This is a genomic window from Desulfobacula sp. (assembly GCF_030145145.1).
In the GTDB taxonomy this organism is placed as follows: domain Bacteria; phylum Desulfobacterota; class Desulfobacteria; order Desulfobacterales; family Desulfobacteraceae; genus Desulfobacula.
The window spans coordinates 57,672-115,342 of the sequence record NZ_JAQYWD010000008.1; the positions used below are offsets into that span (position 1 = coordinate 57,672).

At 44.9% G+C, this 57,671-nt stretch carries 51 protein-coding genes, 3 tRNA genes, 1 other RNA gene and 1 pseudogene (2 of these 56 cut by a window edge); 22 read left to right on the plus strand and 34 right to left on the minus strand.

From position 1 onward, the window contains the following. The 6 genes from Q1Q15_RS05975 to Q1Q15_RS06000 all read right to left on the minus strand — a co-directional run. A protein-coding gene (locus Q1Q15_RS05975) for a hydantoinase B/oxoprolinase family protein (RefSeq protein ID WP_300457647.1) crosses the window boundary here: on the minus strand, positions 1-1,461 show its 5' portion. The gene continues 282 nt to the left of window position 1, outside the view; only the first 1,461 of its 1,743 coding nucleotides appear in the window; it begins with the start codon at positions 1,459-1,461; its stop codon lies beyond the left edge, outside the window. Next, positions 1,451-3,574, minus strand: coding sequence for a hydantoinase/oxoprolinase family protein (locus Q1Q15_RS05980; RefSeq protein ID WP_300457649.1), 2,124 nt, complete (start codon positions 3,572-3,574; stop codon positions 1,451-1,453). The genes Q1Q15_RS05975 and Q1Q15_RS05980 overlap by 11 nt, the downstream gene beginning before the upstream one ends. A 40-nt stretch (positions 3,575-3,614) precedes the next feature. After that, entirely contained in the window at positions 3,615-4,925 is a 1,311-nt protein-coding gene (locus tag Q1Q15_RS05985; protein ID WP_300457651.1) for a TRAP transporter large permease subunit, read from the minus strand. A 15-nt stretch (positions 4,926-4,940) separates the two neighbouring features. Further along, positions 4,941-5,486: a TRAP transporter small permease gene (locus tag Q1Q15_RS05990; protein WP_300457653.1), complete on the minus strand. Its 546-nt coding sequence runs from the start codon at positions 5,484-5,486 to the stop codon at positions 4,941-4,943. Between the two features lie 28 nt (positions 5,487-5,514). Next, the gene (gene dctP, locus Q1Q15_RS05995; protein ID WP_300457655.1) at positions 5,515-6,480 is read right to left on the minus strand and encodes a TRAP transporter substrate-binding protein DctP; all 966 of its coding nucleotides are present in this window, start codon (positions 6,478-6,480) and stop codon (positions 5,515-5,517) included. Positions 6,481-6,635: 155 nt separating this feature from the next. Beyond that, positions 6,636-7,364, minus strand: coding sequence for a FadR/GntR family transcriptional regulator (locus Q1Q15_RS06000; protein ID WP_300457657.1), 729 nt, complete (start codon positions 7,362-7,364; stop codon positions 6,636-6,638). A 246-nt stretch (positions 7,365-7,610) separates the two neighbouring features. On the opposite strand from Q1Q15_RS06000, the gene Q1Q15_RS06005 reads away from it, so the two are divergent. From Q1Q15_RS06005 to Q1Q15_RS06035, 7 genes are all read left to right on the plus strand, one after another. Next, positions 7,611-8,081, plus strand: coding sequence for a glycine zipper 2TM domain-containing protein (locus Q1Q15_RS06005; protein WP_300457659.1), 471 nt, complete (start codon positions 7,611-7,613; stop codon positions 8,079-8,081). Between the two features lie 72 nt (positions 8,082-8,153). Further along, positions 8,154-10,001, plus strand: coding sequence for a translational GTPase TypA (gene typA / locus Q1Q15_RS06010; protein WP_300457661.1), 1,848 nt, complete (start codon positions 8,154-8,156; stop codon positions 9,999-10,001). Positions 10,002-10,017: 16 nt separating this feature from the next. After that, a complete protein-coding gene (locus Q1Q15_RS06015) occupies positions 10,018-10,929 on the plus strand; it encodes a proline dehydrogenase family protein (RefSeq protein ID WP_300457663.1) in 912 nt (303 codons plus the stop codon). Between the two features lie 122 nt (positions 10,930-11,051). After that, complete coding sequence (locus Q1Q15_RS06020) at positions 11,052-11,615, plus strand: GAF domain-containing protein (protein WP_300457665.1); 564 nt, start codon at positions 11,052-11,054, stop codon at positions 11,613-11,615. Between the two features lie 14 nt (positions 11,616-11,629). Next, positions 11,630-12,535, plus strand: a complete 906-nt coding sequence (locus Q1Q15_RS06025) for a protein kinase (RefSeq protein ID WP_300457667.1) — start codon at positions 11,630-11,632, stop codon at positions 12,533-12,535. Positions 12,536-12,550: 15 nt separating this feature from the next. Further along, positions 12,551-12,997 carry a universal stress protein gene (locus tag Q1Q15_RS06030; protein ID WP_300457669.1) on the plus strand — a complete coding sequence of 149 codons (447 nt, stop codon included), beginning with the start codon at positions 12,551-12,553 and terminating at the stop codon, positions 12,995-12,997. A gap of 137 nt (positions 12,998-13,134) precedes the next feature. Then, the gene (locus Q1Q15_RS06035; RefSeq protein ID WP_300457671.1) at positions 13,135-13,554 is read left to right on the plus strand and encodes a hypothetical protein; all 420 of its coding nucleotides are present in this window, start codon (positions 13,135-13,137) and stop codon (positions 13,552-13,554) included. A gap of 56 nt (positions 13,555-13,610) precedes the next feature. Here Q1Q15_RS06035 and Q1Q15_RS06040 read toward each other — a convergent pair whose 3' ends face one another. From Q1Q15_RS06040 to Q1Q15_RS06075, 8 genes are all read right to left on the minus strand, one after another. Further along, positions 13,611-15,272 (minus strand): AMP-binding protein, encoded by a 1,662-nt coding sequence (locus Q1Q15_RS06040; protein WP_300457673.1) that lies wholly within the window; start codon positions 15,270-15,272, stop codon positions 13,611-13,613. Positions 15,273-15,290: 18 nt separating this feature from the next. Continuing rightward, complete coding sequence (locus tag Q1Q15_RS06045; protein WP_300457675.1) at positions 15,291-16,040, minus strand: ATP-binding cassette domain-containing protein; 750 nt, start codon at positions 16,038-16,040, stop codon at positions 15,291-15,293. Then, on the minus strand, positions 16,033-16,818 hold the full coding sequence (locus Q1Q15_RS06050; protein ID WP_300457678.1) for an ABC transporter ATP-binding protein: 786 nt from the start codon (positions 16,816-16,818) through the stop codon (positions 16,033-16,035). Before Q1Q15_RS06050 ends, Q1Q15_RS06045 begins: the two co-directional genes overlap by 8 nt. Next, positions 16,815-17,828: a branched-chain amino acid ABC transporter permease gene (locus Q1Q15_RS06055; RefSeq protein WP_300457680.1), complete on the minus strand. Its 1,014-nt coding sequence runs from the start codon at positions 17,826-17,828 to the stop codon at positions 16,815-16,817. Before Q1Q15_RS06055 ends, Q1Q15_RS06050 begins: the two co-directional genes overlap by 4 nt. 3 nt (positions 17,829-17,831) lie before the next feature. Beyond that, positions 17,832-18,698, minus strand: a complete 867-nt coding sequence (locus Q1Q15_RS06060) for a branched-chain amino acid ABC transporter permease (RefSeq protein ID WP_300457682.1) — start codon at positions 18,696-18,698, stop codon at positions 17,832-17,834. A gap of 46 nt (positions 18,699-18,744) precedes the next feature. Next, entirely contained in the window at positions 18,745-20,022 is a 1,278-nt protein-coding gene (locus Q1Q15_RS06065) for an ABC transporter substrate-binding protein (RefSeq protein WP_300457684.1), read from the minus strand. 119 nt (positions 20,023-20,141) lie between these two features. Then, complete coding sequence (locus Q1Q15_RS06070; protein ID WP_300457686.1) at positions 20,142-21,242, minus strand: HD domain-containing phosphohydrolase; 1,101 nt, start codon at positions 21,240-21,242, stop codon at positions 20,142-20,144. A 152-nt stretch (positions 21,243-21,394) separates the two neighbouring features. Further along, complete coding sequence (locus tag Q1Q15_RS06075) at positions 21,395-23,056, minus strand: response regulator (protein ID WP_300457787.1); 1,662 nt, start codon at positions 23,054-23,056, stop codon at positions 21,395-21,397. A 286-nt stretch (positions 23,057-23,342) separates the two neighbouring features. Here Q1Q15_RS06075 and Q1Q15_RS06080 point away from each other — a divergent pair, with 286 nt between their 5' ends. Next, positions 23,343-24,410 (plus strand): endonuclease/exonuclease/phosphatase family protein, encoded by a 1,068-nt coding sequence (locus Q1Q15_RS06080; RefSeq protein ID WP_300457688.1) that lies wholly within the window; start codon positions 23,343-23,345, stop codon positions 24,408-24,410. 2 nt (positions 24,411-24,412) lie between these two features. Here Q1Q15_RS06080 and Q1Q15_RS06085 read toward each other — a convergent pair whose 3' ends face one another. Next, positions 24,413-26,107, minus strand: a complete 1,695-nt coding sequence (locus Q1Q15_RS06085) for a YgiQ family radical SAM protein (RefSeq protein ID WP_300457690.1) — start codon at positions 26,105-26,107, stop codon at positions 24,413-24,415. A 270-nt stretch (positions 26,108-26,377) separates the two neighbouring features. On the opposite strand from Q1Q15_RS06085, the gene radA reads away from it, so the two are divergent. From radA to Q1Q15_RS06100, 3 genes are read left to right on the plus strand one after another with little or no spacing between them, the layout of a single operon-like run. Then, positions 26,378-27,745, plus strand: coding sequence for a DNA repair protein RadA (radA, locus tag Q1Q15_RS06090; RefSeq protein WP_300457692.1), 1,368 nt, complete (start codon positions 26,378-26,380; stop codon positions 27,743-27,745). Further along, the gene (locus Q1Q15_RS06095; protein WP_300457694.1) at positions 27,736-28,347 is read left to right on the plus strand and encodes an RlmE family RNA methyltransferase; all 612 of its coding nucleotides are present in this window, start codon (positions 27,736-27,738) and stop codon (positions 28,345-28,347) included. Before radA ends, Q1Q15_RS06095 begins: the two co-directional genes overlap by 10 nt. Positions 28,348-28,361: 14 nt before the next feature. Beyond that, positions 28,362-29,105, plus strand: a complete 744-nt coding sequence (locus Q1Q15_RS06100; RefSeq protein ID WP_300457696.1) for a YebC/PmpR family DNA-binding transcriptional regulator — start codon at positions 28,362-28,364, stop codon at positions 29,103-29,105. A gap of 47 nt (positions 29,106-29,152) precedes the next feature. Here Q1Q15_RS06100 and nadA read toward each other — a convergent pair. The 6 genes and pseudogenes from nadA to ffs all read right to left on the minus strand — a co-directional run bounded on the left by nadA (position 29,153) and on the right by ffs (position 34,967). Further along, a pseudogene (gene nadA / locus Q1Q15_RS06105) lies at positions 29,153-29,782 on the minus strand (quinolinate synthase NadA). Positions 29,783-29,802: 20 nt separating this feature from the next. Further along, positions 29,803-30,471 (minus strand): outer membrane lipoprotein carrier protein LolA, encoded by a 669-nt coding sequence (locus tag Q1Q15_RS06110; RefSeq protein ID WP_300457698.1) that lies wholly within the window; start codon positions 30,469-30,471, stop codon positions 29,803-29,805. A gap of 19 nt (positions 30,472-30,490) precedes the next feature. Further along, a complete protein-coding gene (locus Q1Q15_RS06115; RefSeq protein WP_300457700.1) occupies positions 30,491-32,080 on the minus strand; it encodes a class I adenylate-forming enzyme family protein in 1,590 nt (529 codons plus the stop codon). 90 nt (positions 32,081-32,170) lie between these two features. Beyond that, positions 32,171-34,081 (minus strand): molecular chaperone DnaK, encoded by a 1,911-nt coding sequence (gene dnaK, locus Q1Q15_RS06120; protein WP_300457702.1) that lies wholly within the window; start codon positions 34,079-34,081, stop codon positions 32,171-32,173. 21 nt (positions 34,082-34,102) lie between these two features. Beyond that, positions 34,103-34,708 (minus strand): nucleotide exchange factor GrpE, encoded by a 606-nt coding sequence (grpE, locus tag Q1Q15_RS06125; RefSeq protein WP_300457704.1) that lies wholly within the window; start codon positions 34,706-34,708, stop codon positions 34,103-34,105. A 162-nt stretch (positions 34,709-34,870) separates the two neighbouring features. Further along, an RNA gene (gene ffs / locus Q1Q15_RS06130) (signal recognition particle sRNA small type) lies at positions 34,871-34,967 on the minus strand. Between the two features lie 203 nt (positions 34,968-35,170). Here ffs and Q1Q15_RS06135 point away from each other — a divergent pair. After that, complete coding sequence (locus Q1Q15_RS06135) at positions 35,171-35,479, plus strand: STAS domain-containing protein (protein WP_300457706.1); 309 nt, start codon at positions 35,171-35,173, stop codon at positions 35,477-35,479. Positions 35,480-35,493: 14 nt separating this feature from the next. Beyond that, complete coding sequence (locus Q1Q15_RS06140; protein WP_300457708.1) at positions 35,494-35,862, plus strand: hypothetical protein; 369 nt, start codon at positions 35,494-35,496, stop codon at positions 35,860-35,862. A 43-nt stretch (positions 35,863-35,905) separates the two neighbouring features. Here the strand turns inward: Q1Q15_RS06140 and Q1Q15_RS06145 are convergent. Both Q1Q15_RS06145 and Q1Q15_RS06150 read right to left on the minus strand, forming a co-directional pair. Next, positions 35,906-35,982: transfer RNA gene (locus Q1Q15_RS06145), tRNA-Pro, on the minus strand. 68 nt (positions 35,983-36,050) lie between these two features. Further along, on the minus strand, positions 36,051-36,734 hold the full coding sequence (locus tag Q1Q15_RS06150; RefSeq protein ID WP_300457709.1) for an N-acetylmuramoyl-L-alanine amidase: 684 nt from the start codon (positions 36,732-36,734) through the stop codon (positions 36,051-36,053). 156 nt (positions 36,735-36,890) lie between these two features. On the opposite strand from Q1Q15_RS06150, the gene tig reads away from it, so the two are divergent. The 4 genes from tig (at position 36,891) to lon (ending at position 42,569) form a co-directional block, all read left to right on the plus strand. After that, positions 36,891-38,237, plus strand: a complete 1,347-nt coding sequence (gene tig, locus Q1Q15_RS06155) for a trigger factor (protein WP_300457711.1) — start codon at positions 36,891-36,893, stop codon at positions 38,235-38,237. A 71-nt stretch (positions 38,238-38,308) separates the two neighbouring features. Continuing rightward, positions 38,309-38,929, plus strand: coding sequence for an ATP-dependent Clp endopeptidase proteolytic subunit ClpP (gene clpP, locus Q1Q15_RS06160; RefSeq protein WP_300457713.1), 621 nt, complete (start codon positions 38,309-38,311; stop codon positions 38,927-38,929). Between the two features lie 7 nt (positions 38,930-38,936). Then, positions 38,937-40,196 (plus strand): ATP-dependent Clp protease ATP-binding subunit ClpX, encoded by a 1,260-nt coding sequence (gene clpX, locus Q1Q15_RS06165; protein ID WP_300457714.1) that lies wholly within the window; start codon positions 38,937-38,939, stop codon positions 40,194-40,196. Positions 40,197-40,220: 24 nt separating this feature from the next. Then, positions 40,221-42,569, plus strand: coding sequence for an endopeptidase La (lon, locus tag Q1Q15_RS06170; RefSeq protein ID WP_300457715.1), 2,349 nt, complete (start codon positions 40,221-40,223; stop codon positions 42,567-42,569). Between the two features lie 7 nt (positions 42,570-42,576). Here lon and rho read toward each other — a convergent pair whose 3' ends face one another. Continuing rightward, entirely contained in the window at positions 42,577-43,644 is a 1,068-nt protein-coding gene (rho, locus tag Q1Q15_RS06175; RefSeq protein ID WP_300457716.1) for a transcription termination factor Rho, read from the minus strand. Between the two features lie 293 nt (positions 43,645-43,937). Here rho and Q1Q15_RS06180 point away from each other — a divergent pair. After that, positions 43,938-44,013, plus strand: a tRNA-Val gene (locus Q1Q15_RS06180). Positions 44,014-44,028: 15 nt separating this feature from the next. Continuing rightward, positions 44,029-44,105 (plus strand) — tRNA-Asp (locus Q1Q15_RS06185). Between the two features lie 69 nt (positions 44,106-44,174). Here Q1Q15_RS06185 and leuB read toward each other — a convergent pair. Further along, entirely contained in the window at positions 44,175-45,263 is a 1,089-nt protein-coding gene (gene leuB, locus Q1Q15_RS06190) for a 3-isopropylmalate dehydrogenase (RefSeq protein WP_300457717.1), read from the minus strand. Positions 45,264-45,385: 122 nt separating this feature from the next. Here leuB and Q1Q15_RS06195 point away from each other — a divergent pair, with 122 nt between their 5' ends. Then, positions 45,386-45,907, plus strand: coding sequence for a cob(I)yrinic acid a,c-diamide adenosyltransferase (locus tag Q1Q15_RS06195; protein WP_300457718.1), 522 nt, complete (start codon positions 45,386-45,388; stop codon positions 45,905-45,907). 45 nt (positions 45,908-45,952) lie between these two features. Here Q1Q15_RS06195 and Q1Q15_RS06200 read toward each other — a convergent pair whose 3' ends face one another. The 6 genes from Q1Q15_RS06200 to aprB form a co-directional block, all read right to left on the minus strand. Further along, positions 45,953-46,153: a cold-shock protein gene (locus tag Q1Q15_RS06200; protein ID WP_300457719.1), complete on the minus strand. Its 201-nt coding sequence runs from the start codon at positions 46,151-46,153 to the stop codon at positions 45,953-45,955. Positions 46,154-46,364: 211 nt separating this feature from the next. Then, positions 46,365-47,552 carry a quinone-interacting membrane-bound oxidoreductase complex subunit QmoC gene (gene qmoC / locus Q1Q15_RS06205; protein ID WP_300457720.1) on the minus strand — a complete coding sequence of 396 codons (1,188 nt, stop codon included), beginning with the start codon at positions 47,550-47,552 and terminating at the stop codon, positions 46,365-46,367. A 42-nt stretch (positions 47,553-47,594) separates the two neighbouring features. Further along, positions 47,595-49,931 carry an FAD-dependent oxidoreductase gene (locus Q1Q15_RS06210; RefSeq protein ID WP_300457721.1) on the minus strand — a complete coding sequence of 779 codons (2,337 nt, stop codon included), beginning with the start codon at positions 49,929-49,931 and terminating at the stop codon, positions 47,595-47,597. A gap of 9 nt (positions 49,932-49,940) precedes the next feature. Then, on the minus strand, positions 49,941-51,215 hold the full coding sequence (locus Q1Q15_RS06215) for a CoB--CoM heterodisulfide reductase iron-sulfur subunit A family protein (protein ID WP_300457722.1): 1,275 nt from the start codon (positions 51,213-51,215) through the stop codon (positions 49,941-49,943). Between the two features lie 268 nt (positions 51,216-51,483). Further along, a complete protein-coding gene (gene aprA / locus Q1Q15_RS06220; RefSeq protein ID WP_300457724.1) occupies positions 51,484-53,442 on the minus strand; it encodes an adenylyl-sulfate reductase subunit alpha in 1,959 nt (652 codons plus the stop codon). Positions 53,443-53,500: 58 nt separating this feature from the next. Beyond that, positions 53,501-53,938, minus strand: a complete 438-nt coding sequence (gene aprB, locus Q1Q15_RS06225; RefSeq protein ID WP_300457726.1) for an adenylyl-sulfate reductase subunit beta — start codon at positions 53,936-53,938, stop codon at positions 53,501-53,503. Positions 53,939-54,342: 404 nt separating this feature from the next. Between aprB and Q1Q15_RS06230 the strand changes: the two genes are divergently transcribed. Continuing rightward, entirely contained in the window at positions 54,343-55,077 is a 735-nt protein-coding gene (locus Q1Q15_RS06230) for a YkgJ family cysteine cluster protein (RefSeq protein WP_300457728.1), read from the plus strand. Between the two features lie 15 nt (positions 55,078-55,092). After that, positions 55,093-55,911, plus strand: a complete 819-nt coding sequence (locus Q1Q15_RS06235) for an SDR family oxidoreductase (protein WP_300457729.1) — start codon at positions 55,093-55,095, stop codon at positions 55,909-55,911. A 94-nt stretch (positions 55,912-56,005) separates the two neighbouring features. On the opposite strand, the gene yvcK is transcribed toward Q1Q15_RS06235, so the two are convergent. From yvcK to Q1Q15_RS06250, 3 genes are all read right to left on the minus strand, one after another. Beyond that, positions 56,006-56,986 (minus strand): uridine diphosphate-N-acetylglucosamine-binding protein YvcK, encoded by a 981-nt coding sequence (yvcK, locus tag Q1Q15_RS06240; RefSeq protein ID WP_300457731.1) that lies wholly within the window; start codon positions 56,984-56,986, stop codon positions 56,006-56,008. Positions 56,987-57,090: 104 nt separating this feature from the next. Further along, positions 57,091-57,645, minus strand: coding sequence for a hypothetical protein (locus Q1Q15_RS06245; protein ID WP_300457733.1), 555 nt, complete (start codon positions 57,643-57,645; stop codon positions 57,091-57,093). 10 nt (positions 57,646-57,655) lie between these two features. Then, a protein-coding gene (locus Q1Q15_RS06250) for a deoxyguanosinetriphosphate triphosphohydrolase (protein WP_300457735.1) crosses the window boundary here: on the minus strand, positions 57,656-57,671 show its 3' end. 1,091 nt of this gene lie beyond the right edge of the window; only the last 16 of its 1,107 coding nucleotides appear in the window; its start codon lies beyond the right edge, outside the window — the gene reads right to left on this strand; it ends in the stop codon at positions 57,656-57,658.

The window sequence follows — 57,671 nt, forward strand, 5'->3', positions numbered from 1 at the left end:
CGCGCCCTCTTTGCCGCCAAACAGGCCGAAAGCCATTGCCTCTTCTTCCACACCATCTCCAAAGGCGATGCCGGTAACATTTTCACCGTAAATTTCAAATTCGGTCTCAATGCCCAGACCTCCCCGCCACTGTCCGGCACCGGCTGAATCCTGTAAATATTCATGTTTGATAAGAAAATGAGGGTCCTGTATTTCAAACATCTCGTAGTCCTGGGCCAGGATACCACCGGCACAATTGATCAAGCCGATATGATCGTAGCCGTCGGCCATATGGGTTCCCCCTGATCCGCCCTTTAACGCAAGAAAGAGGATATCCACATAGGATCGATCATGTCGTGGGTCTTTGCCGGTGAGGTTGAATCCGAGAAATCGATTCCATCCGGCGGTCACCCGTTCGGGGAGAATATTGGAAAAGGCTTTCATGATGGCATCTGCATTGGGGCCGGTAATACTATTGCCAAAGGTTGTTGCGGCGGGGTATTCTGCATTCAGAAAACTTCCCTTTGGACTGATGATCGTTATCGGCCTTATAATGCCGTCATTGTGGGGGATATCCGGATTGATCAGCATGAGGAAGGTCAATAGAACGGCAGAGGAGGTTGCAGCAAGGGGGGCATTGACAAATCCCTGGGTCTGGGGATCTGAGCCTGAGTAGTCAAAGATAATTGTTTCTCCTTTGACGATAACGTTTAAATTGATTTTCATCTTTGAGCCGTCATGAATTCCGTCATAATACACATAACTCTCCCCTGGATAGGTACCATCCGGGATCTGGTCAATCTCTTTTCTGACCATTTTTTCCGTGACGTCAAACAAATAGTTGACATGTGTTTGAAATTTTAAGAGGCCATATCTTTTCAGCAGGGCTTTTACCCCTCTTTCCCCTACAACGCAGCCGCCCATTTCGGCTTTTATGTCTTCTTCCACTATTTTGTAGCGGATATTGGCAAAGATCATGTCCCAGACGTCTTTTCGAAATTTTCCCGCCTCATATATCTTGACCGGCGTAATTCGAAGGGCTTCCTGCCAGACTTCTCTTGCTTCCGGGTTATATCCGCCGGCAACCGCTCCGCCGATGTCTGCCTGATGCCCCTTGCAGGCGGCCCAGGCAACGAGTTTGCCGTCATGAAAGATCGGCTTGAATACGGCAACATCTGCGTTCTGGTTTCCGCCTGAAAAAACATCATTATGGATAATAACGTCCCCCTCAAAAATGTTGTCTCCAAAATAGCGGACAATATATTCACATGCCGGTTGAATCGCAAAAGCGAGCACCGGTATATACTCGGTCTGCTCCAACATTCTGCCCTGATGATCATACAGTCCTGTGACAAAGTCTCTTGCCTCATTCAAAATAGGTGACCGTGTGGTCCTCAGCAGGGTAAGCCCCATTTCCTCGGTAATGGATTTGAACCGCCGCTGGAAAACAGCAGCTAAAATCCGATCAATTTTATTTTCCATTACGTCCTCTCTTTTCATCCGGTGACGGTGTTTTCTCGTGCATTATCGTCATCATAAAACTGCCGTATTCATCGCATTCAATTTCAAACATGGACGGAACAAAGATGGTGGTATTTTTTTGTTCGATAATCACAGGCCCGGATACATGATTTCCAAACCCCATCTTATTTCCGTCATATATATCAATGGACGCGAAATTCATTTTTGATGGGATGAAGACATTTCTTTTCCCCTTTAACGCCGGGGACGCATCCCTCCCAGCAAAGCTTTCTTTTCGAAAGGCTGGCTTATCGGTGGTCCCGATGGCTGTCATCCGAATATTAACCAGTTCCACTGCTGTTTCTTCATCCTTTAAGTCATACCCGTAAAGCCGGTTATGTTCGGCGTGAAAGCGGTCTGCCATTTTTTTAAATTTCAATGCTTTAATATCCTCTATTTCAATGGGCACGCTGACTTCGTGGTATTGTCCGATATACCGAAGATCAAGACAGAATTGAAACCTGCGTTTTTTTTCCGGAATGTTCTCATTTGACAGAATTTTTTTTCCTTCGGCTTCAAGGTTTTTTACCAGGGAAAGCCAGTGGTGTTTTTCAATATGTTCAGCCGAGAAAGATGTATGAAAGCTTCTGACAAAATCATGCTTTAAATCGGAAAGAAGCATTCCTGCTGCACAAAAAATTGAAGACTCTTTGGGGATTAGAATTTTTGAAATTTCAAGTTCAAGTGCGATCATGGCCGCATGTATGGGACCGGCACCTCCCCCGCACACCAAAAGAAAATCCCTGGGATCAAATCCCCTTTGAACTGAAATTTCCCGGATGGCAGATGCCATATTCACATTCATGATATGATACATGCCGTATGCCGCCTCAACCAGATCCATTTTCATTGGGGTTGCCACTGTTTGTTGAATCGCAGCTTCTGCAGCCGGTTTATCCAGCTTCATCGTTCCGCCGGCAAAAAAATCAGCACTCAGGTATCCCAAAATCAGATTGGCATCGCTGCAACTGGGCGCTTTCCCCCCAAGTCCGTAACATACCGGTCCAGGATAGGCACCGGCACTTTGGGGGCCCATGCGAAGGAGCCCGCCCTCATCAATCCAGGCAATGCTGCCGCCGCCCGCCCCGATGGTGTTGATTTCCATCATGGGCAGGGCAAGCGCCATGCGGTTAACCTTTCCATCCATTGTAACAATGGGTTGCGCGTCTTTGATCAGTGCGGCATCAAAACTGGTTCCTCCCATATCCACTGTAATAAAACTTTTTTGTCCATGCAGCTCTGCATAGGCGATGCCTGCCATGGGTGCTGCAGCCGGTCCTGAGAGAAGCGTGCTTGCCGCAAGTTCAGTGACCGCTTCAGGCGTTGTCACACCGCCATTGGATTGCATGATTAAAAAAATTCCAGAAAATCGGTTTTCCAAAAGACGGGCGGCGAGGCGTGACAGATATCCCTTTAAGATGGGTCCCACCGCAGCGTTAAGAACCGTCGTACTCACCCTGTCATAAAACCGGATCTGGGGGAGAACAGATGAAGAAACGGATAGATATGCGTCCGGCATGTGTTTGCGGATCATTTCTTTGGCTTTGTCTTCATGGGTGCTGTTGGCATATGAATGCATAAAACAGACGGCAACGGCTTCGATGTCCTGATCTTTAAACAGGTCTATTCCTTTTATCACATCTGTTTCATCAATTTGTGTAACCAGATTTCCAGCATAATCCATTCGTTCAAGCACCGGGAATCGCAGGTGCCTGGGTACAATCGGGACGGGGGGAAGATATTTGTTATTGTAAAGTTCTTCCCGTATGCCCCTTCTCATCTGGAGTGCGTCTCTGAATCCCTTTGTGGTCATCAGTCCCGTCCGCGAGACATTTCCTGTCAGTACGGCATTTGTTGTTACCGTAGTTCCATGAACAATGATTTCAATTTTTCCCAGAAAGGATGTAAGGCTGATGCCTTTTTTCCGGGCCATCTGATTCAGTCCCTTCATCACTGCGATGGATGGATCTTCAGGAGAAGACAACACTTTGAAAATATCAGAATTGCCTTTATTGTCCATGAGAAGAAAATCTGTAAATGTCCCCCCCACATCAATGCCTATTTTAAATATCATTAAACCTCCAGTATCCTGCGACTTCTATTTTTTATTGGTTTTACATCAATCCCGGTAAATACAGTGCAATCTGAGGGAACACCATCACCAGGATCATGACAGTGGCATCACACATCAGGAAAGGAATTCCCGCTTTGTATACATCCATCATGGTTGTGTTTTTTGGGGCCACCGCCTTCATAACGAACAGCAGCAACCCAAAGGGAGGGGTGGTATTCGCCATTTCCATGTTGATCAGCATTATCAGTGCAAACCAAAGTGTATTAAAGTGTAATGCCTCCACAACCGGCAAAAAGATGGGAATGGCGATCATCACCATGGACAGGTTGTCCATAAAGCACCCCAGAAACAAAAGAACGATTTGCATGGAAATAAGGACCATGAAGGGGGGAAGGTCAAACCCGATGACCATCTCGATAATCCCTGCGCTGGCCCCGGAAAATGCCAGAATTTGACTGAAAATCATTGATCCGGTAATAATCATGAACATCATGGAGGTTATTTTTAGTGTTCCCATGATGCAGGCTTTCATGACGGTTATATTCATTTGGCCGTAAACCATGGCCAGCAGAATCGTTCCCATTGATCCCAGGGCGGCTGCTTCCGATGGTGTTGCCACCCCCAGAAAAATCAAGCCGATGACCAGAAAGATGATGAACCCTATGGGAAAAACGTGGATAATACTGGCTTTGATCCTGGCCGGTATTGGGACCGGATTTTGTTGGTACGGCGGGGCAAGGTGGGGTTGAAGGCGGCAACGGATCACCACATAACTCCCATAAAAAAATGCCATGAGTAATCCCGGCAAAATGCCCGCAATTAAAAGCCCTCCCACGGATATCTGGTTTAAAGCAGCCAGGAGAATGGCAAGTGCACTGGGCGGTATGAGCATGGAAAGGCCGCCGCTTCCCATAATCGGCCCCAATGACATGCTTTTGTGGTACCCTCTTTTTTCCATATCCGGAACCAGCAATGATCCGAGAATTGAGGTGGTAGCAAGTGTTGAGCCACTCATGGTGGAAAAAAGTGCACCGCCAATGATGGCCAGAAGAGACAGACGTCCCGGAATTTTTCCAATCCACTGATCCGTGGCATCAATGGCCTTGAATCCTAATTTAGAGTGGAACATCACTTCTCCCATGAGCACAAAAAGCGGCACAGGCAGAAGGCTGAAAGTTGTAAGGCTCTCCCTTATGTTTAAAATAAGTTGAACAATCCCCATTTCTCCGCCAAGAAAAAGAACGGCGCCTATAACATCCACAATGAGAAAGGCGACTGCCACAGGTGTGCCGATGATCATCAATAGGGCCATGAGACCGAGTAAAAGTGCTAAGGTTAAATACCAATCCATTCGGGTTCCTTCTCTTTAATGAGGTGGTGTCATTCTCTTGTGATGCGGATGGTTGTTTGTCTTTTCCGCCTTATATTTTTGATAAAATATGTTTGCTCTTCGAATGAACTGAAGCGCAAACAAAAAACACCCCACAGGGATGACCATGATGACCAAAAATTCAGGTATCTTCAGGTATTTTAAGGTGGGAACGTTCCTGACATAAAAGTCATACGTAACGATCGTCCCATAATAGGTCAGGATTAAAAGAACACCGGCACCAAGGATGGAGGTAACGGTATTCAGAATGGCCTCGGTTCTCTCGGTTACAATGTTTAAAATGATGTCGACCTTTATGTGCCCCTCTTCTTTAAGAACAAAAGCCGCCGTTAAAAAAGGAATATAAAGCAGGATATATTCACTGATTTGAAGAATCCATCCACTGGGGCTATTAAAAAAATACCGCATCACCACATCAATACAGACAGAAATAAGAGAAAAAATCATTAACATACCGCTAAACCATGTAAACCCGATTAAAATGACATCAAAAATGCGGCCTGCTCGTTGAAGAATCATCATCCTTTCGTCCTTTTTGTCCGCTTTTGTGTTATGGCGTGAGCATCTTTTGAAGCGTTGGTCCCAACTCCGGATTTTGCTTGATCACTTCGTCCCATCCGGCTTTATAGGCCAGGTCAACATAGCTTTTGGTCTCCTGGGGTGAAAACGCAATAACCGTCATTCCTTTCGCCTGCAATTGTGCATATTCTTTTTCAGAAATGTCGGCCATGATGCTGCTGTACTGCTTTTCATTTTCGATCATAGCGTCCGTTAGCAGCTGCTGGAGGTGTGCCGGGAGCTTTTCCCATGTTTTTAGATTGACCAGCGCTTCAATATTCATCTGATAAATTCTGGGTTTGAGAATATATTTGCAAACATCTACCCACCCCATCTGGACATTGCCGAGAATCGCCCAGGCATACCCGTCGATGGTTCCTCTTTCAAGGGCGGTGTAAATATCTGAACCCGGCATGGTCACTGGCACTGCACCCAGCTGTTTTACAAAGGGTTCGTAGGTCGCAGAGACGCGAATTTTTTGTCCCTTCAAATCCGCCAGCGTTTTGGCCGATTTGTTGGTGAAAATTTGAAACCATACACCAAATTCGGCCCGCCCCAGGTAATGGACATTATGTTGTTTGAAAAGGGTGTTTCTAAAGTCATGATATCCGTTCTCCCGCTCTTTGATCGGATCAAGGCGGGTAAGGTGGGTATATGCAGCCCCTGTAATCTGTCTGCCGTAATAGGATTCACAACCGAAAATCATATCCACAACCCCGTTTCTAAGTGCCTCGAACTGCTTAAACCCGGGCATGGTTTCAGGCCCGCCAATATATTTGATTTCCAATTCCCCTTTTGCCTTTTCGTTGACAGATGATACAAATGCCATCCAGGCCGTCATATTGGCATCGCCTTTGGGCAGAAAAGTGACCATTTTAAGGGTTGTTTTGGCATATACAGGTGTTAAAAACATTGCGACAATGAGCAGAGCGGTCAAACAGATTAATGATTTTTTCATTTTACATCTCCTTTTAATTAAAAAAAATTATAAAACAATGATAAAAATTACCTGTTGAACCATACGGCAGTAATTTATATCATGCGCATTGCCATCATGGACACTCTATCGATCAAACGTCTATTCTTCTGACCTTTCCTTATATCTGTATGGGTTTATTTCAGGACATCTTCCAGGGCATAGCGTTCCAGCATTTGACGCATGTCCACAAGATGTTCCACCATTACTTTACGGGCACCGCTGGCATCCTGGGCCTCAATTTTTTTTGCAATTTTTTTATGATATGAAGACATGCTTTTTTTTTCGTCTTCATGCCACTTGATAGAGGAGATGAACTCAAACAGCAGGTCAATAAGCGCCGCCTGGAACACGCTTAAAAGCGGGTTATGGGCCGCATCGGCCAGGGCTTTATGAAAGTGTTCATCCTGGCGTTGAAATGTTTTTTTCTGATGAAATGACAGGTCCAGATCGGCTATGGATGCCCATATTTTTTGGATATCTTCATTGGTTCTGTTCTTTGCTGCAAAATGGGCAATGCTCGGTTCGATAATCCCCCGGACGTCAATGACATGTTCGATGCTGATGTTTTTCCAACGGATGATATCATGCAGTAATTCAGAGATTTTAGTGCCGCTGATATCCTCGGTGACAAAAGTGCCGCCACCAGTGCCCTTTTTGACGAAGAGAAATCCACTGTTTTTCAGGGTCAGAATTGCTGAACGGAGCGTTACACGGCTGGTATTAAAAATTTTCGCCAGTTCTCTTTCGCTTTGAAGCCGTTGTCCAGGGGGGATTTTGTTTTCGAAAATGGCTTCTTTGATTTGGGTCACAATTTTTTCATGGGCCTGTTTGCCATCAACAATTGATGTAAAACCATGGTTCAAGTGTATTTCCTTTTTAAAAGTTATGGAATAAAACCTGGTGGACTAACCATAGACCATGAGATTTTTCGTGTCAACTTTTTTTTGACTACAATATATCAATTGAATGCTTGAAGCATGGACAAAGGTGCGGTAGAATAAAAAATCAGGCAAGCAACAAAAAAAGGACCTTGCTTTGGGCGCATCCGTTGAAATGGCGTGTGTTGCCTATAAGCTCAGAGGTTAATTTTTCTTAAAAAGGATATGGGTATGAAAACGTTAAAATATGCAGCAGCATTAATTTTTATTGTGGCAATGACCGCGGTTTATCTCACCGGATGTGCCTCCAGCAGATCCGGTGAGGTGTATTCCCGGGACCAGGCAAGACAGGTCCAGACCGTTGAAATGGGCACGGTTGAGTCGGTTAAAACCGTGATGATTGAAGGCACGAAAACCCCCATTGGAACTGCTGCCGGTGGCGTGGCAGGGGGCGTTCTGGGCAGTACGGTGGGAAGCGGATCCGGTAAAACAGTTGCCACGGTTCTCGGTGCCCTTGTGGGCGCAGCGGCAGGAACAGCAGCAGAAGAAGGCATCACCCGAAAACAGGGCCTTGAAATAGTCGTGAACAAAGACAATGGTCAAACCATCGTTGTGGTGCAGGAAGCCGATGTGATGATCTCCGCCGGAGACAGGGTCAGGATTATTACGGCTGCGGATGGTACCACAAGGGTGTCAAAGTAATATTTGACCTTTGACGTTTCATGGTTATTTTCCTGAGCTTACGGATAATTACGGGAAACGAACAGGAGAATCATGAAAAAGAATATACAATATAATAATAATTTAAGGAATATTGCCATCATTGCCCATGTTGATCATGGCAAAACCACCCTTGTTGATGCCATGTTCAGGCAGAGCGGTCTTTTCAGGGAAGGCCAGAAGGTAGAGGAACGCCTCATGGACAGCATGGACCTTGAAAAAGAACGCGGTATCACCATTTCAGCTAAAAATTGTTCTGTGACCTGGAAGGATGTTAAAATCAATATTATTGATACACCCGGTCATGCCGATTTCGGTGGCGAAGTGGAAAGAGCGCTTTCCATGGCCGACAGTGCGATTCTCCTTGTGGATGCATCGGAAGGTCCCCTGCCCCAGACCCGGTTTGTCCTTAAAAAAACATTTGAAGCCAATCTTCCCGTTGTGGTGGTCATCAATAAGATTGACCGTAAAGATGCCAGGACCGACAAAGTGCTGGATATGGTGTATGACCTGTTTATTGATCTTGACGCCACGGAAGAACAGCTTGATTTTACCTATTTATATGCCATTGGCCGGGATGGGATCGTTAAAAAAGAACTGGATGATGACGTTGATAATTTAAGCGCTTTATTTGATCTCATTGTGGAAGAAATGCCTCCCCCGACCTACGACCCGGACGCCCCTTTTCAGATGCTGGTGTCGGATCTCGGGTATTCCGATTATCTGGGGCGGCTTGCCATTGGAAAAATTTTTAATGGTACTGCCAAGTCCAATGAAAACCTTGTGTGCATCAATATAAACAATACGGCTTTGCCGTTAAAGGTTTCCAAAATTCAGTCTTATGACGGGATGACACTTGTCCCTGTAGACCAGGCCCAGGTGGGGGATATCATCGTCTTGGCCGGTATCGAGGATGTCAAGATCGGTGATACCATCTGTACAAAACAGGCACCGGTTCCCCTTAAACGGATCACCGTGGATGAACCCACCGTATCCATGCAGTTCTCCATTTGCAACTCTCCCTTTGCCGGTCGGGAAGGAAAGTTTGTCCAGTCAAGGAAAATCAGGGATCGGCTGCTGAAGGAAACCTTGATGAATGTGGCCATTGAAGTGGAAGAAAGTGATACAGATGAAAGCTATAACGTCAAGGGAAGGGGTGAACTTCAACTGGCGATTCTCATCGAAACCATGCGAAGGGAAGGATTTGAACTCTGTGTCGGACGACCCAAGGTCATTTATAAATATAAGGATGGAAAAACCCTGGAACCCATTGAGCACTTGTTTGTGGATTGCGGTGAAGATTTTATGGGGGTTGTAACGGAAAAACTTTCCATTCGAAAAGGCAAGATGCTCAACCTTGTGAACAACGGCAAAGGCAGGGTGAGGATTGAATTTTCAATCCCCTCAAGGTCTTTGATTGGCTACAGGGACGAGTTTATGACAGATACACGGGGGACGGGAATCATGAACTCCTATCTGTCCGGATACGAAGAACACAGAGGAGAGTTTCCTGTCCGATATACCGGGTCCATTGTGTCTGACCGGCAGGGAAAAGCCGTACCCTATGCATTGTTTAACCTTGAACCCCGGGGGCAGATGCTTGTTGAGCCGGGCACCCCTGTGTATGCGGGGATGATCATCGGGGAACACAATCGGCATCAGGATATTGAAGTGAATGCCTGCAAGGAGAAGAAACTGAGCAATATGCGGGCATCTGGAAAAGATGAAAATGTTACCTGTTCACCGATAAAGGCCATGACCCTTGAAAAGGCCATCCATTTTATCCGGGATGATGAAATGGTGGAAGTTACGCCGAAATCTATACGCCTTAGAAAAACCGTGCTGAATTCTTCCCAGCGCCAGATGATGAAGGCAAAACAAAAAAAGGCGGCGCAGGAATAACTAAAAAGGGAGCGCCATGATCTGGTTAAATACCTTGATTGCACAACTGCTGCCGATGATTCCCAAATCGTTGGTTGGGATTTTTGCAAAACAGTATATTGCCGGTGAAACACTGGGGCAAGCCCTGGACAACATCAAGGCACTGAACGATCTGAAGATCAGTGCCACACTGGATTTTCTAGGGGAAGATCCCAAAAACAGAGCAGACTGTCAGGCGGCAGTTGCTGTTTATAAACATGCCATTCAAGAAATCCATCGTCAACAGCTGAACAGTGGGGTGTCCTTAAAACCATCCCACATGGGGCTGAAAATTGATAAACTATTTTGTTTTGATAACCTTTATGATCTGCTCAGTCATGCCCGAAAATATACGGTTTTTATCCGGATCGATATGGAAGATGTCACGCTGAAAGAGGATACCATTGATCTTTATCTAAAGCTCAAACAAGAGTTTGAAAATGTCGGTATGGTGATGCAGGCATATCTGAGAAGCGCAATCGACGATATGAATCGCATGATCGAACAACGAGCCAACGTAAGGATTTGCAAAGGCGCCTATTATTGGGAAGACAGAAAAATCGCATACAAGGATATGCGTATCATCAATTCAAGTTTTACCTACCTGCTGGAAAAACTATTTTTAAATCATTGTTTTACCGGTATTGCCACCCATGATGAACGGCTGGTGTTTGAAGCCATAAAGTGCATTGATAAGCTGGGGGTTTCAAAAGGAAACTATGAATTTCAGATGCTCTACGGTGTGCAGGAAAATTTACGAAATATCATCCGTGATCACGGTCACCCCATACGCGTGTATGTGCCCTTTGGAAAAGAATGGTTTGCATACGCTATTCGGCGATTAAAAGAAAATCCCAAAATGGTCAGTTATATTTTCACCAATGGCATTAGACGTATGCTCGGCCATTAAGAACGGTTGTGGGGCAAAAATGATCGTTGTCATGACGGACCTGCCTATGGTATGATGACCTTACGTGGGTTCTCTTTTTTGATGGTTTTTGTCAAATCGGGTATCAAACAAAAGGAGATGTCATGAAGTCTCAACCCTCTAACCGATTTACCCTGAAAAAGTTTCAAACAATCGTACGGGCAGTGTCCACCTATACCCAGCTGGACCTTCTGGTAACCCATCTTGTTGAAGATATCTGCCAGGAATTTGATATGAGGGCCTGTTCTATTCTGCTGTTTGATGACAGAGAAAATCAACTTTTCAGGATGGGAAGTTTTGGATTAAGTGATGAATATTTGACCAAAGGGCCGGTATTTGTCGATGATAAATGCAATTCCTTTATCAAGGGGGAGCCCGTTTTGATCAGTGATCTTCAAAACGACCCCCGGGTCCAGTATCCCGATGCCGCGAAAAAAGAAACCCTGGTTTCCCTGCTGGCCATTCCGGTCAAGTACAGAAATTATACCATCGGGGAAATGCGGATTTACAACAACCGATTGATCGAATTTCATGAAGAGGATATTGCACTTTTTCTAATCCTGGGGCAGTTTTTAGGCCTGGCCATCGATAACCAGGGGCTGAGAAATTTTATTGCCTCTGTAAGGTCATCCATGCAGGATCTGCCGCTTAGAATATTAAATGGTTAAATGGATCCGGATTTATGGCAAAAAAGATTTTCACAGATACATCGGATTTTTACTCCATTGACTCTGGTGATGAAATTCATTTTGAGCAGAAAAGATTCAGGGTTACCGGTCATGCCCGGGAGATGCGATTTGGCATCGAAGATCCCAAATTCTGGGTGAAACGGGCCATTGATCTGGATACAGGGGAATTAAAATATATCAAGTTGTCTTTTTTTGAAACATTTAAAATTACCCTGGGGGGTATTGATATCCAGTGTTTCCGAAGTCCTGAAAAGGAAGGGGAAATTTTGGATTTGGTCAAAGGTCATCCCTATTTTATGCAGGGAAAGGTGTACAGAGACAAACAACAAAACAATATCCGGGTCCTGGATGCGGTCCGGGGAAAGAATTTTTTAACGTATATTGGTATGTTTGACATGCCGTATGATGCTTATTTTAAAACACACCTTCCCGGCATTTTAAAAGAACTGGTCCGACTGTTTGAAGCCATCCGGATACTCCATGAAAACGGCTATACCCATGGGGACATCAGAAACGACCATGTGATCCGGGAATCCAGTTCCAATAATCTGGTATGGATTGATTTTGATTATGATTATAAAACAGATGAAAATCCGTTCAGTCTGGATCTGTTTGGATTAGGAAATATATTATGCTATGCCATCGGCAAAGGATTTCATGTGTATTACGACATAAAAACACGTTCCCGTGAATATCAGGGTCTAGTGGATCGAATTGAATCCGACGATTTTTCATTGCTGGGCCATAGACGGTTGTTTAACCTGCGAAAATTATACCCTCAGATCCCTCAGACGCTCAACAACATCCTCATGCATTTTTCCAGCGGCGCTGAAATCATGTACGAAACCGTAGACGAAATCATTGAGGATTTGAACAGATGTTTGCCGGCTTTTTCGTAAAAAAAAGGGGGTGCTTTGAAAACAAATGTTTTTATAGGAATCAGTGATTCTGTTATTTTCAGGGAGGTATTGAATCGGTTTCTGACCCTCCCTTTTGAGAAGCAACGTCTGACCATCACATTGGTACATGTCTTCAGGAAGGCCACGAACAGTGAACAACTGATGGGAGAAGACTATATCACCCATCAGATTGAGCAGTTTACCCATATTTTGAAACTGACAAAGCAACAGCTGATCAACAATGGATACACAAAAGAACAAATCGCTGTAAACCTTATTGAAAACCCGTATCCCACCATTGCCGACGGGCTCATCGATCAGTTCAAAAAAGGTGAGTATCATATGGTGGTGCTGGGCAGAAAAAGAATGTCCAAGGCTGAAGAATTTGTCCTGGGGGATCCGTGTACCAAATTGATCCGATATCTTGAAAAAACCTGTGTGTTGATCATCAAGGGAAGTTAGAACCCAAGATAGGCATCAATAGGGTGTAAAAATGAACTCGCTTGAAAAAAAATAGAATAAGATATTGAATAAGTTTGATTCTTGCTTATTTTTTGGACTATAGCCCTTTAATCCTTTTTCTATAGGGAGACACAGACATGAAAGATACAGAAAATTTACATTTAAAAGTACAGGAACTGTGCGACTGTTTTTCAACAACAGACCCTCTTAAAGAAATGTCAGAGGTAAAAAATGATGAAAATACCGGGGATGCAGCCTTGAAATGGTTGGCACTGTCTGTACTTCACGGTGTAAACAACAATGCCAAAAAGATATCCATCAAACAGGCCCTTGATGGCACCGTCTCTGTGACGGCAGAATACCGTGATACCCAGATTCCTTCGCCCGGTGCCGGTGTGGCTGAAAAAATTTTTGAAGCGGTCCGGGAAATTACCCATATTGAAGAGAAAAAAGGAAAAATCAGGCTGGCTTTGGGCATAAGGGATTCAAGCCTTGATCTTGAAATTAAAGTAAAAGACAAAGACGACTATAAAAAAGTGTCCATTAAATTTCCATAACCATCCTCCTCCCAGGGGATTTAACCTGTCTTTTGCATCCATCGCCTGGGAGGAATCTATACTTCGGTTTTTTTCATGGTTTTACGTCTTTCTCCGTCCCTGACTTCACGTCGTAAGAGCTTGCCAACCTTTGACTTGGGAAGCATGTCCCTGAACTCCACATACGCCGGAACCTTGTAGGACGCAAGCTTTTCACTGCACCACCGGATCAGTTCAACGCCGCCGACCCCCCTTGCGTCTTCTTTCATAACGACGATGGCCTTGATGCGTTCCCCCACCTTTTCATCGGGAATGCCGATGACACAGGCATTGATAACCGTGGGATGATCCTGCAACACGGCCTCAATCTCTGAGGCCGATACCCGGTAGCCCTTGTGTTTGATCACATCAGCCGATCGTTCCATGTAAACCAGTTCGCCATCGGGTTTACAGGAGACATAATCGCCCATCCGGCAGTAGACTTTGTCATTGACCCTGACATAGGTTTTTTGGGTTTCATCTGGTTTTTCATAATATTCTTGCAGGGCATAGGGCGAAGTGACAAAGAGTTCACCATTTTCTCCATCTTCAACGCATTCCAGGGTAAGCGGGTCAACCACAATGCATTCCCGGCTTTCCAGAGGATATCCGATGGAACCGGAACTTGGGTCCGTGCCTATTTTACTGTACGTCACGTGGCCGACCTCGGTGGATCCGTATACCTGGTATATGGGGAGGTCATAGTACTCTTTGAACCGGTTCATGACCTTGCCCGGCAGCACATCCCCGCCACAGAAACAATATTGCAATGAGGAGATATCATACTTATCCCGCCGGTCATTTTCCAGGATCATCCGGTAAAGCGCGGGCACGCCCAAAAACCATCTGACCTTGTATCTTTCGATGGATTCCAAAATAGCATCCACCTGGGGCTGGGGCATGAGAATCACCCTATTGCCCTTATTTAAACCGATGGCCATGAAAAATCCCAGCGCCATGATATGGAACAGCGGGTTGATGGCAATATAGACATCCGTGCCCTCCTTTAAATGGTCGCCTGCCACATCATAGGTCACATTGTTTATATAGGACGTGGAGCCGATATGGTTGCCCGGCACCCCCTTGGGGAATCCTGTGGTTCCCCCTGTGTAGAGGATATAGGACAGGTCATTCATCGGATCAATTTCCACTGCTTTGGTCAACGGTGCTGCTTTAAGAAAGGATTTAAAGGATATAATTTTGTCATCATAGGTCACGCTGCCATTGGGGACCTTGTCAAACAAAAGACCCAGGGCCCGCTTCCACAGCGGCAAAAGGTCCGCAAGATTGGTCACAATGGCCTGTTTCAGTCCGGTGGTGGCAAAGGTTTCTTTGACATATCCGAAATTGGTATCCATGCAGACGATGGTTTTGGCCCCGGAATTATCAATCATATACCCGATTTCATGGGAGGTATAAATAGGTGAAACCGGAACAAGGACGGCTCCTGCCTTCTGGATGCCCAGGTAAGCCACCACCCACTGGATGCAGTTGGGGATATACAAGAGCACCTTGTCGCCCTTTTGTACCCCTATGTTTCGCAATCCCCCGGCAAATCGTTCACTCAAGTTCCTCAGCTGTTTATACGTAAACGACTCTCCCAGGTATGATACGGCGATGTTTCCCGGATATAGTTCACTCATTCTATCAAATCTTGAAAAAGACACTTCTTTTTCAAGGGGTATGGCATGTTTCCCCATTTGAGACGACTCCTTTTGTTATGAAACACCAAAATAGGCGGATTTTACATCTGGATTATCCATGAGTTCTTCCCGGGTCCCTTCCATCACAGCCGCACCGTTTTCAAGAATATAGGCATAATCCACAATGGGAAATACCGGTCGGGCATACTGCTCTGCTATGATAACGGAGATCCCTGTTTCCTCCTGGATGACCTTGGTCGCCTTAATCAAGGTGGCCTGCATCAAAGGGCTGAGCCCAAGCAGGGGCTCATCCAGCAGCAGGATCTTGGGCTGGGCCATCAACGCCCTGCCGATGGCCACCATCTGCTGCTCACCACCGCTTAAAAATCCGCCCAGACGGTTCTTTAGTTTCTGCAGGGCAGGGAACATGTTCATGACATATTCCAGGGTATATTTTGCCTGGGCCTTGGTGGCCAGATATCCCCCGATACGAAGGTTTTCAAGCACGGAACTTTCCTTGAATAGGCGCCGTCTTTCAGGGCAGAGGACAATCCCGGCCTTTGCCCGAAGGCTGGGTTTAAGGTCCATGATGTCCTGATCCTGGAACAAGACTTCCCCTGTCAGGGTGATCCGTTCTCCCCCTGCCATATGTTCCTTTTTCTGGATATCCAGCATAATGCCGGACAAGGCATACATGAGGGTGGATTTGCCGGCACTGTTTGCGCCGAATATGCCAACAATCTGATTTTTGTCACATCGGATACTGATATTGTTCAAGGCCAGCATATTCTCGTAAAATACCATTAAGTTGCGGGCTTCAAGCATAGGTCATGACCTCCTCCACTTTTTCCGATCCAAAATACGCCGTCTTGACCCGTTCATCTGCCATGACTTCAGAAGGGCTCCCTTCAATGAGTTTTTCACCGAAATTCAGAACCATGACCCGATTGGCCACCTGGAAAAGTTCCCTTAAGCGGTGCTCAATCATGACAATGGTAATGCCCTCATCCTGGAGTCGTTCGATCAGGGGGACCATGGAAGCAATCTCACTCATGGAAAGCCCTGAAAACACTTCATCACAGATAATGATCTCCGGTTTGAGTGCCAGACATCTGGCCAGTTCCAGCCGCTTTAAGTAGCCGGTGGGCAAAGTGGATGTTTTTTTAAACGGGATATAAGAGTCCCTTTCAAATCCGATTTCTTCCAGGATATCAATGGCAATGGTCTGCCGGTTGCCCAGGTGTCCCCCTCCCCGCCAGCCACCGGTTCGCTTGGCGCGGGGAGAAAACAGCGGGATCACAAGGTTCTTATAGGCCGGCAGACTGTGATAGGGCCGCATGATCTGGAAGGTTCTTGTCACCCCCATGTCGGCAATTTTATGCGGTGGTTTGCCGGTAATATTTTTTCCATTAAAATAAATCCTGCCCGAGGTGGGTTTGATAAAACCTGTAATGGAATTGACAATGGTGGTTTTCCCTGATCCGTTGGGCCCAATAATACCTAAAACATCACCGGGGAAAACATCAAAGCTGACATCCTTCAGGGCCTGCACCCCCCCGAATCTTTTGGAGAGGTCGTCTATTCTTAGAATCGGTTCTGTCATATGTTGGTCCACCTTTCAAATTGTTCATATTTTCTTTGACCAAATTCCATGATGCCATCACTTCTGAAAAGGATGAATCCCACAAGAATGGACGCATAAAAGACAATCCTTAATGTTCCAAAATCCCTTAACAGCTCTGATACTGGCACCAGGATCAGGCACCCGATAAGCGGTCCCACAAGGGTTCCGGATCCGCCGATAACCGTGGCGGCAATGGGCAGGATGGAAAAATCAAGGGCAAACTGGGAAATGCCTGACCACATGTAGATATGGGTGAGACAGCCTCCGGCCATGCATCCCATGGCCGAGGCAATGAAAACAGCCAGGGCCTTGTACCGGGTAATGTTGATACCGGAAGCCTTTACGGCCTGGTCATTGTCCATAATGGCCGTAAAAATCAACCCCCTGTCGGTGGTCACAAACCGCCGGATGCCGAATAGAAAAATCAATACCATGCAGATGACAAAATATTGTTCTAAAAAAGCGGAAGAGAAACTGTCAATCCCGACCAGTCCGTCCGTTCCCCCGAAAATGTCAAAGGCTTCAATAATGCGTGCCATGAACAGCGGATACATCAAGGTGACAATGGCAAAGTACACCCCTTTTAACGGCAGGCAGGGCAAGAGTAGCAGTGTGCAGAAGGCACCGCCGATGATGGCTGCCAGGGGAACCGTGAGAAAGGGGGGAATTGAAAAATAGGAATTCAGTATTCCGGCAATATATCCCCCGGTTCCAATGAAAAAGGCGCCCCCTAGAGAGACCAGTCCCACGTAGTGGGCCAGAAAATCAAAACTCAAGGCCAGGATGGCATAAATACAGACAATGGAGATGACCCGCTGCCAGTACATGCCGGGTACCAGAAAAGGAAGGGCCAGCATGCCGGCAATCAAAATAAACCGGGGCAAGGTCAGATAGGTGAGCTCCCGCCAGGACATCAATGCATAAAGTCCGTCGGATCTGACCTTTATCCCGCGATCAATTCTTTCTTTCCGTGATTGTTGAGTGGTCATTTTCTATACCCTCTCTTCCAGTTCTTTCTGATGGCCGAACAAGCCGGACGGTTTCAGGATCAGGGTCAGAATAATGGCCAGCAGCGCCACCACCATTTGGAAATGTGACCCGATGAACACAACGGTAAGAATCTGGGCATACCCGATGATAAAGGCGGCAAAAAATGCCCCCATCCAGGATCCCAATCCCCCAACAATACACACGGCAATGGACATGATCAGGACATTATATCCGGATTCCACCACAATATTGCCCAGGGGCAGAATTAAAGTGGCGGCAATGCCGGCTAGTACGGCACCGAATCCCATGGCCAGCATGGCCATTAAATCCGAATCAATGCCCAGCATCAGTGCTGCCCGTTCATCCTGGGCCATGCCCTGGAGAGCAAGTCCCAGCCGTGTATAATGGGTAAACAGCCATAGTCCTGCCACCAGCAGAACACCGATGACCATCATGATGAGTCGATGGAAATCCACGGGCACGCCGCCAAGCATGAGGCTGCCTTCCATGAACACGGGCAGGGTATAGTTCATGCCCCGAAAACCGCCATACCGCAAGGCTTCAAGGATGGCAAGCCCGATGGCATAGGACGCAATAATCTCGGAAATGTTCATCCCTCTCACCCGTATCAGGATAAAGCGGTACATGATCATCCCCAAAATTCCGTTCACACAAAGGGAAAGAATGATCGAGATAAAATACGGCAGCCCGAATTGATAAAACAGGGTCCAGGTGACAAATCCGCAGATAATATACAAAGCACCATGGGCAAAGTTGGGTACCCGGCTGATGCCATAGATCATTGCAAAACCTAACCCCATCAAAGCAAGGGACACAGAGTTGATGGTTCCATAAACTAGAATTTCCATAAAAAAATCCCACTATTTGAGTGTTGGTAAACGCGATCTTTAAAATTTAGTTTGTTTTCATCCATGGCGGCAGTTGAATACTGCCTTTGGCAATGCTTTTCGGATATACCACAACCCGTTTGCCATCCTGCCACTGGAGGATGGAACCCACAGCGCCGTCTTTGGGATCTAATGCAACAATGACCTGGTGGCTTTTGGGATCAAATCTGAGTCTTCCGTATACCCCCATCATATCCGTTTGTTCCAGGGCAGTCACCACTTTGTCTGATTCCAGTGTTCCGGCTCTTTCAATGGCATCTTTTAAGACATAGACGGCCATATAGGAAGAGGAAGATCCAAGACCTTCAGGCTCAACCCCCCATTTTTTGGCATAGGCATTATAAAATTTCATGGTCCATTCAGTGGCATCCGAAGGGGCGTTCCCGGCATTCACAACATTGCACAGCGTATACTGGCCCTTTCCGTCCGTGGCTTTCCAAAACCCCGGTTGTTCTGCCGCAGCCAAAGTGGAACCAAAGGGCAGTGCCGGTATTTGAAGATCATACCATTGTTTTAGCAGGATGGCGCTTTCCGGCATATCCATCCAGATATTGATGATTTGGGACCCCGTTGATTTGACTTTTAACAGGGCCATGGAAAAGTCTGTGGTACCGGTGGGGAAAATTTCAGTACCGGTTACCTCAAATCCCTTGGAACTGGCCACTTTTTCCATTACTTTGGCCGCACCCCTTGCATGGGAGACATCCTGGGCCATAATAAACACCTTGGTCAATCCATACTGTTCTTTGAGGTCTGCAAAGTTTGCGATCATTTCACCGATCAGGTTGACGGCTTCCCCGTGAATCCTGAAACAGTATTTAAATTTGTCATATTTTTTTTCCACTGTTTTATGATATGCAGGGGTTAACACCCCACTGGTCACAATGGATACTTTTTTATGTTTGGACAATAAAGACATGGCCGCAAGGGCTGCTTCGGAACGGTTGGGACCGCCCAGGATAAAATCCACTTTTTTGTTTAAAATCAGTCTTTCCAGGGCCATTAATGCCTCACTGACAGGGACTCCCGGCTCTAGATCCCGGGTATCAATGACTTCAACCGTAAAGGGTCTTTTTTCCCCCTTCACGCTGACACCGCCGGCAGCGTTAATTTCATCCACGGCAAGTTTAATGCCCCGCTCTGCATCCCATCCGTAAACATAGGCCGTGGACAAGGGTGCCCCTAAAATAATAGGGTTTTCGGCAAAAGCAGGGAAGACGCTCCATACGATTAAAACCATGGATACAAAAAAGGTAAGACAATTGATGAATCTGATACGTTTCATACGTGTTCTCCTTAAAGTTAAAACATTATCGATATTGATAATATCCAGGATCCCTGAGGATCGAACCGTTTGAGTTGCTACGCTTTTATTGTCATGACCAGCCCAAATATGGGCTTAACTTATTTGTTTAATGAATCTTTTTCATGGTTTTTTTGATCCCGTTCACTGAGGTTGAAACCTGGGTAAAGGTCACCCCCATTCGTGGTAATTTTGCCCCTGATTTCCAGAAACTGATCAAAATTATCGATAAAAACATCCAGAATATCCGGGTCAAAGTGTTCGCCTCTTTCTTTTTTGATGAAATCATAGGTCACCTCTGTGGGGTACGGGTCTTTATAGGGGCGTCTTGAGGTGAGGGCATCAAAGGTATCTGCTATGGCGGCAATTCGACCGGAGATGGGGATGTTGTCTCCTTTCAGTTGAAGGGGATATCCTTTTCCATTGAATTTTTCATGATGGCTCAGGGCGATTTCATGGGCCATCTGCAGGATTTTTGATTTGGACCGGGATAAAAGCCTTGCCCCGATATGGGTGTGTGTTTTAATGGTTTCAAATTCGATATGGGTGAGCTTGCCCGGTTTTAACAGAATTTTATCCGGGATGCCGATTTTTCCAATGTCATGCATGGGTGCAGCATAGTAGATGGTTTCGATGAAGTCTTCGGGGAGCAGTAGCTTTTTGGCTATGAGGGAGCAATATTGTCCGATTCTGATAATGTGATCCCCGGTATCCTCATCTTTATACTCTGCTGCCATGACCAGACGATGGACAGAATCAATATAGGATCGTTTAAGTTCTTCGTGAGCTTTGATGGCTTCGTTTTTCAGGCTTCTTTCCCGCAACACACGATTGATCCTAAGGATTATTTCCCTGGGTGAAAACGGCTTTTCCACAAAATCACTGGCACCGATACTAATGATTTCATCGTATTGATAACTGCGAATTTGACCGGTCATGACAATCACATCTGCCGTAAATTTTGATTTAATGATCTTGGCAAGCTCAATCCCATCCATTACCGGCATGTCAATGTCCGTCACCACCACATCGAACATTTTTTCAGATAACAGAGCCAATGCGGCTTCTCCATCCTCTGCAAAGGCACACTGGTAACGGGCTCTTTCCATGGTGCTTTTAAGCAGGCTTCTGATCATGGGTTCATCATCAACAATTAAGATAAAAGCTTTTTCGGTATCTGCGATAACAAAATCGTTTATCATGGCTTGCCTTGATTCCTTTTTCAAATTATAACCGTAACTTAAAAAAATATCAATCCAACATTAAAGTCAAGTTGAATTTCATGTTCAGATCAATGAATCCTTTCTTTTAAACCCGTTTCACAGTTAACACATCAATGCCAGGGGAGGCCAGATTACGGCTTTGCCAGAATCGTGTTGATGGCTTTGATCAGTGTTTTCATGGGGATGGGTTTTTGAATGACTTCAATGATGCCCGTGGCCTTCGCAAGTTCGACCAGTTTATCACTCTTTGTGCCGGTGCATAACAAAACCGGGATATTGCCGCGGATTTCAAGGATTTTTTTTGCCAGTTCCATGCCCTGTAGTCTGGGCATGATATGATCTGTGATCACAAGATCAAATTTTTGAGGGGTCTTTCTGAACACCTCCAATGCCTCTATACTGCTGGTATATCCCGCAACCTTGTAGCCCACCTTTTCAAGGACAATGGTGCCGAAACTCACCAGGGCATCTTCGTCATCCACAAACAATACATTGCCGCTGCCCCTGGGAAGGGGTGAATCTCCTTTAATATCTGTCTTACTGCTTTCGGTCTGTCTGCAGGGAAGAAGCACTTCAAAGGATGATCCTTTTCCGGGCTGGCTGTCTACCAGAATGGTTCCCCCGTGACTGACGGCAATCCCCTGGGCAACGGCCAGGCCAAGTCCGGTTCCTTCCCCGGGTTCTTTTGTTGTAAAATACGGATCAAAAATCCGTTCGACAATTTCAGGATTCATACCAGGACCGGTATCCTGTATTAAAATACTGACATAATGCCCGGAAACCAGATTTGGATACTCAGACACGCGTTCTGAATCTAAAAAGAGCTGTTTTAAACTGATGTTCAAGGTCCCGCCGGTTTTTGTCATGAATTGGCCGGCATTCTGGCAAAGATTTAAGATCAATTGATGAATCTGGTTTGGATCCGCCAGAACCGTGCCGGTTTCTTTTTGAATATTTTTTTTGATGTCAATGGCAGAAGGAAAGCCTGTTTTAAAATAATTTAGAACGTATTCAAGTATCGGGGTAATTTTAATGGGTGTTTTTTCCTGCTCTGTCTGCCGGCAGAACGTTAAGAGGTGTTGAACCAGTTCCCTTGCCCTGAAAGCCGCTGTATTAATTTTTTCCAGGCAGGTGCCGATGGTTGACTCTTTGGGATGTTTCTCCGTGGCCGCCAGGTCGCAATATCCGATGATGATGGATAGAATATTGTTAAAATCACGGGCAATGCCGCTGGACAATGTGCTGATGGCCTCCATTTTCTGGGCCTGCTTGAGGATTTTTTCCATGCGTTTATGTTCAGCCAGCTCTTCTTTTAATCGTTCATTTGAGTTGGTCAGCTCCCGGGTTCGCAGGGAAACCTCATCATCCAACGTCTGCCGGGTCCTGTCCAGCTGCAACTGAAGTTGGTGCATGACAAAATGTGTTTTCAAACGGGCCAGCACCTCTTCTTTCTGAAACGGTTTGGTGATATAGTCTGCCCCCCCCAATTCAAGGCCTGTGACTTTATTGACCGTTTCTGTAAGGGCGGTCATGAAGATAACCGGAATACTGCGGGTTCTTTTGTCCGCTTTAAGTCGGCGGCACACTTCAAATCCATCCATTTCAGGCATTAATACATCAAGAAGTATGATATCCGGAAGGGTGTTGTCTAACAGTTCAAATGCTTGGGGCCCATTGAGGGCCACCTGGAGGTCAAATCCAAATTGATCCAGTATCTCTTTCAGGCGCTCAATATGTTCCGGCTCGTCATCAATAATCATGATGGTGCTTTCAGATACCATGGCGTTTTTCATTTTCACCTCTCATGATTCCTGGAGCAGTTTATGGTCTGTTCCGGATTACAGTGCTCTTTATCTCTATTTCATGACCAGACGGATAAAAAGAGCCATAAACAAAACCTGACCCCAGGCATATCTCATCTGTTAGAATAAAAATTTCACCCGATGGTCATCGTCATATGACAAATTAAGTAACAGTTTGCCGGCAACGCTGTCAAGCCGCCCCAAGGTTTTTCTTAAGATCCCTCTGCTGGTGTTGAACAGGTGTTTTTGAACATTGACTCAGAAGCGGAAATATTTTATGCTTTACATCATGAAAAAGGGAATCAAAATTTTATTTGGATTCGGTTGTGTTCTGGTGCTGGCATTTGCCGGTTTTATCGGGTATGCCACCTGGTCAGACTACGTACCGGGTCCAGAGACCCTGGTGTTTGAGCGGCAGGATGCCAGGACCATACCTGAACAGAGACGGTATCGGCTGATGATCTGGAACATTGGATACGGTGGCTTAAGCCGGGATATGGATTTTTTTTATGATGGGGGGCAACAGGTGAGGCCCGCCCGGCAAATCGTGGAAAAAAATATGGCGGCAATTGAAACATTTATTGCCAGGCAAACCGATATTGATTTTTTTCTATTGCAGGAAGTCGATCAAGATGCCAAGCGAAGCCATTCCATTGATGGGGTTTCGAAACTATCCAGAATATTTCCCCGCTTTCATTCAAGCTTTGGGAAAAATTACCATGTGTTTTTTGTGCCGGTTCCTATTTCTGATCCCCTGGGTCATGTTTTGTCCGGGGTACTGACATTGAGCCGGTTTGAGCCCGTGTCGGTTGTCCGGCAGTCTTTCCCGGGCAATTATGCATGGCCCCAGGGCCTGTTTATGCTGGACCGGTGTTTTTTGGTTTCACGCTACCGGCTTGAGAAGGGAAAAACCCTTCTGGTGATTAATACCCACAACTCTGCCTATGATGATGGTACCTTGAGAAGTCGTCAGATGGCCTACCTTAAAACCTTTTTAATCCAGGAATATGAAAAGGGCAACTATGTGATCGTTGGCGGTGACTGGAACCAGTGTCCTCCAGGCTTCAGGCCTGAGTTTGACCGAAACCGAATGGATACTGAAAATCGGTTGGACATTGACCGAGACTATTTGCCCAGCTGGAAATGGGCGTATGATCCAACGGTGCCAACCAACAGACGTCTTGTCGCGCCATATGATAAACGAACGAGCCTGACAACGGTGATTGATTTTTTCCTGGTGTCACCGAATATTGACATCAAACAGGTTCAGGGGATTCATCTTGAGTTTGAACATTCGGATCACCATCCGGTGAAACTGGAAATCAAATTAAAGGAAAAAAACTAACCTTATTTTTTCCGATGGCGCTTTGCGGTAATCTTTTTTTTCTGTCGTTCTTTTTCTTTTGGATTCTTTTCAACAAACAGGGGGGTCATGGAAAAAGGGTCCAGTCCCGTGTAATACATCAGGGTCGAATAGGTTGAAGGGGACGGGGTAAAAATCTGGACCTGCTCCGGTGTGGTCTTAAGCTTTTGGGTGGTGAAGTCTTTTAACGCTTCCATGTCTTTCATCCGGCATCCAGGGTGGGCAGCAATTAAATAATAGGTTAAAAATTGTTTTTTTCCGGATCGTTTGGACAGGGTATCAAATCGCTGTTTAAATTGTAAGAGCAGGTCAATATTCTGTTTGCCCATTAACGTTAACACATGGGGAACGGTATGTTCCGGTGCAATTTTCATTTGCCCTGAAACATTGTCTTTTACAATCTTTTCAAGATATGCACCCCCATGTTTTTTATCATTTAATATCAGGTCATACCGGATGCCAGAGCTGATAAATACGCGTTTAATGCCGGGTAAGCGTTCAATTTTTTGAATCAGCTGCAAATGGCTGGCGTGATCAGGAACCAGGTGTTTGCAGGGTGACGGGAAGAGACACCGCTTGTCCCCGCAGGCCCCTTGTTTTATCTTTTTTTTACAGTCAAACCCGTACATGTTGGCAGTGGGACCCCCAAGATCCGTAATATACCCTTTAAAATCTTCAAGATGGGAAATGACGGCGGCTTCCTTGATGATGGAGTCATGACTTCGAGATCTGATGGTTTGGCCCTGATGAACGGATATGGCGCAGAAATGACATTCCCCATAGCAACCGTAATGGGTGGGGATGGAAAATCGTATGGTATCCATTGCCCTCACGGTTCCAGAACGCTTGTAAAACGGGTGAAGGTCTCTTTCAAATCCCAGGGAGTGGATATGGTCAAGTTCTTCTGTGGTGCTGTAGGGTTCCGGCGGGTTGACAATCAGATACCGGTCATTGTGCCGTTGACAGAGTTGCTGGGCCGTTATGGGGTCATTGTTCTCATAAAAGATATGAAAACTTTTAATATAGTCTTTTTTGCTGTTTTGAACTGTTTCAAAGGCGGGCAGTTCTGTTCCTTTTTTTTCTTTGGAAATAAAGGCAACGCCATTTAAAAGTTCTGGATTTTTATTTGTTTTCAGTGCGGTTGCAAATTTGATGACCGTACTATGGGCCATGCCAAACAAGAGATAGTCCGCTTTTGCATCAAAAAGGATAGACCGTCGCATTTTGTTTGACCAGAAATCATAGTGTGCAATCCGTCTCAGGCTGGCTTCAATTCCGCCCAGGACAATGGGCCTGGTCTGTTTGAAATAGCGCCTGACAAGGTTGGAATAAGCGATCACCGCCCTGTCCGGACGACGGTTGTTTATACCGCCGGGGGTATAATCATCTTTTTGCCTTCTTTTTTTTAAGGCCGTGTAATTGGCCACCATGGAATCTATGCACCCGCCTGTGATGCCCCAGAAAAGAGTGGGTTCCCCGAGCCTTGAAATGTCGGTGCGGCCGGCCATATCCGGCTGAGCAATGATTCCCACTCGAAATCCTTTGTCAACAAGGGCTTTTCCGATAATGGCAACGCCGATAAATGGGGAATCAATATAGGCATCTCCGGTGATAAGAATGACATCAAGCGGATTCCAGTTAAGCTGGTCGACCTCTTCGGGCGTTGTGGGAAGAAACATGGGTGATACCTGTATCCTGAGGGGTTGGTTCTAATTTTAAACTGAGGGTATCATACAGGATAACCTGTTGGATTACAATCCTGGCAATCATTGGCCAGCCATTTTCATTATAAAAAGTGATAGTTACCGGAAAATGAGAATGGCTGATCATTCGCCCTGTCCTGATGGTGACTGAAATCTTGATATAGGGCGCACAAAATGCTATAGTGCCAAACTTTATAAATGATACAGAAACACTTTTTAAATGATACAAGAGCAGGGTTAAACAGATTGCAAAAAAAGGATAAGGTTACATTCCGATGCCAGTCCTGTGGCGGGCAGACCCTGAAATGGATGGGGAAATGCCCGGATTGCGGTGCCTGGGACACGTTGGTGGAAGAACGAATACGTTCAGGTGTGATAAAAAAGAAACACTCCTCTTTTTTAGCGGAACCGGTTTTGATTGATTCAGTGGCAGTGGAAGAAACCGACAGGATAAAAACGGGTGTGGCGGAATTTGACCGGGTGCTGGGGGGGGGGATTGTTGATGGTTCACTGATCCTCATCGGTGGAGACCCTGGCATTGGAAAATCCACCTTAATGCTTCAGGTGTTATCAAGCTTATCCGTTACTGGAAAAAAATGCCTCTATGTGTCGGGAGAAGAATCTGTTCGACAGTTGTCCATGCGGGGAAAACGACTTGATTCCCGGGGGCCCTCCCTGTTTGTCGTGTCTGAAACCGATCTGGATTCCATACTGGCCATGGTGAAATTATCGAAATACGATACCCTGGTCATTGATTCCATTCAGACGGTATTTCATCCTGATGTATCGTCAACACCCGGCAGCGTAACGCAGATTCGGGAAGCGGCCATGCAGTTTATGAAACTGGCAAAGACAACGGGGATTCCTATTTTTCTGGTGGGCCATGTGACCAAGGTCGGGGCCATTGCAGGTCCCAGAATTATGGAGCATATGGTGGACACGGTGCTGTATTTTGAAGGGGATAAAAATCATGTGTTCAGAATTCTGAGGGCGGTAAAAAACAGGTTTGGTTCCACAAATGAAATCGGTGTGTTTGAGATGAACGAAAAGGGGCTCACCCAGGTGCCCAATCCATCTGCTGTTTTTTTATCGGAACGGTCAGCCGTGGCGCCGGGCTCTGTGGTGACTTCATGTATGGAAGGGACACGGCCCATTCTTGTTGAAATCCAGGGCCTTGTATCCACCTCAGGACTTGGCACACCCCGGCGAACAGTTTTAGGCCTGGATCATTCCAGGGTCGCATTAATTGTTGCGGTGATGGAAAAAAGACTGGGAATGAATCTTTCCGGGCTGGATATTTTTATGAATGTGATCGGGGGGGTAAAAATCGTGGAGCCGGCAGCGGATCTGGCCGTCGCTGCAGCCCTGGCATCCAGCTTTCTGGATAAACCGGTGGACAACAAAACAACATTGATCGGAGAGATCGGGCTGACAGGAGAAATAAGGTCTGTGAGTCATGTCCAGGCCAGAATAAATGAGGCGGCAAAGATGGGATTTACAAAGTGTCTGGTTCCCAGAAGTACCCTCAAACAATTATCTAAAATAAGCGGAATGACCATTGAAAGTATCAGCTTTTTGAAAGACGCCATGGAGGTATTGTTTGAATGGCAGTGAAAAAAAATAAAAAATCCCATAAAAATTTATGGGAAGATCACTTGACCCGGCGGGCAAAGTTGGAAAAATATCCAGCACGATCCGTGTATAAACTTGAAGAAATACAGCAGAAATTCAAGGTGATGAAAAAAAATGACCAAGTGCTGGATCTGGGGTGCGCACCGGGCTCCTGGTTGTTATATGCGGCCAGGCAGGTGGGAAGTCAAGGCCGGGTTCTGGGCATTGATCTTAAACTGGTTGAGATCCAGCTGCCCGATAATGTGGTGGCAGTCAAAGAGAATATCCTGAATCCGGACAACACCTCTTTTTTAGATAAAACCAGCGGATTCAATGTCATCCTCAGTGATATGGCGCCTTCAACAACCGGCAGAAAGGACGTGGATGCATTAAAATCTTTTGAACTGTGCCATATGGCGTTAACGGTTGCCAAGGATCTTTTGGTTCAAAACGGTAATTTTGTCTGCAAGATATTTCAAGGGAATGACTTTAACGCATTTCAAAAAAGTGTTAAGTCAAAATTTAAGGAATGTAAAACATTTAAACCGGATAGTTGCAGAAAACAGAGCAAAGAAATATATATTATAGCAAAAGGTAAGAAGTAAGGAGGAGTTTCATAATGTCTGGACATAGCAAATGGTCGACAATAAAACATAAAAAAGGTGCTGCCGACGCCAAACGAGGTAAGATCTTTACCAAGTTGATAAAGGAAATTACCGTTGCGGCCCGGATGGGTGGGGGGGATCCCGAATCTAATCCAAGATTAAGGCATGCATTGAATTCAGCCAGAGCCCAGAACATGCCCAAAGATACCTTTGAAAGGGCGATCAAAAAAGGAACCGGTGATCTGGATGGGGTGAATTACGAGGAGCTCGTCTATGAAGGATATGGTCCTGGCGGGGTTGCTGTTCTAGTGGAATGTTTAACGGACAATCGGAACAGAACCATTGCCGAGGTCCGTAGTGCTTTCAATAAAGCCGGCGGGAATGTGGGAACCGATGGATGTGTGGCCTGGATGTTTGATAAAAAAGGATTGATCACCGTCAGTAAAGAAGATTCAGATGAGGAGACGCTGATGGAAGTCGCGCTTGAGGCTGGTGCCGAGGATATAAAAGAAGAAGAAGATGCCTTTGATATCATTTCTGAACCATCTGACTTTGATGCCGTAAAAGAAGCCGTTGATGGGGCAGGGATCAAGTATGAAGTGGCGGAAATAACCATGATTCCTCAAAACTTGGCAAAAGTCTCGGGGAAAGAGGCCGAGCAGATGATCAAGTTCATGGATGCACTAGATGACTGCGATGATGTCCAGAAATTTTATTCAAATGCAGATATACCGGATGAAGCGTTTGATTCAATGTAAATAATGGAAGCAATGAATGGCGGTTGTTATGCTAACCGCCATTTCCATCACCGCTTCAACCACAGGCATGACATCTTAGGTATTTTTGAAATAGGTGACGTATTACAAACAGGGATTAAAGGGCAATCATTTTTTGGACAGCCCCGAACGCCGCTTTTCGGATATCTTCCGGGACCGTTATGGTACCGGTCAGGTTTTCCAGGCTGTCGGCTATATTTTCCAGCGGCATATCGGGCAAGATTCTTATCCGGTGTCATCAGGATTTCATCGGCATCTATGCTGTTCACAACCTTGAGGACATTGGCAGAAGTGCAGCAGATATCTGAAACGGCTTTGACGGCAGCAGCAGAATTGACATAGGTGACAACGGGGATGTTTCCTAATTCCTTTTTCCGGGCGGTTAAGATCTCTGGGGCCACCATATCCGCCATGGGACAGCCGGCATCTGTATTGGGCAGCAGCACGGTTTTTTCAGGAGAAAGAATGACGGCTGTTTCTGCCATGAAACGAACACCGCAGAAGACAATGATGCTGGCGTTGGTTTTTGAAGCCTTGATACTTAATTAAAGGGAATCCCCACACAGATCGGCGATATCTTGAATTTCAGGGGGTTGATAATTGTGGGCCAGGATGATGGCATTTTTCGTTTTGGCGAGGTGTTGTATCTTTTTTATCATTGCGTGACCTTAATTTGTCATTAATCCATATTTATTATGTCGACCCCCTGGGGCGCTTTAAACTCAAACACCTCCGGGTCAATTTTACCAAATTGAATATGGGTGAATTCAAACAGGGTGGTGTCATCGTAAGGATTATAGCTGACAACCCGCACAATTTCATTGGTTTTTTTTGATATCCGGATCACAATCGAAGAAATTTCAGGGGTTTGTTTTTTGGCAACCAGTTCAATTGCTACATAATCAGTTGTCACTTGTTTAATCGTGATGGAATAATTTTTTCTGACAAGGGAAATATCTGATAAAAAAGCCCCGCCTGCACCGGATTTAAAAAACTGGGCAGCATCGCCTTTCATCACTTGATTTTCCTGGGGGCGAAAAATCCATAGCCATTTGCCATTGGTAATGATTTCATGGTGTTCGGGTTCCATATATTCCCATTTCATTTTTCCGGGATGACTGAAAGATGCGCTGCCGGACGCTCGTTCAGTAATATCAAGAGCGTCAAGTCTGGAAATCTGTGTAAAATCGGCCTTGAAATCTTTACCTGCATATTTTTTTTCAATGGCAGTTAAAACGTCTTCTTTCATCCTATCATAGTCAACGGCAGATGCCGTTGAAAAAAAAATACAACAGCCCAGTGCGATGGAAAATAGGGTGATGCCGGCCCGGTGGATGATGGATGTCAATGTGTCTCCTTTTTAAAGATTATCGAAGCAGTTTTTTAATGTCTTTTCTTTTATCTTCCGCATAGAGTCTTCGCAATTTTGGTTTTTCGATTTTCCCGGTGGGGTTTCTGGGGACATCTCCAAAAAATATTTTTCTCAGGTGTTTATATCGGGGAAGGTCCTGTTGAAATTCGATGATATCACTTTCGCAAAGTATACACCCCGGCTTAACACTGATGATCCCGGCAGGAATTTCTCCCAACCGATCGTCCGGGATGCCGATAACTGCAATATCTTTTATTCGTTTGTTGTGTAGAAAAAAATTTTCAATTTCAACGGGAAAAATGTTTTCTCCGCCGTAGATAATCATGTCTTTTTTCCGATCCACAAGCCAGATAAGCCCGTGGATATCATATCTGGCAATGTCGCCGGTGTGAAGCCACCCGTCTTTGAGGGCCTCGGCCGTGGCCTCGGGGTTCTTATAGTATTCTTTCATGACCCCCGGACCTTTGACAATGAGTTCCCCGGATTCATTGCCGAACAGCAGGTTTCCCTGTTTGTCCACAATTTTTGCTTCCCACTCAAATCCGGGTGATCCAATGGGACCGATTTTGTCCGCATTTTCCATGCCCAAATGAACACACCCCGGGCCGGTGGATTCAGTCAGTCCGTAATTTGTATCGTAATCTTGACCGGGAAAATAGGTGGACCAGTTTTTAATCAGGCTTGGCGGCACTGGTTGGGCTCCGGCATGCATCAATCGCCACTGGGAAAGGGTGTATTTTGACAGATCGATTTCTTTATTTTCAATGGCAATAAGGATGTCATGGGCCCAGGGAACCAGAAGCCAGGCAATAGTACACAACTCTTCGGAGACAGCCTCGATTATCCATTGGGGGGTTACCCCCTTTAGAAGGATACATTTCCCGCCTACCAGAAAACTGCCCATCCAGTGCATCTTGGCACCGGTATGATACAGGGGAGGAATACAAAGGAAAATGTCTTCATGGGTCTGACCATGATGGGCCTGTTCCACATAACATGCCTGCTCAAGGTTTCTATGGGTTAAAAGGACGGCTTTTGGGTTTCCGGTTGTGCCACTGGTAAAATATAACGCAGCATCATCCTCAACATCCAGAGGCACCTCCAGAGGGTCATCTCCTGATTCCGGTTCAATGAATTTTTCATAGGGTACCGCCCAGTCAGGACACATCGTTTCCGGGCCTGTAAAAATCCAGAGTTGGACGGATTTTTCAAGCTCATTTCGGACAGCTTCAATTTTTTCGATGAATTCTTCCCCGAATATAAACACGGTGGCTTCAGCGGTGCGGGTGCAAAGAAGGATTTTGTCAGATTCAAATCTGAAGTTTAAGGGGACTGCCCAGGCCCCTGTGTAAAGGATGCCAAAATAAATGGGAAGCCAGTCAAGACTATTGGTCATTAGTTGTACAATTTTGTCCCCTTTTTGGATCCCCCGTTTTTTAAGGGCATTGGCCAGTCGATTGGATGTCCGATAAAAGCCTTCCCAGGTAATGGATTTTCGGGAATTCTCAGAAGGTATACGCTCCACCAGAGCGGTCTCGTTTTTATACTTCCAGGCATTTCTGGTTAGAATTTCAGTGATAATCATTTAAAAACAAAGGCCCCTCTTTAGATATAAAAATCCTGCCGTGCAACTATAAAACACGGCAGGATGATATTCAACAGGTTTTGTATTTTTTTACTTGTCTTTTTTTACTTCTTCAAAGTCAGCGTCCACAACATCATCGTCATCCTGGGGTGGTGTACCCGCACCAGCCCCCTGCGCACCCTGGCCATCCTGGGATGCCTGCTGGTACATGACCTCGGCAAGCTTATGGGATGCCTGGGACAAGGCTTCAATTTTTTGCTTGATGTCATCAATATCGTTTGATTCTTTGGCCTGTTTCAGAGCTTCAACAGCGGCTTCAATGCCTTTTCTGGTCTCTTCATCAACCTTTCCGCCATGTTCTTTCAATGTTTTTTCCGTCTGGTCAACAAGTGCCTCTGCACTGTTTTTCGTATCAACCAGTTCTCTTTTTTTCTTATCATCTTCGGCATGCAGCTCTGCATCCTTTACCATCTGGTTGATTTCATCTTCTGAAAGACCACTGGCCGCGGTGATACGGATGGATTGTTGTTTTGCGGTTGCCTTGTCTTTTGCGGCGACATGAACAATCCCATTGGCATCAATATCAAAGGAAACCTCAATCTGGGGTACGCCCCTTGGTGCCGGGGGAATTTCAGACAATTCAAATTGTCCAAGGGTTTTATTGTCTGCTGCCATTTGTCTTTCACCCTGAAGCACATGGATGGAGACGGCGGGCTGATTATCGGCAGCAGTTGAAAATACCTGGCTTTTTTTGGTGGGAATGGTTGTGTTTTTGTCAATGAGTTTGGTCATCACGCCACCAAGGGTTTCAATGCCCAGAGATAAGGGCGTAACATCCAGCAGAAGAACATCATTGACATCCCCCTGCAGCACACCGGCCTGAACCGCTGCACCCATGGCAACAACCTCATCCGGATTGACGCCTTTATTGGGTTTTTTCCCAAATATTTTTTCAACCCGTTCCTGAACGGCGGGCATACGGGTCATCCCCCCAACAAGAACCACTTCATCAACACCACCAGATCCCAGATTGGCTTCTTTTAAAGCGGTTCTACAGGGTTTTTCAAGTTTATCCAAAAGATCGGAAACCAGAGATTCCAGTTTTGCCCGGGTCAACTTTACATCAAGGTGTTTGGGGCCGGATGCATCAGCAGTTATAAACGGCAGGTTGATACTGGTTTCAGTGGATGTTGACAGTTCCATTTTGGCTTTTTCAGCCGCTTCTTTCAGCCGCTGGAGGGCCATTTTATCACTTCGAACGTTAATCCCCTGTTCTCTTTTAAATTCATCGGCAATATAATCAATAATTCTCAGGTCAAAATCTTCTCCGCCTAAATGGGTATCCCCGGAGGTTGATTTTACTTCGAATACGCCATCGCCGATTTCAAGGACGGAAACATCAAATGTACCTCCGCCTAAATCGAATACGGCAATTTTTTCTTCGCCTTTTTTATCCAGTCCATAAGCCAGAGATGCTGCTGTGGGTTCATTGATAATTCGTTTGACGATAAGACCGGCGATTTTGCCGGCATCTTTTGTGGCTTGTCTCTGGCTGTCATTAAAATAGGCGGGTACGGTAATAACCGCTTCTGTGACCTCTTCTCCCAGATAATCTTCTGCCGTCTTTTTGATATTGGCCAGTATAAAGGATGAAATTTCAGCCGGGCTGTATTGTTTTCCCCTTAGATTGATTCGGGTGTCGCCATTGGATGCGGCTTCAATTTTATACGGAAGATTTGGAATATCATTCTGGATTTCGGTTGAATTAAATTTTCGTCCGATTAATCTTTTGACACCGAACACCGTGTTCTCAGGGTTAGTGACTGCTTGCCTTTTTGCGATTTGACCCACAATGCGTTCACCGCTTTCCGTAACAGCAACGATGGATGGTGTGGTTCGACCGCCTTCTGCATTTGAAATGATTTTTGCTTCACCGCCTGATTCCATAACTGCTACACAAGAATTGGTTGTTCCTAAATCTATTCCAATTATTTTACCCATAACTTACCCTCCAAGATAGCTTTAATTTTCTTTAAGTGCTTCATTTTTTTCTAGTTTTTTTGAGACAATAACCATAGCAGGCCTGATTAATCGGCCATGGAGACAATACCCTTTCTGCAGAACGGTCGTGACAGTGTTCTCAGGAACTTCATCGGTTTCTTCCTGGTTGACAGCCTGGTGAAAATTCGGGTCAAACAATTGATTTTCAGCCTCCACCGGCGTGACATTAAAGGTCTCAAAAAGCTTGATAACTTCCTTGTGTGTCAGCCTAACCCCTCCGAGCAAACCGTCTTCATCTGATGTCTCTTTAGCGGATAGGATGGCCCTTTCAAGATTATCGACAACAGTTAATAACTGTCTGAAAACAGCCTCATTTGCAAATTTTTTAAACTCATCCAGCTCCCGTTGCTTTCTTTTTTTAAAGTTTTCAAATTCAGCCAACAGCCTTAAATTTCGGTCTTTTTCATCCGAAAGCTGCTCTTTCAGCTCATTGATCACCGTTTTATCAGATGTATTTTTTTTTTGCGATTTTTCGGGTTTGTCTTTTACGTTAACTTCCTTCGCTTTTTTTTCGGGAGAACCCTCTGGTTTGGTTTCTTTCAGTGGTTTCTTTTTTTCTTTTGCCAATGTTTTCTCCTACTCCCAATACCCTTTACTCAAGAGTCATTTCTAAAAATTATGAATTAAATTCTGGCTGAAAAATAAGTCTGTTTAAAAGCATGTCAAGATATAAAAATGATGGGGTTAAAAAGAAAGAATCCGGCTGGCAGACGGTTAAGGAAAATTGCATGACCGGGATCGATCCACGACACAGAAGAGTTCACTTATCGCTGCTTCCTTCCGGACCTGACGAGGTTCATGGCCTTCTATTACGAGGCGACCGATCAGAATTATCCAAACCCGACCTGCACAGCCGGACGATTCATGTATAATGGTTTTTAAAGTTTTTTTCAAGCGCAATTATTTTAGCAGTTGGTGGGGCGTTAAAATATGGGTTGAACAAGCGGTTTATTTTGGTATAGTAATTCCATGCTTGATTATGGATTTAATAACGGTAAACGGGTTAGTTTTTTACCACAGGAGAATGATATGAGTGAAATAGTGCATCAGGGAACCCAAACGATCATTAAACCCGGTATGGATGTTGTCGCTTCCATGGCCGAAGACTTTAAGGCAGAGCTGCTTGCGGTGATCAATGAATCTTCAACTGACGTGGTGATTGATCTGGAAGGTGTGGAAATGCTTGATTCCATCGGGATAGGGGTGATTATTGCTGCACACAACACATTGAGCCAGTCTGACCGGAAACTCAAAGTGATCAACGTTGTGAAAGATGTTTATGGCCTGTTTGCCACCATGCGATTGAACCGTCGCTTCACCGTAGAAGCAATGGGATAGCCCCGAGGCATAAAATGAAATCACGAGTGTTTTTTTTGTGCGCTGTTTTTTTGGGGGGACTTTTGGTTTCAGCTTGCCAGGAGGAACGAGAAAAAAATGATTATTCAGGGTTTTCAAAGCTGATTGCGGAACGGAATAAGGCCCGCCATAAAGGGGTTGAAAATTCACTTGAAAACAAGGAGAGTTCAAAAAAAACATCAACAAATAATACCGGGAGTTCAACATCTTCTTCCACTGAAAAGAAAGAAAAACTTTCATCGATTATCCTTTATCAGGAGGATGTGAAAATCGTTGGGTCAAAGTCTCAGCGGACCTTGGCAAAAGGGGTGGCCTATCTTAACAAGCAAGGTCAAATTGTAAGGATTAGGATTTTAAAAGAGTAGGTGAAAAACACCAACCCACAAACGGATACGTGGTATTGTGGTTTGGTCGGGGCGAGAGGATTCGAACCTCCGACATCTTGCTCCCAAAGCAAGCGCGCTACCAGGCTGCGCTACGCCCCGACTTTTTTAACAGACATGAAAAAACTTGAGTATCATTTTTAAACAATAAAGGCAAGAAATTTTGTGGTTTATTCTCCCATAAAATAGTGATCAATGCTTTTTGAAATGAGCACCGCATATTCATCCAGAATGATATCGATTTCATCCGGTGGTTGGGGCAGTGTTGATATACAGAAGGGTTCAATCAGTATGGCCGGCATGGTCAAGCCTTCAAGCAGCAGGATGGGGGAGCCTGTTGATAAAAATTGATGGGTTTTTTTATGGGTGGAAAAAATGCTGAAAAATGAATTGATGACCTGTTTGCTCCCGGGTTGATGCAGCAGGGGGTGTGATTTCCATGTGCTGTCGTTAGCGGTAGCCAATTTCGGGTAGGGGGCTGGTGGATCAAAATAGTAACAAAAAACAAAAGGTTGGTTTGAACGATGTAAATGGATGCTGAGAAAAAGGTCTGCCGTGTTTTTGTTTGCCAGAAAAATTCGTTCCCGGGCAGGAATATGTAAATCATTGTTTCGGGTCAAAAGAACATTGTATCGCTTTTCAAGCAGTTTTCCCGTTTTCCGGGCCAGTTTTAACGCAATGTTTTTTTCTTTCAGGCCGCTGGAAGAGATGAGTCCGGTATCGGTGCCCCCGTGGCCAGGGTCGATGACAATCATTTGCTGGGTGGTTTGAATGGTTTGATACCCAACTCCCATGTTCGGTAGTATCAATAGGGATAAGAGGATAACAAACGCTGAAACTATTTCTTTGGGCAATTTTCTTGACACCTTTATATATAAGCGTTATCTTAGTAGACTTTGTGCAAAAGTAAATTTGATGTAATATTATTTAATATATTACATTTTTTTAATTATTTGAAGCAGTGTTTAATAAATAATTCAATTTTAATAAAATGAATACAGGACGGAAACATGCAGGTAAAAATTGAAGATAAGAGCAGCGTAAAAAAAGTGCTCTCTTTTGAAATCCCCAAAGAGGACATTACCAAAGAACTTGATAAAGCATATAATGAGCTGAAAAAAAAAGCGGATGTGAAAGGATTCCGAAAGGGTAAAATTCCTCGCAAGGTTTTGGAAAATAGATTTTCAAAGGATGTTCACGCAGAGGTTGCACCGCGTTTGATCCAGGAAGCATTTATGGACGCCATTAAAAACCATGATCTGAATATTGTGGGGGGGCCCCAAATGGATCCACCGGAATTAGATCCTGACAAGGCGTATGCCTTCGATATCTCGGTGGAAGTCAAACCCGAACTTGATGACATCGAATTCCAAGGGATTGCGCTGGAAAAAACAAAGTATGAAATATCAGATGGTGAGATAGAAAGCCAGATATTCATGATTCAGAAAACCATGGCTAAGAAACAAACCGTCCAAGAAGAACGTCCTGTAAAAGAGAGTGATTTTGTTCTGATAGATTATGAGGGATTTTTTAATGGAGAGCCTTTTGAGGCGGCCCCGAAAGTAGAAAATTTCGTTATGGGCATTGGACAGGGAACCCTGCCCAAAGAATTTTCTGAAAAGCTGATAGGGGCCATCCCAGTGCAGGACCTTGAAATAGAAGTGCCATATGCGGATGATTATCATGATGAGCATCTCAAAGGAAAAACCCTTGTCTATAAGGTAGCCTTAAAAGAAATTCAGGAAGAGATTCTGCCTGAACTTAACGATGATCTTGTAAAGGATCTGGGAAAATTTGAAACCCTGGATGATGTCCGGGCTTCCATTCGTGAAAATTTGGAAAAAGGATATGCCCAAAGAATAAAGCACGAGCTTTCCGAACAGGTTTTCCAGAATCTTTTGGATAAATATACGTTTGAAGTGCCGGATGCCCTGATTGAAGGAGAGCTCAATGGTATTATAATGGAAGCAGAACAAGCGTATTCCGCCAATAATACCACCCTTGAGGAAGCCGGTTTGAGCAGTGATATGTTAAGGTCTCAGTATCGGGATGTGGCAGAAAAGCAGGCCAGAAGACATTTGATTCTGGATAAAATTATTTCCCAGGAAACCCTGGAGCTTACGGATGAAGAATTGGAAAAAGGGTTTGAGGAAATGGCATTTGGGATGAATATGCCGGTTGATGCCGTAAAAAGTTTTTTCAACAGGGATCCCAAGCAGTTGGAATATTATAAACACGGCCAACTTGAAAAAAAGGCCATTGACCTTATAATAGAAAAAGGAAGCATTACCGACGTCGAACCTGAGGGGGCTGATGATGGTGCTGAAACTCAAGAAGCAGATGTACTAGACGAGTAAGCGTAAGTTGTTATTTACCGTACAATACGCATTAAGAAAATGAAAACAAAAAAATTATAAGGAGTTGTATCGTGCCTCTAATTCCAATGGTTGTTGAGCAATCTAACAGAGGGGAGCGTGCTTATGACATTTATTCACGCCTTTTAAAGGATAGAATTGTTTTTATCGGATCGGCCATTGATAATGAGATTGCAAATCTTATTGTTGCCCAGCTGTTGTTTCTGGAATCTGAAGATCCTGAAAAGGATATCAGTTTTTATATCAATTCTCCAGGCGGCGTAGTAACGGCAGGTCTGGCGATCTATGATACCATGCAATATATAAAGTCGGATGTGGCAACCGTGTGTATCGGACAAGCCGCCAGTATGGGGGCACTTTTACTGACTGCAGGTGCTAAAGGGAAACGATTTGCCCTGCCGAATTCCAGAATAATGATTCATCAGCCACTTGGCGGTGCCCAGGGACAAGCCTCGGATATTAAAATTCAGGCCAATGAGATTTTAAGGATGAGAGAAACCTTAAATGAGATCTTATCCACTCATACGGGTCAGGATATTAAAAAAATATCCGAAGACACTGAAAGAGATTTTTTCATGTCATCAATGGAAGCCATGACATATGGTATTGTTGACAGGGTTGTTGCTGACAGAAGTGAGTTGGAAGAAGAGATAGACGACTCTTCGAAGGAGTGATTTAATTATGGCTCGAAAAAATGAAGACAATGATCAGTTTTTCTGTTCTTTTTGTGGTAAAAATCAAAAAGAGGTTAAAAAACTGATTGCAGGCCCCAGTGTTTACATTTGTAATGAATGTATCAATTTGTGCGGTGAGATTATTGAAGATGAAGAAAAAGAAAAACAGGCTGAAAAGACTGGGTTAAAAGAGTTCTTAAAACCCAAACAGATAAAGGAATTGCTTGATACGTATGTTATTGAGCAGGATCATGCAAAAAAAGTGCTTTCTGTGGCAGTTTATAATCATTACAAACGTCTAAGTTCAACCCTGGAAAAAAAAAATGATGATGTGGAAATTGAAAAGAGCAATATCCTTATCATCGGTCCCACCGGGTGTGGGAAAACACTGCTTGCACAGACCCTTGCCAGATTTTTAGATGTTCCCTTTGCCATCGCAGATGCCACGGCTTTGACCGAAGCGGGCTATGTTGGAGAAGATGTTGAAAATATCGTTCTTTCCCTTGTTCAGAATGCTGATTATGATATTGAGAAGGCTCAAAAAGGCATTATTTATATTGATGAGATCGATAAAATATCCCAGCGGGGTGACAACCCCTCCATAACCCGGGATGTTTCAGGGGAGGGTGTTCAACAGGCCCTTTTAAAAATCATAGAAGGCACGGTTGCCAGTATCCCGCCAAAGGGGGGGAGAAAACATCCCCAGCAGGACTATGTAAAGGTGGATACGTCCAACATCCTTTTTATTTGTGGCGGGACGTTTACAGGGCTTGAAAAGGTCATTGAAAGAAGAATTACCCATAAAACCATGGGATTTGGCGCTAAGATCGTTGATAAAAAGGACAAAAATATCGGTGAGCTTCTTGAACAGCTCAAACCCGAGGACCTGATTCGATTCGGACTTATCCCGGAGTTTTTAGGCAGACTGCCCATTATTACATCCATTGGCGAATTGAATGAAAAATCATTGGTTAAAATTCTCACTGAGCCAAAGAATGCCATTATTAAACAATACCAGGAATTGTTCAAGGTTGAAGGGGTGGACCTCCAATTTACGGATGAGGCCCTTGAAGCCATGGCCAAAGAAGCCGTAAAAAGAAAATCCGGGGCAAGGGGACTGCGGGCGATCATGGAAGAAACCATGTTGGATATCATGTATGAAATTCCGTCTAAAAAGAATGTCCGGGAGTGCGTGGTTGGAGAAGAAGTCGTTTTAAAAAATGAAGACCCGATACTGCTTTATGAGCAGCCTAAAAAGCAAGCCTGAACCTAAAGAGAGTTTTAAAATTTAATGATTAATATTTCCAAGTTTTTTCACCAGGATGGGTCGGAGAGTATCAAAAAGCAGCTTCCTTTGGTACCGTTAAGAGACATGGTATTGTTTCCCTATATTACCACCTCTGTTTTTGTTGGAAGGGATAAATCCATTAAGGCGTTGTCTGAAGCCATGGGTGCAGACAGAAAGATTTTTTTAACCACCCAGAAAGATCCTGAAGTCTTAAAACCGACGATTCACGATATTTTTCAGGTGGGTACTGAAGCCACGATCACCCAGCTTCTCAAATTACCCGACGGGACTGTTAAGGCATTGATCGAAGGGTGTGAAAGAGGAAAAATTGTTAAATTAAATGATGAGGGCGGCTGCCTGTCTGTTCAATACATTCCGGTTACTGAAACAGCTATTTTGGAACCGGCTGGCGAAGCCGCTGTCAGGACGGTTACAGAGGCGTTTAAACGTTATGTTCAACTGTCTGGAGCCGTACCGCAGAGTTTTTTCAAAACCCTTGACGCATTGTCATCCCATGAATCCAGATATGCGGATACAATTGCGAGCCAGATGCCGTTTAAAGTGGCAGACAAACAAAAATTGCTCGAGTGTGGTCATATAGAAGATCGATTTTTTTTGTTGTTAAAGCTGATTCAAAAGGAAACTGAAGTCTTTACCATGTCCCAGAAAATAAAGGGCAGGGTAAAGGAGCAAATGGAAACGCTTCAAAAAAAACATTACTTGAACGAGCAGATGCAGGCCATCAAGAAAGAAATGGGAGAAGATGGCAGTGCATCAGAATTCCAGGACCTCGAAAATCGAATAAAGAAAAAAAGGATGTCCAAAGAAGGGGCTTCTGTTGCCAGAAGAGAGCTTGCAAAGTTGAAAATGATGTCTCCCATGTCATCGGAAGCCACAGTGGTCAGGAACTATATTGACTGGTTGGTTTCTTTGCCCTGGTATAGAAAAAACCGGTCAAACACTGATTTGAAAAAAGCCGAACAAATTCTGGATCAGGATCACTATGGGCTTGAGAAACCCAAAGAAAGAATTCTTGAGTATTTAGCCGTACAGATTCTGGTGAAAAAAATCAAAGGGCCGATTCTCTGCCTGGTCGGTCCCCCGGGTGTGGGGAAAACTTCCTTGGCAAGATCCGTGGCTTCAGCTACGGGAAGAGCCTTTGCAAGAGTTTCCCTGGGGGGCGTAAGGGATGAGGCCGAAATCAGGGGGCACCGGAGAACCTATGTAGGCGCTATGCCCGGCCGGATTATTCAAACCTTAAAAAAAATAGGATATAACAATCCTGTCTTCTGCCTGGATGAGATTGATAAAATGACGGTGGATTTCAGGGGTGATCCTTCCTCAGCTTTGCTTGAGGCATTGGATCCGGAACAGAATAAAAACTTTAATGATCATTATCTTGAAGTGGATTATGATCTGTCGGAAATTCTTTTTATCACCACTGCCAATACCTTGTATGATATTCCCGCACCGTTGAGAGACCGGATGGAAATTATCCAGATACCAGGCTATACCGCCTATGAAAAGGTGAAAATTGCCACAGGATATTTGATACCCAAGCAATTGAAAGAAAATGGTCTTACGGATTCAGATGCGGTTTTTTCAAAAAATGCCATTCATTCCATTATCAAACACTATACCAAAGAAGCAGGGGTTCGAAATCTGGAACGGGAAATTTCATCTGTTTTACGAAAAATAGCCAAACAGATTGTTCAGACCGATCATAGAAAGCGCCATCACATTACGACAACCATGGTTTTAAAATATTTAGGACAATCTCGTTTTCGAGACAGTGCCCGGGAAAAAGAAGACAAGATAGGGATTGTTACAGGTCTTGCCTGGACCCCCTCCGGAGGGGAATTGCTTACCATAGAGGCGGTAACCATGCCGGGCAAGGGACATGTCATGGTCACCGGGAAGCTCGGGGAGGTCATGAAAGAATCTTCCCAGGCGGCAGTCAGTTATGTCAGGTCCCGGAGCAAAGAATTAAAGATCAAAGAAGATTTTTATAAAAATCTGGATATCCACATCCATGTTCCCGAAGGTGCCATCCCCAAGGATGGCCCGTCAGCTGGGATCTCCATGTGTGCGGCAGTCGTGTCTGTCTTGATCGGCAAACCGATTTCAAGACAGATTGCCATGACCGGTGAAATCACATTGCGGGGAAGGGTACTTCCGGTTGGTGGTCTGAAGGAAAAACTCCTGGCAGCCCATGCCAATGGCATTAAACGGGTTATTGTATCAGCAGAGAACAGAACAGATATTAACGAGATTCCAAAATCCATTCAAAAGCAAATGGAAATTGTTTATGCTGAGGATATGTCTGACGTGCTTGAAAATGCATTTTCATGATAGGATATCATCCATGATATGATATGAATTCCGTCATGGCATCTATTTCGCTTTTTGTGGCAAGGGCTCTTCGGATTTTAACCATCTTTTTATGTTCGTCCTTGCTCATTATCAGGTCTTCTTTTCGCGTTCCAGACTTCTTGATATTAATGGCCGGCCATATCCGCTGCTCTGCACAATCCCGGGAAAGATACAGATCCATATTTCCGGTGCCTTTGAATTCCTGATAGATAATTTCATCCATACGACTGCCGGTATCCACAAGGATGGTGGCAATAATGGTTAAAGATCCGCCATTTTCAAGTTTTCTGGCGGCGCCGAAAATTTTTCTGGGAAATTCCATGGCATTGGCGCCCAATCCACCGCTCATCGTCTTTCCGTGACTGTCTGTATCTGCATTAAATGCCCGGGTCATCCGGGTTAAAGAGTCGATGAATACCACGGCATCCTGTCCAATCTCAGCACATCGGATGGCCGTATGCATGGCGAGGCGGGTCATTCTCATGTGCTGGCCAATTTGCTGGTCTGCAGACGAGTACAAGACATGGGCATTTTTCAGGCCCCTTTGGAAGTCCGTTACTTCCTCTGGCCTTTCATCAACCAGGAGAACAAAAACCTTAGCATCCGGATGATTCAGCACCACTGAGTTTGCCATATGCCGTAATAAAGAGGTTTTACCGGATTTGGGCGGAGAGATAATCAGTCCTCTCTGGCCCATGCCAATGGGCACGATCATATCGATGGCTTTCCCGGTAATATCTGCTTCATCTTGTGTCATACAATATCGTTCAAAAGGGTTAATGCTGATCTGGTCTGTCAAAAGGGGGGTATTGATAAATTCATCAACCGGGAGTTTGTTGATGGTCTCAATCCTGATTAAGGCAAGATTCTGGTTACTGGGCCCTTTTTGTTCACCAAATCCTTCGATAAAACTGCCCTCTTTCAGGTTTAGTTTTCGAATCAAACTGTTGGGTACATAGGTGTTTTCAGGTTTGGGCTGGAAGTTTTCTTCTATGGTTCTTAAAAATCCAAACCCTTTGTCCATAATTTCAAGGTGTCCTTGTACGGGCTCCATTATCCGGCTCCTTAGTGGAAATTCAGGAATTAAAACAAGCAATTGATCGCCAGTATTCCATTGGGTAAACGATTACGGGATATGATACGTGAAAAAAACAGATTTCAATTTTTTAGGTGAAAAATTGAATTGTTGCACATCCGATACTGTATTTATAACATTTTTAATAGGGCCTTGCAAGCAAGGCCAGGGATTAATTTTTTTTCCTAAAAAATAATACGGCTAATTTGCTTTTTAGGATAGTTTTTGCTTGACACAATTTTTTGATATTGATATAAGTCTTCTTGTTTTACGGGCGATTAACTCAGTTGGGAGAGTGCAACCCTTACAAGGTTGAAGTCGCAGGTTCAAGCCCTGCATCGCCCACCAAAAAAAGTGACATCCGGGGGTGTAGTTCAGTTGGTTAGAACGCTTGCCTGTCACGCAAGAGGTCGCGAGTTCGAGTCTCGTCACTCCCGCCATCATAAAGCAAAAAGGACCTTTAGTGAAAACTAAAGGTCCTTTTTTTGTTTTAAGATTGTTCTGACGGTTTAGCCGGCTGTGTCTTCGAGGGCTCTGATGATCGCAGTTCCCATGGTCCGGGTATCCACTGCAGCATCGATATTGTCTGTCAGGTCAGCTGTAAAAATACCATTTTCAAGAACGGCTGAAATGGATTGCTCAATGGCGTTGGCGGCATCTAAGTATCCAAAGGTATATCTCAACATCATGGCACCGGATAGAATCTGAGCAATGGGGTTTGCAATCCCTTTTCCGGCAATATCCGGCGCAGAACCCCCTGCCGGCTCATAGAGTCCGAATTTTTTTTCATTCAGGCTGGCAGATGCCAAAAGACCCATTGAGCCGGTAATCATCGCGCATTCATCAGAAATGATATCCCCGAACATATTTCCACACAACAATACATCAAATTGATGGGGATTTTTAATCAACTGCATGGTGGCATTATCGACATAGATATGATTCAGGGATACATCTGGATACTCCTTGGCCACCTGTGTTACTGTTTCCCGCCATAAGACCATGGAATAAAGGACATTGGCCTTGTCCACCGAGGTCACGATATGATTCCTTTTCCGGGCAGCTTCAAAGGCCATTCTGGCGATTCTTTCAATTTCAAACCGTGAATAGACCATTGTATCATAGGCTTTTTCAGCAAGGCCTTCTCCTTCTCTTCCCTTGGGTTCGCCAAAATAAATGCCGCCTGTTAATTCTCTTACGCAAAGAATATCAAATCCATTTTTAACAATTTCGGGTTTTAACGGAGAGGCAGATGCCAGTGTTGGGAAAACTTTTGCCCGTCTGAGATTACAATATAATCCAAAAATTTTTCTTAGGGGCAGCAGGGCACCTCTTTCCGGTTGTTTTTCCGGTGGAAGCTGTTCCCATTTGGGCCCGCCGACTGAGCCAAATAAAATAGCATCGCTCTGTTCGCATAGGGCTAACGTGGAATCCGGTAATGCAACCCCATGATTGTCAATGGCAGCACCACCAATGTCAGCCCATTCATACTCCAGGGAGAATCCATAAAGTTTTTCAGTCGTTTTAAGAACGTTGACCGCTTGTTCCATAACCTCGGGGCCGATTCCATCTCCTGGGAGTAGTGCAATTTTGTTCAAACCTGTTGATCTCCTTAAGTTTAAAGTTATTTTTAAATTTAATATATGATATAAAATAAGGGAATAATCAATAGTTTATTTAGTTTTTATAAAATAAGTTTAAAAATACTGGATTCTGTACGATGAAAAAAGGCTATATCCATTTATACACGGGGAATGGAAAGGGTAAAACCACAGCTGCCCTCGGCCTGGCCTTACGGGCTGCCGGTCATGATTTTTCCGTCTATATTGCTCAATTTATGAAGGGACAGCCTTATGGAGAGATGTCAAGCATCGCGTTAATTCCCAATATTACCCTAAAACAATTTGGCGATCCCGGATGTATCAGAAAAGAAGAGGTTACCCCTAAACATATTTTTCAGGCCCAAAAAGGGATGACAGAATTCGGTGCGATCATGAAACAGGGGGCGTATGATATGTTGATTATGGATGAAATTTGTGTCGCCATATGGTTCGGTCTGATTTCAGAGTCCCAGGTGATCCATATGATGCAATCAAAACCCCATGAGGTTGAGCTTGTATTAACCGGGCGAAAAGCCACACAAAACTTAATAGACCACGCTGACCTGGTAACAGAGATGAAGGAAATAAAACATTACTATCATTCTCTTGGAATCCTGGCAAGGCAGGGGATTGAAAATTAATAGATCCAGGCAGACGTCGTTCCCTTGCCTGGATCTATATATTGTTTAAACTTTTAGAACTTTTTTAGCGGACAGCCCCTTATCGTTTTCTTCTAGTTCAAATTGGACGCGTTCTCCTTCTGAAAGTGTTCTGAAACCCGACATCTCAATGGCTGAAAAATGGACAAACACATCATCGCCGGTTTCTTGTTCAATAAAACCAAAGCCTTTTTTTGAATTAAACCATTTGATTGTTCCTTCCACCAAAATTTTTCCTCCTCAATTAGCATTAGTCCGATATACTGATGAAAAATTTGCTCTGGAAAACACTTTCAAGCAGAGCAGCCCCTTTTTATTTTTTATATTCAGGGTGATCGTAATAATGGCTTATTACGTCATTTTAAAAAATGCAAGGGAAAAAAAAGGGGGATGACAAATAAAATCACCCCCCTTTGTAACGTTACAATTTTTTTATGACCTATTTTCTGTTGCCATATTCAGCATAAGCCATTGCTGTAAGCCTGTATACAAGATGGGCCATTTTTGAAAACGGCAGGAAGGCAAACAGTTGAAAGATCGCGATAAGATGCAGGTAGTATATGAAATAAGAAACATATTCCATATGCGCAAGACGGGCCATTTCAGTCAGCAAACCGGTCAAGCCCAATACAAACACAATCACCAGAATAAACCAGTCTTTATAGGTTGTCAGTTGGTCATCTTTTTTGTCAAACCGATTTTTAATCATCAATCCACTGCCTATCACCAGAGCGACGGCTGAAATATTGGCCAACCATTTCAAAGGTGTCAATTGTGAATAGGGACCCGGTGATTGGAAAACATACAGCAGGGCAAATCCGATACTGGTGACGATAAAAAGACCGATAAAAGAATAGAGGACCATCATATGCGGGGTTGCTCTATCCTTATTGGAGTCACATTCGGTGAACTTTTCATGTTTAAGAACCGTTGGAAGAATGCGAATCAGTGCCTGGAAAAGTTCTTTGTAATCCAGGCTTGCCTTGTCGGTTTTACCTTCAAGCACGGCATTTTGATGAATATCCGTTATAAACCGTTTAAGGCCGAGAAAAAAGACAATGACCACAAACGTTGCGGTTGGTACAAATGTCAAATCCACAAACCAGGTCGAAAAAAAATCTGCCTGGGCAATGACATGCTCTGCCCCTTCATGGGCATGGGACCATGCAATGCCAAACACATCAAATATTTTGGTCATGGTTTCCCCGGCAGTCATTGTAATCAATGCCAGTAAAGCGAACCAGATGGCGGGAATGCCAATCAGGTAGGGCAGTTTTTTCGGATCATTGACCGCTTTGGCCAGGCATTTGGGCCTGGCATATTCTGTAATGGCAATGGACCGGATGGCAGAAAGGACATCCCCGGGTGCAGCCCCTCTGGGGCAAAGATCTGAACAATCACCACATTGATGGCACAGCCAGATGTCACCACTTTGTACCAGCTTGTCCTTGAGGCCCCAGGAAGCCGCTATCATTTCTTTTCTTGGGAACGGACTGCCTTCAGGGGCAATGGGGCATGCCACCGAACACGTGGCACATTGGTAACATTTTTTCAGTGTTTCACCACCCAACCCTCTTACCTGAGCGATAAAATCAAGATCTGGTTGAGCTAGATATTTTTCAGTCATACGTATGATACCTCCTAAACTATCTATTTTAAATAGTTTTGATTAGAATCCCTTGAATGGATTTGGACCCAGGTCTTCGACTTCTTCAACAAAGGTATTTATGATTCCAGGAAGTTTGTCATATTCATCAATGGCAACTTCAAAGAAGGCAACCCGTTCTTGTTCAAGTGAAAGGCTTGTCAGTGCATCACCGATTTTCTGTACACGGACCTCTGCAAGTTCAGATCCTTTCATAAAATGACACTGGTAGTCATCTCCATGTTTACAGCCAATGAGGATAACGCCGTCCATGCCCTGTGCCAGTGCATCTTTTATCCAGATAGTGTTCACGGAACCCAGACATCTGACCGGGATAAATCGAACATTGGGAGAGTAATCCATTCTGTTCATCCCCACCATATCAAGGGCTGGGAAAGCATCATTTTCGCAGATAAGGGCCAGGAATCGAAAGGGGGGTTCATCATAATCATCTTCTGATGGAACACCCACTGCTTTGACCTGGGAACCGATGGAATCAATGGTATAGTCAGCAAAAGAGATGATCCTTTCCGGACAGGCTCCCATGCAGGTTCCACATCTTCTACATCTTGTGGGATTGATCTTGGGGGTCCCTTTTTCGTCATCATCAAGGGCGCCAAAGGGACATTCAACCGTACAGCGTTTACATTGGGTACATCTCTGAAAAAAGAATTCCGGATAGGTCATGTCGCCGGACCTAGGGTGAACTGCCATACCCCGATTGGCACTTTCAATACATTGGATGGCTTTCAAGGCAGCGCCGGTGGCATCTTCCATGGATTCTTCAATGGTCATGGCGCGCCGGATGGCCCCGGCCGCATAAATGCCGGTTCGCTGGGTTTCATACGGAAAGCAGATGTAGTTGGAGTCTGCATACTGACCGAAAATATCATTGTCTCTGAATCCCGGACCTTGCCTGTACGCCAGGTTAACAACAGGGTCATCTTTGGTTACAGGCACCATACCGCTTGCAACAACAACCATATCGGCTTTAATGGCCAGATTGTCCCCTAGTAGTGTATTCGTGGCTGTGACCGCCAGCTTACTGCCATTCTGGATAACTTCTGTCACTGCGCCCTTGGTCATGAAAACACCATCTTCCTGCTGCATATTTTTATAAAAATATTCCTGCAGCCCCGGCGTTCTCATATGCTGATAAATAATATAGGCTTTACCATCAGGATAATCTTCCCTGACATATCTGGCTTGTTTCAATGCGACCTGACTGGTGACAGAACCGGAGTATTCAAAGTCTGCATCATCTTCATCTTTGCCTGGAGACTGTATAAAGACAACCTCTTTGGCTTCCTTGCCATCGGAAGGTTTGATGATCTTACCTTTGGCAGCCATTTTTTCAAATTCATCATTGGTTACAACATCCGGAAGGTCAATGCCAAGATGGGCATATGCTTCGCCTTTCAAGACGTCTGGCCGCCAGCCGGCAGCCAGAACCACCGCACCATAAAGACTTCCATCAGGGTCGAGTTGAAGGATGTCTTCTTTGCCTTTATTATATTCAAGGTATTTTTCATGCTGGGCTTCTGCATCCAGTTCTTTACCGGCCTCATCCAGCAGCATCTCTTCCGGAAGCGGGAACGGAACATCAAAGGGGGTTTTTTCCCCGGGTTTTTTGAATGTAACTGTAAATTCTCCAGGCTGACCAGCGATACGGGCGACTTCAGTGGCCGTTTTGACATCAATATTGGAAAAGCTTTCCACTTCTGCTATCAGCTCACTGACAATCGGTGTTTGTAATTCTTCAAACGGCTCTGTCACCGGCATCTGGCTTCGCATTTGAGCCGCATACCCGCCCAGGGAGTCTGTCTTTTCAACAATGGTCACTTCATAGCCGGCTTTAGCCGCATCAAGGGCTGCAGACATACCGGTTACCCCGCCTCCCAGTACCAGGATCTTTTTTGAAAACGATTCTGTCTGGAACGGTTCAGGCAGCTTTACTTTTTCAACTCTGATCATGCCCATTTTGATATAATCTTCAGCTTTCATCTGAATGGGATCGAAATGCTCTTCATCATCTTTCTGATCTTCGGTGAGCATGGGATATGTTTCTCTTGAATGGGGCCAGACAACGCCTTCTCTCAAATTTACGCGTTCGACAATACAGCCGTCAAATTTGAAAGCATCAAAATTAACCCGCCGGGAGCAGGCACCAATGACAAGTGCATTGGCTTTGCCGTCATCCACATCTTTTTGAATTAATGCCACACCTTCCTTGCTGCAAAGAAACGGATGGGTGGTACAATTAATACCCTCTTCTTCGGGAACATCAACCAGAGCTTCCATGTCGAGGGTATCACCGATTCCACAGCCTGTGCAGATATATACGCCGTATTTTTTATCCATGATTTTCCTCTACCTCCTTACAAGGGTCTGAATGGCTTTAAGGGCCATGCCTGTGGCATTCTGGTTAGATGTAACAACGTCAGCCGGCTTGTTAGCGCAACCCGCTGCAAACATCCCACCATTTTTGAAGTCATTTATAATAAAACCGTCAGGGGTGTAGGTCAGATCCGCATTGGGTTTGTCAATGGCTGCATTGGGTTGCATACCGGTGGCCAGTACGAGCATATCCACTGTTTGACGGATTTTTTCACCGGTGATGGTGTCTTCGGCAACCAGGTTGATATTTCCTGTCTCTGCTTCTTCGCCGACTTCAGCCACCTTCCCTTTAATAAAAAAGATATTTTCATCCTCTTTTAGCGTTGCATAGAAGCGTTCATATTTTCTGCCAGGGGTTCTCAAGTCGATATAGTAGATGTAGATTTTCGCATCCGGATATTGTGCCCGAAGATAGGTTGCATGTTTTAATGATGCCATGCAGCAGATATAAGAGCAGTAGGGCAGATGGTTTTCATCTCTTGAGCCGGCACATTGTGCAAAGGCAATAGTTTCAGGTGCTTTGTCATCAGACGGGCGGATAATCTTACCTTCCGTCGGACCATTCAGGGAAGCCATTCTTTCCAGCATCATATTGGTGACGATGTTCTGGTATCGGCCAAATCCGAGATTGTCAATTTTCGTTGCATCATAGGGAGTCCATCCGGTGTTCCAGACAACGGCGCCCACTTTCAGGTCAAAGGTTTTTTCTTCCATGTCAAAATCAACGGCATCGTATTTACAGGCCGCTTTTACTCGGTCACGGTCATCTGTGCTCATGGCCGGGTCCATGACATATCGCATGGGGAAGGCCATGTTGTGCGGGAGATAAGCGGCTTTTCTTCGGTCCATGCCAAAATTAAAATCATTTGAAATTTCAGTATCACAAACAGCTGCACAGTCGCCGCAGGCAGTACAATTCTCGTTTACATAGCGAGGCGATGTTTTTACAGTGACCGTGTAGTCACCGGCAGATCCGGATACATTCTGTACTTCTGACAGGGTGAAGACTTTAATATTTTTGTTGTCCTTGAGCCTTCTGTAATTAATTTCGAGCCCGCAAGTCGGCGGGCAAAGTTTGGGGAAATAGTGTTTTAGCTGGGATACTCTTCCACCAAGAGATGCTTCCTTTTCCACAAGGAAGACCTCATATCCCACTTCGGCAGCTTCTAGGGCAGTTGTAAGGCCGCTGATTCCACCACCAACCACCATAATGCTTCCGCTAACCGGGGCTGAATTATCTGTTGTCATGCTGTCTCTCCGTGCATTTGGGTTATATTATTTGGGGTTAACGCTTCTTTTTATGCCAAATCTAAAGGGGATTTCCCTTAAGATTAATACGTTTTTTTGGCATCCTCTCTCCTATTTTGTAGGTGAAAAAAATGGTTTTTTCATCTACAAAAGAGGAGACAGGAAGAAAACCTCAAAACCGTCAAAATTTGAAAAAACCTCCAGGCACTTGTAAACCAGCACCTGGAGGTTATATTCTAATAACGTACTTTAAGATCTTGCTTCAGCACTAGTCGGAAATAATCTTAATATACGGTACTTTTTTCAAACTCCACTCATTTGTTTCTTTGTTGTATGTTGAGTTGGTAAAACAGAACCATTCTTCATCATTCTGTCCCATGAAGTCACCTCTGTAATAGAAACCAGGGTATCGTGATTCTTCACGGAACTGGATGTGACGGGTATGTGCCTCAACTGTGTAGAGACGATGGTTAATTTCCCATGCTCTCATCAGTTCATGCAGATCGCCGGCAGCAATATTCTCAAGATCTTCACGGAACATTTCAAAGTTTTCCATGAGGATTTCAAGAGATTTTCCACCTGTCATGTAGTAAGTAGCTGTTCCACCACCATACTCATTGGTCATTTTCATCAGACGCATTGCCATACCAGAAGGTTTGCAATAGTTCGGGTTAACGGTTTCGTCTGTTGTATAGGTAGAATTGTCAAGATATGTTCTGACAGGTTTATAAACCATGTCAACCAGTTCCTGATCCGTTTCTTTGAAACTTACGGCTCCAGGATTGTCTCGGAGGTATTTGATCATTTCTTTTGCACAAATACGGCCTTCAGCATGGGAACCGGATGAGAATTTATGACCGGAACAACCCACACCGTCACCAGCCGTAAACAGACCTTTGACAGTTGTCATTCTGTTGTAGCCCCATTTGTAATCAGCAGGAACCCAGTCTTCTTCAGGACCGGAGCACCAGATGCCGCAGCAACCTGAATGAGATCCCAGCAGATACGGTTCAGTAGGCATGACTTCAGAGTCTTTTTTCTCAGGCTCAGTATTGGTAGCACACCAGAGACCAGCCTGACCAACGGACATGTCAAGGAAATCTTCCCAGGCTTCTGACTCAAGATGTTTGAGCTCTTTTTTGCTCATTGTCTCACCGAGTTTGGCAAGGGCATCAGAGGTTTTCATGATGATGGGACCACGGCCTTCTTTGTATTCTTTCATCATCAAATGGTTTCTCAGGCAGGTCGGTGTAACAGCAGCAGTTCCATAAGGCGCATATTTTTCAAGTTCTGCTTTTGCTTCGTCAGAAGCGGCATAGTTCTCACCAAGACCATTAACCGTCTGGGCTTTAAACAGAAGGAACCATGCACCAACAGGGCCGTAACCATCTTTAAAACGAGCCGGGGTGAAACGGTTTTCCATCATGGAAAGTTCAGCACCTGCTCTAACAGCCATTGTATAAGTGGAACCGGCATTCCATACAGGATACCAGGCACGACCTTTACCCTCACCAACAGAACGGGGCTGGTAAACATTAACCGCGCCGCCACAGGCAACCATCATTACTTTAGCAGTGATGATATACACTTTGTTTTCACGTACGGAAAAACCCACTGCGCCGGCAACTTTTGTCGGATCGTCTTTGTCGTTAAGGAGTTCAACAATAAAGCATCTTTCAATGATGTTGTCTTCGCCAAGTGCTTTTTTACCGGCTTCAGCAACGATTCTCTTGTAGGATTCACCATTGATCATGATCTGCCATTTACCCGTACGAACTGGTGTGGCACCGCTTTTGAGGGAACCGGCCTTGAGGCCTTTTTTTCCATCAAGGTTTTTTCCATCATCTGTTTTTTTCCAGACAGGAAGTCCCCATTCTTCGAAAAGATGTACGGAATCATCTACATGACGTCCCAGGTCGAAGATCAAGTCTTCACGAACAATACCCATCAGGTCATTTCTGACCATGCGGACATAGTCTTCAGGTTTGTTCTCGCCAATATATGTATTAATAGCTGAAAGACCCTGGGCTACGGCGCCTGATCTTTCAAGGGCTGCTTTGTCACAAAGAAGAATTTTTGTGTCGTCGCTGGCCCATTTTTTAATTTCAAATGCAGTTCCACAGGCAGCCATACCGCCACCTACGATCAGAACATCAACGTCTCTTTTATCAACCTCTGGGTCTCTTACAGCTTTAAGTTCTCCAATAGGTTTGTTAGGTAATGCCATTATATACCTCCAAAATTATGTATAAAGTATCAAAATTACTTGGTTGACAGTAAAGGGATTATGCAAGCTCTGTTGGAGCTACGAGGACATAACCGTCAGCTTCCTGGGTAGAAAGAAGGCCACTGTCAAGGTCTTTACCTTTAAGATCCGCATATGCATTTGCTTCACCTTCAGGAGTAGTTCTGATGGGGAACTTGAAGCGTTTTACAACGCCGTTTCTGAACTTACAAGTCCACATAATGTCCTCAGTACCCATCATGGGAACTGTTGAGCCTCCCATGGGTACAAAGTCAGAGTATCCTCTAACTTCAATTGCCTGGGAAGGACAGATTTTAACACATGAAAAGCATTCCCAGCACTGATCGGGTTCCTGGTTGTATGCTTTCATTTCATTCGGTTCAAGAACCATCAGGTCATTGGGACAGATGTACATGCATGCTGTTTTGTCCCCACCTTTGCAGCCGTCACATTTTTCTGCAATTACAAAAGATGGCATTTAAAATACCTCCATAGTTTAAGTTAATCAAAACGCACAATATCGTTGTGCTACAAAATTATATTCCACCAAAACAGGCCGGATTTTTTTTGTTCGGCCTGGTAAACTTTTAAGCCAGCTTAGGGACCAATAAAGAATACCCCCTATTAATCCAAGCTTTGCATAAATGTACTCGGAATAGCACTCTCTCACTCTTTTTGTCAAGAATTTTTCAAAAAAGATTTGCCTTAATTTTGAATAATTTTCATCAGCGGGAACAACAACAATATATATTGGTTTTTACTGGGATAGGTTACACTATGTAGTCTTTTTTTTTGAAAAAAAAGAAACTGGAAATCTAAAAAAAATGCTGATAGATTAAACAGACCCAAAACGCGCGTTTAAGCAGACAAAAGGAAATAAAAATGGCAGAAGAGATGATACCGTTAAACCTACAGGACTTAATGAAATTTGATTGTAATAGTGAAAATGAATGTTTTAATGAGTGCTGCCGTGATTTGAATCAGGCACTGACACCCTATGATGTTTTACGGTTAAAACAATGCCTGGGGATGTCTTCCCAGGATTTTTTAAGGACGTATACCGCGCTTCACTATGGGCCGAAATCCGGTTTACCGGTCATTGAATTTAAACCCAATCCAGGTATGGGATATGCGTGCCCTCTTGTCACGCCCCAAGGATGCTCTGTTTATAAGGACAGACCGGCATCCTGTCGGATGTATCCCCTGGCCCGGGCCATTTCACGTTCAAGGAAAACCGGAGAAATCACCCAATACTTTGCCCTGATTGAAGAACCCCATTGCAAGGGATTTGGCCGGCAGAACGGTCAAACGGTTGAGGAATGGCTGAAAGGGCAGAATGTGGACAAACACAATCAGGCGAATGACAAACTCATGGAGGTGATCAGCTTGAAAAATCGAATCATGCCTGGCAAACTGGAGGGTATGTCGGCGGATAACTTTTATCTGGCCCTATACGACCTGGATGCGTTTCGAGAACAGATTTTTGAAAACGCCCTTCTAAAGGATTTTAATCTCCCTGATGCCATTTTAGAAACCATACGAAAGGATGATGAGGCGCTGCTGGATCTGGGCATCAAGTGGATAAAAAACCGGCTGTTCGGCATCGAGATAACATAGGGAGGCTGAAGATTAATGCAGATTAAAGGGAAAGTGGCCCTTGTGCTGGGGGCGGTCAAGGGAATTGGAAAAGGGATTGGTATGGCATTGGCACAGCAGGGTGCAACACTCGTGTTAACCCGTCACGACTGGGAAGATGCGTTTGAAAGTATGGAAAAAGATTTTTCAGACCCTGACTGCGATCACACCATTATCACAGCTGATTTACGCCATATTAAAGACATTGAACAACTGGCGGCCGCTATCGAGGAAAAATATGGTCGTCTGGATATCCTGATCAACAATATTGAGAGAGGCGGCTGGCCAACAGTTCACGGTGAATACGTCGAAGCGCAATGGGACCTTGAAATGGAAACCACACTCAAGGCAAAGCAATGGGTGTTTTCGTCGGTTTTCCCTTTGTTAAAAAAAGCAAAAGCGGCAGTGGTCATCAACATATCGTCCATCGCAGGGATCGTTGGACGATCCGGCCCGGCCGCATTGGTTTTTAATGACGGGTATGCTGCTGCCAATCGGGGTATTTCAAGTCTGACGGAAACCTGGGCCCGGATGGGGGCGCCCACTATTCGGGTCAATGAACTGATGCTGGGGATGGTTGATACCCGTCATGCCCGGGACACCCGGGGTTGGAGAGACGTTCTCACCAATGAGGAAAAGCAGTCGCTGGTCGATCACACCTTACTGGGTCGAACAGGAACACTAGAGGATGTGACCAAAGCCTGTTTGTTTATAATAAAGGACGCCCCTTACATGACCGGAAGCGTTTTACGGATAGACGGTGGATATGTGCTGGCCGGAGAAGCCATTCCCCCCATGCCCAAAGGAATTGTTTAGTGTTATAACGCAACTTTCGGACGTTAGCGCTTTAATCGACGGGGTCAGGCTTTTTTTATGGTGCTTTTCATCACTATAGGATGCTGCTGGCCATTTATGAACGGTGGATGATGTTTTGAATGATATGGCTGAGCTTTACCGGGTCATGTCTGACAATCATCGCAGGGGTATCCAGAACATCCATCAGGTTCAAGTCTCGGTGATCCCAGAACGGGTCTGTTTTATATAAGGTAACAAAATCCGACTTTTGTTCGGAATAGGTATCCAGTATTTTTTGCAAAGGAGAGGTCGTGTTGCCGATGATACCATCAACCTTTCTGCCCAGTCGTTCTTCCAGTTTGATGACAAAATCCTTTCCTGTAAAATTGTGGGTTTCTCCAAATTTAGTCATGATATTAATGATAAAATAAATTTTTGCAGATGTGTTTTGCAGGGCCTCCTTTACGCCGGGCACAATAAGGTTGGGGATAATGCTGGTAAACAGATCGCCCGGTCCGATAAAAATATAGTCTGCCTGTTTGATGGCATCCAAAACAGGTGGATATACAGAAATTGAGGCATGATGATGGGGGACCAGGAAGACCTCTTTGATCCGCTCCCGCTGGGTTCCTCTGGGCAGATCAATGGCTTCTTCGCCATAGATTCTCTTTCCGTCGGTCAGTTCGGCAACAAGGGTTGCCCGGTCCAGGGTAACAGGAAGGATGGTGCCGTCCACATCAAGGATTTCCGAAAGCGCGACAACCCCGGCAGGGAAATTACCTGTATATCTTGAAAGCATTGTCAAGAGCATGTTGCCGGCACTGTGGCCTGCCAGGCGGCGATCTTTTTTAAACCGTTTTAACAGGATGGAGCGACAGGAATCCTGATAGGGAGACAATGCAAGGATACATTTTAAAATATCCCCTGGCGGCAAAATTCCCAGTTCATCTCTTAATCTGCCGGTGCTTCCGCCTGAATCTACCATGGAGACAATCGCTGTGATGTGGATGTCCTCTATCTCCCTTAATCCGGATAATAAAACAAATTGACCACTTCCGCCACCAATAGTGGCGATCCGTTTTTCCGGTGTTTTCATGGGCCTCCTTTTTTTTAAACTCACACAAACTCAGCCGTGGTGTAAGCCTTGGTCCCTTCAATTGTGAAACGTGTATACACGGCACCCTAACCATTGGAACAATACTATTGTGAAAGCAGCATTTGAGCGATAGTTTCTTTTATCTTCCCGGTTTTGTTACCCGCTTGCCGATACGCCATCTCTATCTGGGCCATTTGCCGATAAAAAGGGGTCCTGTCAAACCTGATATAGGGTTTACTATCAAACAACCCTGCTGCACATCCCTTGCTGATGATCGGTTTTAGCCCCGGCCTGCTCAGTTCATGGGGAAGTCCGTGGAGTCTGCATATCATGGGTCTGTAGGCGTATAAAAGGCAGCGGTGGTTTTCATTTGCCGGACAGTAAATTTTTAGACTTTTTGTTTCAGCGGTTTGATGAAAGGTCTCTTGGCAATAATTTTTTGCTCGGTCTAAAATAATTTTTTGTCTGTCGTGGGCAAGCGTATTCATACCATGGCACAAATAGGCACGCTCTATATACGTATGGTGGAAAAACAACGATTTGCAGCAATTGTCTGCACAGCCAGTGCAGTTGAAATGATATGCTGCAGCAATTTCGTTCCAGGCTGTGTCCATTGTACGGTATAGGGTTACCAGGGATTCAAAAGGGGTATCTATCATGGTTTCAGAATCAGACTAAGGGTTTG

Excerpts from the sequence above, each read along its gene's own strand:
- Q1Q15_RS06040 (WP_300457673.1), bottom strand. The coding sequence starts at position 15,272 with ATGGGGAAACATGCCATACCCCTTGAAAAAGAAGTGTCTTTTTCAAGA.
- Q1Q15_RS06230 (WP_300457728.1), top strand. The coding sequence starts at position 54,343 with ATGGCAGAAGAGATGATACCGTTAAACCTACAGGACTTAATGAAATTT.
- Q1Q15_RS05990 (WP_300457653.1), bottom strand. The coding sequence starts at position 5,486 with ATGATGATTCTTCAACGAGCAGGCCGCATTTTTGATGTCATTTTAATC.
- Q1Q15_RS06055 (WP_300457680.1), bottom strand. The coding sequence starts at position 17,828 with ATGACCACTCAACAATCACGGAAAGAAAGAATTGATCGCGGGATAAAG.
- aprA (WP_300457724.1), bottom strand. The coding sequence starts at position 53,442 with ATGGCATTACCTAACAAACCTATTGGAGAACTTAAAGCTGTAAGAGAC.
- aprB (WP_300457726.1), bottom strand. The coding sequence starts at position 53,938 with ATGCCATCTTTTGTAATTGCAGAAAAATGTGACGGCTGCAAAGGTGGG.
- Q1Q15_RS06080 (WP_300457688.1), top strand. The coding sequence starts at position 23,343 with ATGCTTTACATCATGAAAAAGGGAATCAAAATTTTATTTGGATTCGGT.
- clpX (WP_300457714.1), top strand. The coding sequence starts at position 38,937 with ATGGCTCGAAAAAATGAAGACAATGATCAGTTTTTCTGTTCTTTTTGT.
- Q1Q15_RS05985 (WP_300457651.1), bottom strand. The coding sequence starts at position 4,925 with ATGGATTGGTATTTAACCTTAGCACTTTTACTCGGTCTCATGGCCCTA.
- lon (WP_300457715.1), top strand. The coding sequence starts at position 40,221 with ATGATTAATATTTCCAAGTTTTTTCACCAGGATGGGTCGGAGAGTATC.
- Q1Q15_RS06025 (WP_300457667.1), top strand. The coding sequence starts at position 11,630 with ATGGCAAAAAAGATTTTCACAGATACATCGGATTTTTACTCCATTGAC.
- Q1Q15_RS06075 (WP_300457787.1), bottom strand. The coding sequence starts at position 23,056 with ATGAAAAACGCCATGGTATCTGAAAGCACCATCATGATTATTGATGAC.
- Q1Q15_RS06235 (WP_300457729.1), top strand. The coding sequence starts at position 55,093 with ATGCAGATTAAAGGGAAAGTGGCCCTTGTGCTGGGGGCGGTCAAGGGA.
- dnaK (WP_300457702.1), bottom strand. The coding sequence starts at position 34,081 with ATGGGTAAAATAATTGGAATAGATTTAGGAACAACCAATTCTTGTGTA.
- Q1Q15_RS06035 (WP_300457671.1), top strand. The coding sequence starts at position 13,135 with ATGAAAGATACAGAAAATTTACATTTAAAAGTACAGGAACTGTGCGAC.
- tig (WP_300457711.1), top strand. The coding sequence starts at position 36,891 with ATGCAGGTAAAAATTGAAGATAAGAGCAGCGTAAAAAAAGTGCTCTCT.
- Q1Q15_RS06100 (WP_300457696.1), top strand. The coding sequence starts at position 28,362 with ATGTCTGGACATAGCAAATGGTCGACAATAAAACATAAAAAAGGTGCT.
- Q1Q15_RS06015 (WP_300457663.1), top strand. The coding sequence starts at position 10,018 with ATGATCTGGTTAAATACCTTGATTGCACAACTGCTGCCGATGATTCCC.
- dctP (WP_300457655.1), bottom strand. The coding sequence starts at position 6,480 with ATGAAAAAATCATTAATCTGTTTGACCGCTCTGCTCATTGTCGCAATG.
- Q1Q15_RS06070 (WP_300457686.1), bottom strand. The coding sequence starts at position 21,242 with ATGATAAACGATTTTGTTATCGCAGATACCGAAAAAGCTTTTATCTTA.
- rho (WP_300457716.1), bottom strand. The coding sequence starts at position 43,644 with ATGGAGCCCGTACAAGGACACCTTGAAATTATGGACAAAGGGTTTGGA.
- Q1Q15_RS06045 (WP_300457675.1), bottom strand. The coding sequence starts at position 16,040 with ATGCTTGAAGCCCGCAACTTAATGGTATTTTACGAGAATATGCTGGCC.
- typA (WP_300457661.1), top strand. The coding sequence starts at position 8,154 with ATGAAAAAGAATATACAATATAATAATAATTTAAGGAATATTGCCATC.
- Q1Q15_RS06140 (WP_300457708.1), top strand. The coding sequence starts at position 35,494 with ATGAAATCACGAGTGTTTTTTTTGTGCGCTGTTTTTTTGGGGGGACTT.
- qmoC (WP_300457720.1), bottom strand. The coding sequence starts at position 47,552 with ATGACTGAAAAATATCTAGCTCAACCAGATCTTGATTTTATCGCTCAG.
- Q1Q15_RS06115 (WP_300457700.1), bottom strand. The coding sequence starts at position 32,080 with ATGATTATCACTGAAATTCTAACCAGAAATGCCTGGAAGTATAAAAAC.
- Q1Q15_RS06085 (WP_300457690.1), bottom strand. The coding sequence starts at position 26,107 with ATGTTTCTTCCCACAACGCCCGAAGAGGTCGACCAGCTTAACTGGAAT.
- Q1Q15_RS06005 (WP_300457659.1), top strand. The coding sequence starts at position 7,611 with ATGAAAACGTTAAAATATGCAGCAGCATTAATTTTTATTGTGGCAATG.
- Q1Q15_RS06195 (WP_300457718.1), top strand. The coding sequence starts at position 45,386 with ATGAAAAAAGGCTATATCCATTTATACACGGGGAATGGAAAGGGTAAA.
- yvcK (WP_300457731.1), bottom strand. The coding sequence starts at position 56,986 with ATGAAAACACCGGAAAAACGGATCGCCACTATTGGTGGCGGAAGTGGT.
- Q1Q15_RS06210 (WP_300457721.1), bottom strand. The coding sequence starts at position 49,931 with ATGGATAAAAAATACGGCGTATATATCTGCACAGGCTGTGGAATCGGT.
- Q1Q15_RS06135 (WP_300457706.1), top strand. The coding sequence starts at position 35,171 with ATGAGTGAAATAGTGCATCAGGGAACCCAAACGATCATTAAACCCGGT.
- Q1Q15_RS06245 (WP_300457733.1), bottom strand. The coding sequence starts at position 57,645 with ATGATAGATACCCCTTTTGAATCCCTGGTAACCCTATACCGTACAATG.
- Q1Q15_RS06050 (WP_300457678.1), bottom strand. The coding sequence starts at position 16,818 with ATGACAGAACCGATTCTAAGAATAGACGACCTCTCCAAAAGATTCGGG.
- Q1Q15_RS06020 (WP_300457665.1), top strand. The coding sequence starts at position 11,052 with ATGAAGTCTCAACCCTCTAACCGATTTACCCTGAAAAAGTTTCAAACA.
- Q1Q15_RS06095 (WP_300457694.1), top strand. The coding sequence starts at position 27,736 with ATGGCAGTGAAAAAAAATAAAAAATCCCATAAAAATTTATGGGAAGAT.
- Q1Q15_RS05980 (WP_300457649.1), bottom strand. The coding sequence starts at position 3,574 with ATGATATTTAAAATAGGCATTGATGTGGGGGGGACATTTACAGATTTT.
- Q1Q15_RS06065 (WP_300457684.1), bottom strand. The coding sequence starts at position 20,022 with ATGAAACGTATCAGATTCATCAATTGTCTTACCTTTTTTGTATCCATG.
- Q1Q15_RS06060 (WP_300457682.1), bottom strand. The coding sequence starts at position 18,698 with ATGGAAATTCTAGTTTATGGAACCATCAACTCTGTGTCCCTTGCTTTG.
- Q1Q15_RS06215 (WP_300457722.1), bottom strand. The coding sequence starts at position 51,215 with ATGACAACAGATAATTCAGCCCCGGTTAGCGGAAGCATTATGGTGGTT.